This window comes from Streptomyces sp. NBC_01317, assembly GCF_035961655.1.
Classification (GTDB): Bacteria; Actinomycetota; Actinomycetes; order Streptomycetales; family Streptomycetaceae; genus Streptomyces.
The window spans coordinates 2736813-2793920 of the sequence record NZ_CP108393.1 but is presented as its reverse complement, the minus strand read 5'-3'; the positions used below and the strand labels follow the sequence as shown (position 1 = coordinate 2793920).

General features: G+C 71.6%; 48 protein-coding genes and 2 pseudogenes (2 of these 50 running past the window's edge). 20 read left to right on the top strand and 30 right to left on the bottom strand.

Features of this window, described 5'->3' with window-relative positions; translation table 11 throughout:
* Positions 1-360: the 5' portion of an N-acetylmuramoyl-L-alanine amidase gene (locus OG349_RS11670; protein WP_327238536.1), read on the bottom strand. 219 nt of this gene lie to the left of the window's left edge; only the first 360 of its 579 coding nucleotides appear in the window; the start codon lies at positions 358-360; its stop codon lies off the left edge, out of view.
* A gap of 312 nt (positions 361-672) precedes the next feature.
* Between OG349_RS11670 and OG349_RS11665 the strand changes: the two genes are divergently transcribed.
* The 3 genes from OG349_RS11665 (at position 673) to OG349_RS11655 (ending at position 3897) form a co-directional block, all read left to right on the top strand.
* The gene (locus OG349_RS11665; protein WP_327234549.1) at positions 673-2079 is read left to right on the top strand and encodes a family 2B encapsulin nanocompartment shell protein; all 1407 of its coding nucleotides are present in this window, start codon (positions 673-675) and stop codon (positions 2077-2079) included.
* Positions 2080-2170: 91 nt separating this feature from the next.
* Positions 2171-3211 (top strand): family 2 encapsulin nanocompartment cargo protein polyprenyl transferase, encoded by a 1041-nt coding sequence (locus tag OG349_RS11660; RefSeq protein WP_327234548.1) that lies wholly within the window; start codon positions 2171-2173, stop codon positions 3209-3211.
* Positions 3212-3456: 245 nt separating this feature from the next.
* The gene (locus tag OG349_RS11655) at positions 3457-3897 is read left to right on the top strand and encodes a DUF6304 family protein (protein WP_327234547.1); all 441 of its coding nucleotides are present in this window, start codon (positions 3457-3459) and stop codon (positions 3895-3897) included.
* Positions 3898-3973: 76 nt separating this feature from the next.
* On the opposite strand, the gene OG349_RS11650 is transcribed toward OG349_RS11655, so the two are convergent.
* A complete protein-coding gene (locus OG349_RS11650) occupies positions 3974-4687 on the bottom strand; it encodes a hypothetical protein (protein ID WP_327234546.1) in 714 nt (237 codons plus the stop codon).
* A gap of 111 nt (positions 4688-4798) precedes the next feature.
* Positions 4799-5473 (bottom strand): snapalysin, encoded by a 675-nt coding sequence (gene snpA, locus OG349_RS11645; protein ID WP_327234545.1) that lies wholly within the window; start codon positions 5471-5473, stop codon positions 4799-4801.
* 190 nt (positions 5474-5663) lie between these two features.
* Between snpA and OG349_RS11640 the strand changes: the two genes are divergently transcribed.
* Entirely contained in the window at positions 5664-6656 is a 993-nt protein-coding gene (locus OG349_RS11640; RefSeq protein WP_327234544.1) for a LysR family transcriptional regulator, read from the top strand.
* A 397-nt stretch (positions 6657-7053) separates the two neighbouring features.
* The gene (locus OG349_RS11635) at positions 7054-8745 is read left to right on the top strand and encodes a lysyl oxidase family protein (RefSeq protein WP_327234543.1); all 1692 of its coding nucleotides are present in this window, start codon (positions 7054-7056) and stop codon (positions 8743-8745) included.
* 188 nt (positions 8746-8933) lie between these two features.
* On the opposite strand, the gene OG349_RS11630 is transcribed toward OG349_RS11635, so the two are convergent.
* Positions 8934-9368 (bottom strand): hypothetical protein, encoded by a 435-nt coding sequence (locus OG349_RS11630; RefSeq protein WP_327234542.1) that lies wholly within the window; start codon positions 9366-9368, stop codon positions 8934-8936.
* A 333-nt stretch (positions 9369-9701) separates the two neighbouring features.
* The gene (gene sodN, locus OG349_RS11625) at positions 9702-10097 is read right to left on the bottom strand and encodes a superoxide dismutase, Ni (protein ID WP_327234541.1); all 396 of its coding nucleotides are present in this window, start codon (positions 10095-10097) and stop codon (positions 9702-9704) included.
* Positions 10098-10249: 152 nt separating this feature from the next.
* Between sodN and sodX the strand changes: the two genes are divergently transcribed.
* Positions 10250-10669: a nickel-type superoxide dismutase maturation protease gene (gene sodX / locus OG349_RS11620; protein WP_327234540.1), complete on the top strand. Its 420-nt coding sequence runs from the start codon at positions 10250-10252 to the stop codon at positions 10667-10669.
* Here sodX and OG349_RS11615 read toward each other — a convergent pair.
* Complete coding sequence (locus OG349_RS11615; protein ID WP_327234539.1) at positions 10573-11202, bottom strand: CGNR zinc finger domain-containing protein; 630 nt, start codon at positions 11200-11202, stop codon at positions 10573-10575. The genes sodX and OG349_RS11615 overlap by 97 nt on opposite strands.
* Positions 11203-11318: 116 nt before the next feature.
* On the opposite strand from OG349_RS11615, the gene OG349_RS11610 reads away from it, so the two are divergent.
* Complete coding sequence (locus OG349_RS11610) at positions 11319-12074, top strand: class I SAM-dependent methyltransferase (RefSeq protein WP_327234538.1); 756 nt, start codon at positions 11319-11321, stop codon at positions 12072-12074.
* Positions 12075-12127: 53 nt separating this feature from the next.
* Here the strand turns inward: OG349_RS11610 and OG349_RS11605 are convergent, their stop codons facing one another.
* The 3 genes from OG349_RS11605 to OG349_RS11595 all read right to left on the bottom strand — a co-directional run bounded on the left by OG349_RS11605 (position 12128) and on the right by OG349_RS11595 (position 14871).
* Entirely contained in the window at positions 12128-12880 is a 753-nt protein-coding gene (locus OG349_RS11605) for an amino acid ABC transporter ATP-binding protein (RefSeq protein ID WP_327238535.1), read from the bottom strand.
* Between the two features lie 5 nt (positions 12881-12885).
* Complete coding sequence (locus OG349_RS11600; protein WP_327234537.1) at positions 12886-13821, bottom strand: amino acid ABC transporter permease; 936 nt, start codon at positions 13819-13821, stop codon at positions 12886-12888.
* 93 nt (positions 13822-13914) lie between these two features.
* On the bottom strand, positions 13915-14871 hold the full coding sequence (locus OG349_RS11595) for an ABC transporter substrate-binding protein (protein WP_327234536.1): 957 nt from the start codon (positions 14869-14871) through the stop codon (positions 13915-13917).
* 543 nt (positions 14872-15414) lie between these two features.
* On the opposite strand from OG349_RS11595, the gene OG349_RS11590 reads away from it, so the two are divergent.
* Together OG349_RS11590 and OG349_RS11585 are read left to right on the top strand one after the other, a co-directional pair.
* The gene (locus OG349_RS11590; RefSeq protein WP_327234535.1) at positions 15415-16704 is read left to right on the top strand and encodes an NAD(P)-dependent malic enzyme; all 1290 of its coding nucleotides are present in this window, start codon (positions 15415-15417) and stop codon (positions 16702-16704) included.
* A 107-nt stretch (positions 16705-16811) separates the two neighbouring features.
* A complete protein-coding gene (locus OG349_RS11585) occupies positions 16812-17813 on the top strand; it encodes a zinc-binding dehydrogenase (protein ID WP_327234534.1) in 1002 nt (333 codons plus the stop codon).
* A gap of 688 nt (positions 17814-18501) precedes the next feature.
* Here OG349_RS11585 and OG349_RS11580 read toward each other — a convergent pair.
* The 7 genes from OG349_RS11580 to OG349_RS11550 form a co-directional block, all read right to left on the bottom strand.
* Positions 18502-19491 carry a PadR family transcriptional regulator gene (locus OG349_RS11580; protein ID WP_327234533.1) on the bottom strand — a complete coding sequence of 330 codons (990 nt, stop codon included), beginning with the start codon at positions 19489-19491 and terminating at the stop codon, positions 18502-18504.
* Position 19492: 1 nt separating this feature from the next.
* On the bottom strand, positions 19493-20401 hold the full coding sequence (locus tag OG349_RS11575; RefSeq protein ID WP_327234532.1) for a DUF4097 family beta strand repeat-containing protein: 909 nt from the start codon (positions 20399-20401) through the stop codon (positions 19493-19495).
* Between the two features lie 65 nt (positions 20402-20466).
* Positions 20467-20646 (bottom strand): DUF6104 family protein, encoded by a 180-nt coding sequence (locus tag OG349_RS11570; RefSeq protein ID WP_327234531.1) that lies wholly within the window; start codon positions 20644-20646, stop codon positions 20467-20469.
* A gap of 101 nt (positions 20647-20747) precedes the next feature.
* The gene (locus OG349_RS11565) at positions 20748-24662 is read right to left on the bottom strand and encodes a multifunctional oxoglutarate decarboxylase/oxoglutarate dehydrogenase thiamine pyrophosphate-binding subunit/dihydrolipoyllysine-residue succinyltransferase subunit (RefSeq protein WP_327234530.1); all 3915 of its coding nucleotides are present in this window, start codon (positions 24660-24662) and stop codon (positions 20748-20750) included.
* 280 nt (positions 24663-24942) lie between these two features.
* On the bottom strand, positions 24943-25998 hold the full coding sequence (locus OG349_RS11560; protein ID WP_327238534.1) for a HAMP domain-containing sensor histidine kinase: 1056 nt from the start codon (positions 25996-25998) through the stop codon (positions 24943-24945).
* 161 nt (positions 25999-26159) lie between these two features.
* Positions 26160-26897, bottom strand: coding sequence for a response regulator transcription factor (locus OG349_RS11555; RefSeq protein WP_161311201.1), 738 nt, complete (start codon positions 26895-26897; stop codon positions 26160-26162).
* A gap of 127 nt (positions 26898-27024) precedes the next feature.
* Entirely contained in the window at positions 27025-27762 is a 738-nt protein-coding gene (locus tag OG349_RS11550; protein WP_327234529.1) for a spermidine synthase, read from the bottom strand.
* Between the two features lie 305 nt (positions 27763-28067).
* Here OG349_RS11550 and lon point away from each other — a divergent pair, with 305 nt between their 5' ends.
* On the top strand, positions 28068-30476 hold the full coding sequence (gene lon, locus OG349_RS11545) for an endopeptidase La (RefSeq protein WP_327234528.1): 2409 nt from the start codon (positions 28068-28070) through the stop codon (positions 30474-30476).
* A gap of 66 nt (positions 30477-30542) precedes the next feature.
* On the opposite strand, the gene OG349_RS11540 is transcribed toward lon, so the two are convergent.
* Together OG349_RS11540 and OG349_RS11535 are read right to left on the bottom strand one after the other, a co-directional pair.
* Positions 30543-31316: a GntR family transcriptional regulator gene (locus OG349_RS11540; protein WP_327234527.1), complete on the bottom strand. Its 774-nt coding sequence runs from the start codon at positions 31314-31316 to the stop codon at positions 30543-30545.
* Positions 31317-31318: 2 nt separating this feature from the next.
* A complete protein-coding gene (locus OG349_RS11535) occupies positions 31319-31861 on the bottom strand; it encodes a GntR family transcriptional regulator (RefSeq protein ID WP_327234526.1) in 543 nt (180 codons plus the stop codon).
* A gap of 182 nt (positions 31862-32043) precedes the next feature.
* Here OG349_RS11535 and OG349_RS11530 point away from each other — a divergent pair, with 182 nt between their 5' ends.
* Positions 32044-32463: an ATP-binding protein gene (locus OG349_RS11530; RefSeq protein ID WP_327234525.1), complete on the top strand. Its 420-nt coding sequence runs from the start codon at positions 32044-32046 to the stop codon at positions 32461-32463.
* 3 nt (positions 32464-32466) lie between these two features.
* On the opposite strand, the gene OG349_RS11525 is transcribed toward OG349_RS11530, so the two are convergent.
* Positions 32467-33306, bottom strand: a complete 840-nt coding sequence (locus tag OG349_RS11525) for a lysozyme (protein WP_327234524.1) — start codon at positions 33304-33306, stop codon at positions 32467-32469.
* A gap of 184 nt (positions 33307-33490) precedes the next feature.
* Between OG349_RS11525 and OG349_RS11520 the strand changes: the two genes are divergently transcribed.
* Positions 33491-33979 carry a MarR family winged helix-turn-helix transcriptional regulator gene (locus OG349_RS11520; RefSeq protein ID WP_327234523.1) on the top strand — a complete coding sequence of 163 codons (489 nt, stop codon included), beginning with the start codon at positions 33491-33493 and terminating at the stop codon, positions 33977-33979.
* 35 nt (positions 33980-34014) lie between these two features.
* Here OG349_RS11520 and OG349_RS11515 read toward each other — a convergent pair whose 3' ends face one another.
* Complete coding sequence (locus OG349_RS11515) at positions 34015-34806, bottom strand: hypothetical protein (protein ID WP_327234522.1); 792 nt, start codon at positions 34804-34806, stop codon at positions 34015-34017.
* Between the two features lie 328 nt (positions 34807-35134).
* On the opposite strand from OG349_RS11515, the pseudogene OG349_RS34820 reads away from it, so the two are divergent.
* From OG349_RS34820 to OG349_RS11485, 6 genes and pseudogenes are all read left to right on the top strand, one after another.
* Positions 35135-37690: pseudogene (locus OG349_RS34820) on the top strand (sensor histidine kinase); the annotation flags it as partial.
* A 1613-nt stretch (positions 37691-39303) separates the two neighbouring features.
* Positions 39304-39786 carry a roadblock/LC7 domain-containing protein gene (locus OG349_RS11505; RefSeq protein WP_161312859.1) on the top strand — a complete coding sequence of 161 codons (483 nt, stop codon included), beginning with the start codon at positions 39304-39306 and terminating at the stop codon, positions 39784-39786.
* A complete protein-coding gene (locus OG349_RS11500; protein WP_327234521.1) occupies positions 39783-40244 on the top strand; it encodes a DUF742 domain-containing protein in 462 nt (153 codons plus the stop codon). The genes OG349_RS11505 and OG349_RS11500 overlap by 4 nt, the downstream gene beginning before the upstream one ends.
* A 178-nt stretch (positions 40245-40422) precedes the next feature.
* Positions 40423-41016, top strand: a complete 594-nt coding sequence (locus OG349_RS11495) for a GTP-binding protein (RefSeq protein WP_327238532.1) — start codon at positions 40423-40425, stop codon at positions 41014-41016.
* A gap of 5 nt (positions 41017-41021) precedes the next feature.
* Positions 41022-42311: a styrene monooxygenase/indole monooxygenase family protein gene (locus OG349_RS11490; RefSeq protein WP_327234520.1), complete on the top strand. Its 1290-nt coding sequence runs from the start codon at positions 41022-41024 to the stop codon at positions 42309-42311.
* Positions 42312-42419: 108 nt separating this feature from the next.
* A complete protein-coding gene (locus OG349_RS11485; protein ID WP_327234519.1) occupies positions 42420-43649 on the top strand; it encodes an acyl-CoA dehydrogenase family protein in 1230 nt (409 codons plus the stop codon).
* 28 nt (positions 43650-43677) lie between these two features.
* Here OG349_RS11485 and OG349_RS11480 read toward each other — a convergent pair.
* The 4 genes and pseudogenes from OG349_RS11480 to OG349_RS11465 all read right to left on the bottom strand — a co-directional run.
* Positions 43678-44145, bottom strand: a pseudogene (locus OG349_RS11480) (C40 family peptidase); the annotation flags it as partial.
* 2336 nt (positions 44146-46481) lie between these two features.
* Positions 46482-46766 carry a hypothetical protein gene (locus OG349_RS11475; RefSeq protein ID WP_327234518.1) on the bottom strand — a complete coding sequence of 95 codons (285 nt, stop codon included), beginning with the start codon at positions 46764-46766 and terminating at the stop codon, positions 46482-46484.
* A 49-nt stretch (positions 46767-46815) separates the two neighbouring features.
* Positions 46816-47793, bottom strand: a complete 978-nt coding sequence (locus tag OG349_RS11470; RefSeq protein ID WP_327234517.1) for an AurF N-oxygenase family protein — start codon at positions 47791-47793, stop codon at positions 46816-46818.
* A gap of 109 nt (positions 47794-47902) precedes the next feature.
* A complete protein-coding gene (locus OG349_RS11465) occupies positions 47903-48832 on the bottom strand; it encodes an ornithine cyclodeaminase family protein (protein ID WP_327234516.1) in 930 nt (309 codons plus the stop codon).
* A gap of 142 nt (positions 48833-48974) precedes the next feature.
* Here OG349_RS11465 and OG349_RS11460 point away from each other — a divergent pair, with 142 nt between their 5' ends.
* The gene (locus tag OG349_RS11460; protein WP_327234515.1) at positions 48975-49880 is read left to right on the top strand and encodes an ADP-ribosylglycohydrolase family protein; all 906 of its coding nucleotides are present in this window, start codon (positions 48975-48977) and stop codon (positions 49878-49880) included.
* A 57-nt stretch (positions 49881-49937) separates the two neighbouring features.
* Here the strand turns inward: OG349_RS11460 and OG349_RS11455 are convergent, their stop codons facing one another.
* The 6 genes from OG349_RS11455 to OG349_RS11430 all read right to left on the bottom strand — a co-directional run bounded on the left by OG349_RS11455 (position 49938) and on the right by OG349_RS11430 (position 57003).
* Entirely contained in the window at positions 49938-50402 is a 465-nt protein-coding gene (locus OG349_RS11455; protein ID WP_327234514.1) for a DUF3291 domain-containing protein, read from the bottom strand.
* The gene (locus OG349_RS11450; RefSeq protein ID WP_327234513.1) at positions 50399-51487 is read right to left on the bottom strand and encodes an amidase; all 1089 of its coding nucleotides are present in this window, start codon (positions 51485-51487) and stop codon (positions 50399-50401) included. The genes OG349_RS11455 and OG349_RS11450 overlap by 4 nt, the downstream gene beginning before the upstream one ends.
* 42 nt (positions 51488-51529) lie before the next feature.
* The gene (locus OG349_RS11445) at positions 51530-53542 is read right to left on the bottom strand and encodes a hypothetical protein (protein WP_327234512.1); all 2013 of its coding nucleotides are present in this window, start codon (positions 53540-53542) and stop codon (positions 51530-51532) included.
* Positions 53543-53721: 179 nt separating this feature from the next.
* Positions 53722-55194, bottom strand: a complete 1473-nt coding sequence (locus OG349_RS11440; protein WP_327234511.1) for a penicillin-binding transpeptidase domain-containing protein — start codon at positions 55192-55194, stop codon at positions 53722-53724.
* Complete coding sequence (locus OG349_RS11435; protein ID WP_327234510.1) at positions 55194-56582, bottom strand: FtsW/RodA/SpoVE family cell cycle protein; 1389 nt, start codon at positions 56580-56582, stop codon at positions 55194-55196. Before OG349_RS11435 ends, OG349_RS11440 begins: the two co-directional genes overlap by 1 nt.
* 94 nt (positions 56583-56676) lie before the next feature.
* Entirely contained in the window at positions 56677-57003 is a 327-nt protein-coding gene (locus tag OG349_RS11430; protein WP_327234509.1) for a zinc-ribbon domain-containing protein, read from the bottom strand.
* Positions 57004-57104: 101 nt separating this feature from the next.
* Here OG349_RS11430 and OG349_RS11425 point away from each other — a divergent pair, with 101 nt between their 5' ends.
* Positions 57105-57108, top strand: the start of a protein-coding gene (locus OG349_RS11425) for a nuclease-related domain-containing protein (RefSeq protein ID WP_327234508.1). 860 nt of this gene lie beyond the right edge of the window; only the first 4 of its 864 coding nucleotides appear in the window; the start codon lies at positions 57105-57107; its stop codon lies beyond the right edge, outside the window.

The following is a 57108-nucleotide window of genomic DNA, read 5'->3' as shown; positions in this document are numbered from 1 at the left end:
GTAGCGGTTCCCGTCGGTGTTCGTCTCGTTGTCCGCCGGGAGGGCCTTCTCGGCGATCACGGCGCGCAGGACGTCGTCGTCCCCGCTCCCCGCGTGATTGGCCCGCCCGTAGCCGACCAGGTGGACCCGGCCGTCCTTGGCGATGACACCGTGGCACAGCGGACCCGGCAGGGCCGCGTAGCCGTCCCGGCAGATGCGGACCGTGGCCTCGGTGCCCCGGGTGACCGTGTGATGGATCATCACGCCGTGGACCGGGCCCCAGGGGCCCTTGTGGTTGCGGTTGTGGGTGCGCCAGTCGCCGACCTGGACGACGGTGAGCCCTTCGCTCTTCAACACGTCGAGAAACTTGCTCGCGGACATCGGTGAGGACACGGCCGGTCCCTTCGGACGGTAAGCGGAATATCCCGTACCGCGCCTCCTACCCCAAGGGCCGCGCCGCCAACAGCCGTTCGTATCGCCTTCGCACGGCCTTCGCACGGTGTGCGAACCGATCCGGACACGGGAGCGAAGCGGGGGCGGGAACGGGCCGTCGATGGGCCGACCGGATGATTTTCGGCGTGTTGTGCCCCGTTTTCGCTGATCCAGTCCCACTCATTTGTGTAATGGCGCGCCGACTCTTCGTGCTGAAAGTGTCTGTCGTGCAGGTCAGTGCATGAACGAAGGGGAGTCTTCATGTCGGTTGGTGACGAGGTCCGCGAGTCGCAGGCGCCGCCCCAGCAGAGTCTGGGAACGGACGCCGCGCGCAACTTGGCGACCACCACCAAGTCGGTACCGCAGATGCAGGAGATCACCTCGCGGTGGCTGCTGCGGATGCTGCCGTGGGTGCAGGTACAGGGTGGCACCTACCGGGTCAACCGCAGGCTCAGTTACGCGGTCGGGGACGGGCGTGTGACGTTCGTGCAGACCGGGGACCGGGTGGCGGTCATCCCCGCGGAGCTGGGCGAGCTGCCCGCCCTGCGGGGGTACGGGGACGAGGCGGCGCTCGCCGAACTGGCGGGGCGCTGCGAGCAGCAGGAGTTCGCGGCCGGGCAGGTGCTCGCGTCCGCAGGGGACACGGCGGACCGGGTCTACCTGCTGGCGCACGGCCGGGCGGAGAAGGTCGGGACGGGGCCCTACGGGGACGACGCGGTGCTGGAGACGCTCGCGGACGGGGCGTACTTCGGCGATCAGGCCCTGGTGGACGGGGAGGCCACCTGGGACTACAGCGTCCGCGCGGCGACCGCCTGCACGGTGCTGGTCCTGACCAGGGCGGACGTCCTGAACCTGGCGGAGCGCGCGACCTCGCTGCGCGAGCACCTGGACGCGCTGGCGAGCGTGCCGCACCAGCGGACCAACAAGTACGGCGAGGCGGAGATCGAGCTGTCCGCCGGGCACGTGGGCGAGGCGGTCGTCCCGCACACGTTCGTGGACTACGAGGGGGCGCCGCGGGAGTACGAACTGAGCGTGGCCCAGACGGTGCTGAAGGTGCACAGCAGGGTCGCGGACCTGTACAACCAGCCGATGAACCAGACCGAGCAGCAGTTGCGGCTCACGGTCGAGGCGCTGCGCGAGCGCCAGGAGTTCGAGCTGATCAACAACCGCGAGTTCGGTCTGCTGCACAACAGCGACTACGGCCAGCGGCTCCAGCCCCACGACGGCGGGCCCAGCCCCGACGACATGGACGAGCTGCTCTCGCGCCGCCGCGGCTCGAAGCTCTTCCTGGCGCATCCACGGGCCATCGCGGCCTTCGGGCGTGAGTGCAACAAGCGCGGGATCTACCCGGACAGCGTGGAGGTCGGGGGGCACCACGTGCCCGCGTGGCGGGGTGTGCCGATCTTCCCGTCCAACAAGATCCCGATCTCGGCCGCCAGGACGACCTCGATCCTCTGCATGCGTACGGGCGAGGCCGAGCAGGGGGTCATCGGACTCCAGCAGAGCGGCATCCCGGACGAGATCGAGCCGAGCCTGTCCGTCCGCTTCATGGGGATCGACGAGCAGGCGATCATCTCCTACCTGGTCACGGCGTACTACTCCGCGGCGATCCTCGTCCCGGACGCGGTGGGCGTGCTGGAGAACGTGGAAGTGGGCCGCTGGAGCTGAGCCGGCCGGCCGGAGGGGCCGGCCCCGCGCCGGCCCCTCCGGGCACCCGCACGCCCGGTCCGACACAGCGACAGAGGAAGTGACCGTGACCATGACCAGTACGGATGCCGCCACCGAGGGCCACGAGGCGGTAGCCCTCCTGGACCGCACCCGCACCACCGTCCATCCCCAACTGCGTTCCACGGTGGAGTCGTTGCCGGACTCCATACGCCGTGTCGCGATGTACCACTTCGGCTGGGAGCACGCCGACGGCACACCCGCCTCGGGGCGGGCGGGCAAGGCCATCAGGCCCGCGCTCGTGCTCGCCTCGGCCCGGGCGCTCGGCGGGGACCCGCTCCACGCCGTCCGGGCGGCCGTCGCGGTCGAACTGGCCCACAACTTCACGCTGCTCCACGACGACGTCATCGACGAGGACCCCACGCGGCGCCACCGCGCCACCGCCTGGACGGTCTTCGGCACCCCGGACGCCATCATCGCGGGTGACGCGATGATGGCCCTCGCGCTGCGGCTCCTGGCCGAGGACCCGCATCCGGCGTCGGGCGCGGCCTCCGCCCGGCTGGCCGCGTGTGTCATCGAGCTGTGCGCGGGACAGCAGGCGGACTGCGCCTTCGAACAGCGGGCCCCCGACGAGGTCTCCCTGGACGAGTGCGTGGCGATGGCGACGGCCAAGACCGGCGCGCTGCTGGGCAGTTCGTGCGCCCTGGGCGCGCTGTACGCGGGCGCCGGCGAGGAGGAGATCGCCGCGATGGACGCCTTCGGCCGGGAGGCGGGGCTGGCCTTCCAGCTGATCGACGACCTGATCGGGATCTGGGGGGACCCCGACCGTACGGGCAAACCGGCCGGCGCCGATCTCGCCGCGCACAAGAAGTCCCTGCCGGTGGTCGCCGCGCTGGCCTCCGGGACCCCGGCGGCGGAGGAGCTGGCCGAGCTGTACCGGTCGCCGATGGACAGCACCGCGATCCGCCGGGCGGCGGACGCGGTGGAGCGGGCCGGGGGGCGCGACTGGGCGCAGGTCCAGGCGGCCGACCGGATGGCCAGGGCCGTACAGCAGCTGTCCCGGGCGGTGCCCGACCTCACCGCGGGGGGCGATCTGCTGGCGCTGGCGGAATTCGTGACGCGCCGCACGCGGTGAGGTGCGGCGGCAAAGCTGATCTGTTTTTCGCCGCTTCGATCGACGCCTTCTCGACACCGTCATCCAGCGCCGGGCCAGTTGTGACCCGGCGCTGGCCGAGAACGTGACCAGTCCGTTTTTCGCGATCGGCGAGTTCACGCCGGAGTCCGTGGAGACGTTCGGAAATGGTGTGGTGGTCCGGAAATAGGTCAGGAAGCGGTGACCCGTGCTGCGGGGGAAGATCCCTTACCGCTACAGTCCGCGCCATGACAGCGGAGTCGACGGATTCATGGGCAGGTTGGTACCGGGACCGCCTGGGCGCGGAAGCGATCACGATCCTCTCGGGTGGACAGCAAGTACGCACCAGCATCAGGGGAGTTGAGTACGAAGGCGCGGAGTTCGCCACGCTGGAGCCGGTGGGTGCGGGCGCGGTGCTGTCCTCCTGCGTCATGGAGTGGGACATGCCGATGCCCGTCAGCACGGAGGGCACGGTCCAGCAGGCCACGCTCAACTGCCTGCTGGCGCTGGGCGAACGGGCGTCCGGCGACCCGCTCGGGCGCGCGGAGCTGAGCCTGACGCTGCGGTGCGGCGGTGCGGCCTACGAATCGGGCATCGCCGGGGGCGGGTTCGAGGAGGCGCTCGGCCGTATCCGCCGCCAGCTGCCGACGGACACGGAACTGGGCGACAGGCCGCTGGTGGGGGCCTGACCCGCGCCCGCCTCCACCGGCGAACCTTTCGTTGTCCCTGTACGGGTGCCCCGCCCCACCCGGCCGCAGGACGACCCTACGCGCTCGGGTTGTCGTCGAGGAGGACGAACTCCTCCTCGACATCGGCCGCCGGGAAGCCGGCCCCGGCCAGGGCGTCGAGCAGCGCCTCCAGCCGGGCGCGGGCCGACGGGCGGCCGGTCCCGAAAGCGCGCTGGGTCACGTACCGCTCCTGGACCCCGCCCGACAGCGCGCGCCGGGCGGTGCGCGAGACCCGCGCGGTGTGCTGTTCCACGACGGCGGCGAGGCGCTGGGTGTCGTACGGGATCCTCAGCCGCAGCGTGACGCGGTGGGCGAAGTGGCAGTGCGCGGGCAGTACGGCGGCCTCGGTGTCGGTCCCCGGCACCCCCGCGTTCCAGGGAGCCGCCGCGATCGTCGTCCGTATCACCGGGAATCCGGCCTCCGCGAGCCGGCCGGACCACAGCTCGGCGGCGCGCCGCTGGGCGTCGAGGGCGCCCGTACCCCGCAGGGTGAGCACCGGGCGGGAGGGCGTGCGGCCGCGGTCCCGTACCCCGGTGGTGAGGTCGAGCCCCTGGGCTCCGGCCCAGGCGGCCAGCCGGGCGGCGGGCTCCGGCCGGTCGGCCCGTACCGTCAGCCGTGTCGTGAAGTCGCCCTCGACGGTGAGGGCTGAATCGCGCCGGGCCGCGGCGCCGGTGCCCGTGCTGCCGATATCTGTCGTGCCGGTTTCCGTCCCGCCGGGTTCCGTCCTGCCGGTTTCCGTACTGAAGTCCACCGCCCGACGTTACCAAGGGGGAGGGGCGCCCCGTGGTGCACTTCGGGACGCCCCTGTGAAGCCGCGCTGTCATGCGCGTGTCGTGCGGTGGTGGGGGGGTGTGGCTCCGGGTCAGGACAGCTTGGCCACGGCGGCCGCGAGGCCGTTGACCCACAGCTGGTTCACCCGCGAGCGCTCCGCCGCGTTCGGCTGGGAGTTCTGGCAGGACGTGCCGGGGCCGCCGCCCGACATCAGCTCGCTGCACGGACCGCTGTAGTGGTCCGGGAGGCCGAGCACGTGCCCGGTCTCGTGCGCGGTGACGCGGGTCGAGTTGTACTGCTGGTTCTGGGCGTAGTCGAGGAAGATGTAGCCACTGCCGTGACCGTTGGTGCTGGCGAACGAGCCACGCGGGTCGTTGCCCTCGCGGTACGTGAAGTCGGCGTTGCTGCCCGACTGGAGCTTCACGTTGCTGACGGAGCTGTTCCAGATCGAGGTGCTGCTGGCTATCTGGCTGCGGAAACTGGGCGCGGCCGACGCGTTGTAGACGACGGTCACCACGGCGGCGCCGGGGTTCGCCGCGCGCTTCTCGGCGACCGACTTGAGGACCGCGTCGAAGAAGGCCTTGTTGTTGGCGGCTTCGGCCTTCGAGCCTTCGTAGGCGGCGTACGAGGACGCGGCCGGGACGCCGGTGGGGGCGGCGTCGGCGGGCGCGGCGGAGGCGGGTGCGGCGCTCAGCGCGGTCGCGAGGGCCAGACCGAGGCCGGCGATCGCGGAGAGAGCGGACTTCGAGACTCTCGGGTGACGCATGTGGGGGGCTCCTAGTCGTCCGGTGAACGGGTTCGGTACCGGAGAGTCTCGGGGAGTCCGCCTCGTAACGGATGATGTCAATCGGTGATAGCACCAGCGCATATCCCTGGTTGGCTTTCTTCGAATGCGCTCCGGATTACTGCGATTTGGGTGTCTGGTGCGGCTCAGGACCCCGCTCTACTCTTCGGGAATGGAGCTGGAGGTCAGGCATCTGCGTGCCCTGTGTGCCATCGCCGAAGCGGGCAGTCTGCGCAAGGCGGCCCGGCAGCTGGGGATGAGCCAGCCGTCGCTGACGACCCAGTTGCGGCGGATCGAGAACGCGCTCGGGGCCGAGCTGTTCGCCCGCGAACGCACCGGCTGCCGGCCCACTCCGCTGGGCCATTCGGTGCTGAGCCGCGCCCGGCCGCTGGTCGACGGGATGGCGGCGCTGGTCTCCGAGGCGCGGGCCGCCGCGGACCTGGCGGCCGGCCCCCGGCTGCGGATCGGCTCGACCGCGAGCCGGGCGCTCGGCGGCTGGCTGCGGCGGCTGAGGGGCCGGCTGCCCGGTACGGACATCTCGCTCCACATGGACGTCTCGGCCGGGGCGTTGCTGCGGATGGTCGCGGCGGGGCGGCTGGACGTGGCGTTCGTGCACGAGGTGGAGGGCTGCCCGCTGACGGTCCCGGAGGGCCTGGAGCGGCGCGTACTGGTCGAGCGTGAACCGCAGTTCGTCTCCATGGCCCGCGACCATCCGGCCGCCGCGAGCCCGGTGGTGGAACTGGCCGACCTGGCGGGGGACCGCTGGGTGGTCGACCCGACGGTGGACGGCGAATGGGACGGCCTGCGCCGGGTCCTGGTCGCGGCGGGCATCAACCCGGCGGTCCTGCACGGGGATTACCTCACGGCGGCGACGCTGATCGCGGTCGGCGAGGCGGTCGCCCCGTGCCAGCCCACGTCTGGCCCGCGCGACGACATGGCGATCCGCCCGCTGCGGGACGATCCGCTGGCGGTACGGCTCCAACTCTTCTCGCGCCCGGGAACGATCCCCGGCGCCGGGGAACGCCCGGCGGGCATCCGGTCCATGGCGGACGAGGTGTACGCGGACCTGGAGGCGGCGTACCGGGAGGCGGCCCTGCGAGCGGTGGGCTACCGCCAGTGGCTGACCCACCACAAGAGCCCGCTGCTGCACGCGCCGGCGGCGTAGGGGGTGCCGGGGCCGGAACGGGTCTTTGGCGCCGTCCCCGGCCTGTCCCCCCGCCGGACTACCCTTGCCGCGCGGACCGCGCGGGTGCCGGCCAATCCGACGACCGCGCGGCGGCGCTCGGACGCGGTCCGGACGACGTCGTCGCCACGACCGTGTAGGTGGTCGCGCCGGATCCCGCGTGCGCGCGCCCGTGCCCGCGCGGGTGGATAAATACCACATCCAGGGATATGGGCGGCTCCCATCGGCCCGACAATGGCCTGATTTCCGCTCAAAGGGCAGGTTCCGGCCAACGATGGGTGACTTTCGAGGGCGTCAGGCAACCCGAGGCGGCGCGCCCCCGATCTCACAGGGTGTTCACAGGTCCGATGCCACTGTGGCACTCGCAGACGAGGAACCGATGACCAGAGCTCACCACAATCGTTTCGGGCGGCCGGCGCTGGCCGCCTCCGCCGCCCTCGCCGTGGTCGCGGGCGTGGCAGGTGCCGCGCCCGTCGCCGGGGCGGCGGCGCCCGCCGGTCCGAAGATCAGCCTGATCGCCGCCTCCAGCAGCGTGACCCTCGACCGGTGGGAGGGCGAACCCGGGGTCTACCTGGACCTCGGCGCGTACGTCACCGTCGACGGCGGCCCCCTCGAATTCAGGGTGACGCGCGCGTCGTACAAGACCCCCGTGGTCGCCGACCAGGTGATCCACGACGGGAAGAAGACGCGGACGAAGCGGCTGCCGACCGGGCTGGTCAAGGACTTCTCCGGGCTGCCGGGCTTCATCGAGGTGTCCGTCAAGAACGCGGCGGGCAAGCAGGTCGTGAAGACCAGCGACCCGTTCTGCCCGAACAACGCGTCCGGGCGCATCCGCCCCGACGCCCCGGCCACCTCGAAGTATCCGGAGAGCTGCCCGACGAACCCGTTCACGCTCGGTTCGGTGTGGGGTGTGGAGAAGGGCTGGGCGTCGAACACCAGCAACGGCTACTACTCCGAGCCGGTCGATCTGGCGGCCGGCAGCTACACGGCCACGGTCTCGGTCGCGAAGAAGTACCGCGACCTGCTGGGCATCGCGAACAAGCCGCAGACGATCAAGGTGACGGTACGGGAGCAGGGCGACGGGGGCGAGGGCGCGGCGAGGTCGGCGACGGGCTCGGGCCGCTCCGCCCGCTCCGCCCACAATTCCGCCATGCAGGGCCACGACATGAGCGACATGGACAACACAGCCCCCGCCCATATCTACAGCAACGGCCGCGGAGCCGACGCCCCCACCCCGCCCGCCCGGCCCCACGCGATCGGCCCGCGCGCCCTCACGCACCTGGGCGACGGCCCGGGACACACCGACGGCTCGCGCATCGCGCCCGCCCTCAAGCCCAACACGAAGCGCCCGACGGGCGCGGCGAAGGTGCCCGACGTACCGAAGCCCGACCTCCGCTCGCTGCCGGCCTGGGACATCGGCATCTCCGACGGGGAGGACGGCGACATCCCCGGCAAGGACTACATGGTGTTCAGCGCCAACGTCTGGAACGCCGGCCCCGCGCCCCTGGTCGTGGACGGATTCCGCAGCCCGGGCAAGGAGTTGATGGACGCGTACCAGTACTTCTACGACGCCACGGGCAAGCAGGTCGGCTACACGCCCACCGGCACGATGGAGTGGGACCCCCGCGTGGGCCACGAGCACTGGCACTTCACCGACTTCGCCAGCTACCGCCTCCTGAGCGCCGACAAGTCCGAGATCGTACGGAGCGGCAAGGAGGCGTTCTGCCTCGCCAACACGGACGCCATCGACTACACGGTGAAGAACGCCAACTGGCACCCCAACAACACGGACCTGTCGACCGCGTGCGGCCAGCAGAACTCGATCTCGGTACGCGAGGTACTCGACGTGGGCTCCGGTGACACGTACACCCAGTACCGCCCCGGCCAGTCCTTCGACGTCACCGACCTGCCGAACGGCACGTACTACATCGAGGTCATCGCCAACCCCGAACACCGCCTGCAAGAAACGAACCTCAAGAACAACGTGGCGCTGCGCAAGGTACTCCTGACCGGCAAAACAGGAGCCCGCAAGGTGACGGTCCCCCCGATCGACCTGATCACCACGCCCTGACCCTGAGAGGGCCGCACCCGGAACACGGGTGCGGCCTTCCGCCGCAGTCCCGCGCCTACCGGCCTGGTGGTCGCCGCGCGGCCGGGAGAATGGCCGCGGAGGGATATCCCGGAACAGGTGTGGAGACCTCCCTCCTTAGCGGACACGCTCGGGGCCGCAGGGGGTGAGGTATCCGTCACCGGGCCTTCTCAGAAGGGCTTTTGAACCGCCTCGGGCAGGTCCTCGGGCCAGTAACGGCTCGGCAGGATCATGGTCACGTCGGTCTTCTCGGGGTGGATGAGCAGGGGGAAAATAGATCCGTGGAGCACCTGCTCGGGCAGATGCCGGCGGGCGACGATGACACACGTGATGTGGACCGTCTCGTTCCCCGCCAGTTTCCGCGGAACGGGCATGCGCATCGTCCGTTCCATCTCATCGGCGAGATGGTCCGAGAACACCTGCAATTCCGGGTCGTACTGCTCCGTTCCCTTGAGTGAGAACAGCGACCGCGCGATACCCGACAGGCTGTCGGGGCAGTCGTCGAAGGCTTTCGGGTCCGGTCCGTAGACCACCTCCGCCGGGTGGTCGCCACTCCCCGGCCGGAACAGCAGCACGTTGGCCTGCACCAGGGCGGCCCAGACCACCCGCCCTTCCTGAAGCAGACAGTCCTGCCGGCGATTGATCTCCCGCAGAGGGTCGTCGGAAGGAAATGACCACGGAAGCCTGGGTATCCGGAGACGCCTGCGCTCACGCCACCCGAAGGAGCGCGGGGGAGGGCCGAAGTCCGATCGGCACTGGTCGATCACCTCGGCTGCGGATCTTGTCATGATCAGGAGCATAGAAAGATCTCCCGCCGGCCCGTCCGGCGGGTGGAACGGGATCGCCCGGGGAACAAGACCGCACCCGCACCCTCAGCCACGCCGGGATCGGGGCGGGCTGCGGGGCGGGTGCGGGGGTGGGGCGTGACCATGGGCGGGTCAGGCCTTCTTCGTCTCCCAGAAGATCTTGTCGATCTGGGCGATGTAGTCCAGGGCCTTCTGGCCCGTCGCCGGGTCCTTGGAGGCCTTGGCGGCCGAGAGGGCCTTCAGGGCGTCGTTGACCAGCTGGTGGAGCTCGGGGTACTTCTCGAAGTGCGGCGGCTTGAAGTAGTCGCTCCAGAGCACCGACACGTGGTGCTTGGCGAGCTCGGCGCGCTGCTCCTTGATGACCGTCGCGCGGGCCTGGAAGTGTGCGTCGTCGTTGGCGGCCATCTTTTCCTGGACGGCCTTGACCGACTCGGCTTCGATGCGGGCCTGGGCGGGGTCGTACACGCCGCAGGGGAGGTCGCAGTGGGCGCTGACCTTCACCTTGGGGGCAAACAGGCGGGAGAGCATGGAGCTGTCCTTCCTCGTGATCGTCTTCTCAGGTGGGACATTACTCCGTGAGAAGCGTGATTTCGCGAGTGCCCCCATGGGCTTAGGACAAAAGTCCGGGGCCAAAATGGGACAGGCGGCGGAACGGACCGCGGGACCGGGAGGGTGTCGGGATGACGGAGCACGAGCGTGAGCCGAGAGCGCCGTTGGGGATCGCGGAAGTGACCGGGCCGTCCATGTACCCGACCCTCCGGCACGGCGACCAGCTCCTCGTCCACTACCGCGCCCCCGTCCGGGCCGGCGACGTGGCCGTACTCAAGCACCCGCTCCAGCAAGACCTGCTCATCGTGAAGCGGCTGGTGGAGCGGCGCGACGGCGGATGGTGGGTGCTCGGGGACAACCCGGGCGCCGAGGGGGACAGCCGGGTGTTCGGCGCCGTACCCGAGGAGCTGCTGCTGGGGCGGGTGCGGGCCAGGTACCGGCCGCCGGCGGACGGTCAGCGGTCCGTGCTCGGGACCGTCTCGTGGCTGGTCTCGGCGCTGAGGCCGGTGCTCGCCGACCGCTCCGTCTCCAGGCGCTTGCGCGCCCGGTAGGCGGCCACGTTGGCCCGCGTCGCGCAGCGGTCCGAGCAGTAGCGGCGCGAGCGGTTGGTCGAGGTGTCCAGATAGGCGTTACGGCACGGCGCGGCCTGGCACAGCCCCAGCCGGTCCACGCCGAACCCGGTCAGGTGGAAGGCCAGCCCCATCGCCGCCGTCGCCGCGTACCCCGCGGTCGCGTTCGACGGGTGCTCCGCCAGATGCATGTGCCAGCGCGGGCGCCCCTCCTCGTCCAGGAAGTCGTGCCCGGAGACCTGCGGGCTGACCGGGAACTCCAGCAGCAGCGAGTTCAGCAGGTCGACCGCCCGGGCGCCCTCGCCCTCGTCGGCCGCCGTGAAGACGGCGCGCAGCCGGGCCCGTACCGCCCGGAAACGCGTGAGGTCCGCCTCCGTCGCCCTGCGGGCCAGCTGGGTGCTCGCGCCGAAGAGGGCACGGATGTCGTCCACCGAGGTCAGCGTGTCCGTGCCACGGGCCGGCTCCTCGGTGTTGACCAGGCGCACGGCGTAGTCCGAGTAAGAGGCCAGTTCCACTTGTAGTCCTTACGGCTGCGGTCTAGGTTGGTTCGTCGGAAGAGGGAGTGACGGGCCGAAGTTGTAATGGTTCGTCGCCCTGTCAGGGTATTACGGATGCGTGGATGGGGAGTTTCATGTCGCTTGTCGACGCCGACTGGACGGACTGGCAGCAGAGCTGGGACCGCCAGCAGGAGTGGTACATGCCCGACCGCGAGGAGCGCTTCCGGGTGATGCTGGACATGGTCGACGCCCTCGTCGGCCCCGAACCGAGGGTGCTGGACCTCGCGTGCGGTACGGGAAGTATCACCGACCGGCTGCTCCGGAGGTTCCCCGGCGCCACGAGCACCGGTGTCGACCTCGACCCGGCGCTGCTCACCATCGCCCGCGGCTCCTTCGCCGGGGACGACCGCGTCACCTTCGTCACCGCCGACCTCAAGGACCCGGACTGGCCGGGGCTGCTGCCGGCGGGACCGTACGACGCCGTCCTCACCGCCACCGCCCTGCACTGGCTCCACAGCGAACCGCTCGCGGTGCTGTACGGGCAGCTCGCCGGCGTCGTCAGGGAGGGCGGGGTCTTCATGAACGCGGACCACATGCCGGCCGACGACACCCCCCGTATCAACGCGGCCGAGCGCGCCCACCGCCATGCCGCGATGGAACGCGCGAAGGCCGAGGGGGCCCTCGACTGGGCCGACTGGTGGGACGTCGCCGCCAAGGACCCGGTCCTGGCGGAACCGACCGCCGAGCGCTTCCGTATCTACGGCGAACACGCGGACGGCGACACCCCCACCGCGGCCTGGCACGCGCGCACGCTGCGCGAGGCGGGCTTCGCGGAGGCGCGGACGGTGTGGTCCTCGCCGTCCGACAGCCTTGTCCTCGCCCTGAGGTAGGGACGCCGCGGGCGTCTTCGTGCCTTCCGGTACGGAGACGCCCGTACCGCCCGCTACAGCACCTTCGACAGGAACGACTTCGTACGGTCGTGCTGAGGGTTCGTCAGGACGTCCCTCGGGTGCCCCGACTCGACCACCACCCCGTCGTCCATGAACACCAGCGCGTCCCCGACCTCCCGCGCGAAGCCCATCTCATGGGTAACCACGATCATGGTCATGCCCTCCTCCGCCAGCCCGCGCATGACGTCGAGGACATCACCCACCAGCTCCGGGTCGAGCGCCGACGTCGGCTCGTCGAAGAGCATCAGCTTCGGCTCCATCGCCAGGGCCCGCGCGATCGCCACCCGCTGCTGCTGGCCGCCGGACAGCTGCGCCGGATAGCTCGCGGCCTTGTCGCCCAGGCCCACCCGGTCGAGCAGCCGTACGGCCCGCGCGCGGGCCACGGCCTTCGTCTCGCCGCGCACCTGGACCGGCGCCTCCATGATGTTCTCGATCGCCGTCATGTGCGGGAAGAGGTTGAAGCGCTGGAAGACCATGCCGATGTCCCGGCGCTTCCTGGCGACCTCGCTGTCCTTCAGCTCGTACAGCTTGTCGCCCTTCTGGCGGTAGCCGACCAGTTCCCCGTCCACGGACAGCCGCCCGGCGTTGATCTGCTCCAGGTGGTTGATGCACCGCAGGAACGTCGACTTGCCGGAACCGGACGGGCCGATCAGGCAGAAGACCTCCCGCGGGGCGACCTCCAGGTCGATCCCCTTGAGGATGTGCGCGGCGCCGAAGGACTTGTGGACGCCCTCCGCCCTCACCATGGCGGTCATGCGGCGGCTCCCGTACGAGTGCTGAATCCGGCCAGATTCCTCTTGACCTTCTGGAACGGCGTCAGCGGCAGCGAGCGGCTGGAACCACGCGCGTAGTACCGCTCCAGGTAGAACTGCCCGACGCTGAAGACCGTGGTCAGGATCAGATACCAGGCCGCCGCGAGGAAGAGCATCTCCGCCGCCGCGCCCGAGGTGGTCCCGATGTCCTGCGCCGTCCTCAGCAACTCGGTGTACTGCACCGCCGAGACGAGCGACGTCGTCTTCAGCATGTTGATGACCTCGTTGCCGGTGGGCGGCACTATCACCCGCATGGCCTGCGGGATGATCACCCGGCGCAGCGTCTTGCCGTGGCTCATGCCCAGCGCGTGCGACGCCTCGGTCTGGCCCTCGTCGACCGAGAGCAGGCCGGCCCGGCAGATCTCCGCCATGTACGCGGCCTCGTTGAGGCCGAGGCCCAGCAGCGCCGTCAGGAACGGCGTCATGAACGAGGACCAGTAGTCCTTGTAGATCGGGCCGAGGTTGATGTACTCGAATACCAGTCCGAGATTGAACCAGACCAGCAGTTGTACGTAGACGGGCGTACCGCGGAAGAACCAGATGTAGAACCACGCGATGGACGACGTCACCGGGTTCTTCGACAGGCGCATGACCGCGAGGATCACGCCCCCGACCACACCCATCACCATCGCCAGGACGGTGAGGAGCAGGGTGTTGCCGACCCCGGACAGGATCCGGCCGTCGAAGAAGTAGTCGGGGATGGCGCCCCAGTTCACCTTGCCCTGCGAGAAGGCGTAGATGAGCGAGACGAGCAGGGCGACGGCGACCACGGCGGAGACGTAGCGGCCGTAGTGCCGGACCGGGATCGCCTTGATGGCCTCGGGCCCGGCGGGGGGCGTGTCGACGGGCCCCGCCTTTTCGATGTCAGCAGTCACAGGTGTTGCCTCTCAGCGCCGGATGTCCGGTCGGGACGCCCGGCCGGGACATTCGCTCGGAACGCCCCGGCGGGGACAGTCGGGAACGTCCGGTCAGGAGCCGCCGTTGAGCTTGGCCTCGGTGACCGCGCCGGACTCGGCGCCCCACTTGGCGAGGACCTTGCCGTACTCGCCGTTCTTGATGATCGCGTTCATCGCCGCCTGGAGCGCGGCGGAGAGCTCCTTGTTGTCCTTCGCGACCGCGATGCCGTACGGAGCGGCCTCGACGGTGTCGCCGACCAGCTCGAAGTCGTTGCCGCCGCCCGAGGTCTTCACGGCGTACGCGGCGATCGGGGAGTCCGAGGAGCCGGCGTCGGCGCCGCCGGAGCGGAGCCGTACCTGGGCCTGCTGGTCGTTGTCGAAGGACTCGATGGCGAGCTTCTTGCCGGCCGGACACTTCTTCGCCTGGTCCTTGGCGAGGTCTTCCGAGACGGTGGCGCGCTGCACGACGATCTTCTTGCCGCAGAGGTCGTCCCAGGTCTTGATCCCCTGGTTCTTGCCCTTCTGGGTGTAGATCGAGACGCCGGCGGTGTAGTAGTCGACGAAGTCGACGCCCTCGCCGACCTTCTTGCCGTCCTCGACGCCTTCCTGACGGTCCTTGGTGTCGGTCATCGCGGACATGGCGATGTCGTAGCGCTTGGCGCGCAGCCCGGTGACCAGGGTGTCGAAGGTGCCGTTCTCGAACTCGAACTTCACACCGAGCTGCTTGCCCAGCGCGTCGGCGAGGTCCGGGTCGATACCGACGGTCTTGCCGGACTTGTCCTTGAACTCCACCGGCGCGTACGCGATGTCGGAGCCGACCTTGACGACACCCTTGTCCTGGATGGTCTTGGGCAGCTGGTCGAAGAGCGGCGCCTTGTTGGTGTCGGCGGACGCGGTGCTGTCCTTCTTGCCGCTGTCGGTCTGGTCGCCGCAGGCGGTCAGCAGCATGGCGCCCGCGACCGCGATCGCGCCGGCCGCGGCGATCCGGGACTTCGCGGCGGTCGTACGACGTGTGGTGCTAGCGGTCATGATGAGAATCCTCCGGCGGGTCGGGCGGGTGATGAACCGCCATAAAGACGGGACAATCCGGCTGGCACACACCTTCGATTTTCGCAACGGTGTGTGATGAGAGGCATCTTGCCATTCGGACTGACCCGTTCAGGGGACCAGTCATGTCAAAATCGGGTAACGGGACTCACCCTCACCCCGTTCGCCCCGCCCATCACGGCGGGACCATTTGCCGAGTTGTCTCTTTCCGACCGGAAAATCTCCCGTTCGTACCGGCTTGTGCGCGTGATTCGCGCGGTCCGCCGCAGGTGTCCACATTTTCGGTTATGAGGCATGTCACCGCGTCGGTGTGGAGTCGCAGACGGCGTTGTCCGTCCGGTATGAAGGACGTTTACGCCCCGCATCCGGGGCCCGGGGCGCGTGTGCGGCGCGCCCGCGCGTACGTACCACCCCCTGGCCCGGCCGGCCGAACCGCCGGGCCGGGGCGCGTACGCGGTGTTCACCCACCCCTCCTCGACCAGGAGTGGACACCCTCAACTGATGAAGACCTAAGGGGTCACAGAAATGGCAGCGGAGATCGTCAATCCTCGCAGCGCGAACGGTACGGACAGGGTGGCGGGAGCAGGGGGCGTCCCCGGGGGTGTTTCGGGGGGTACGGACGTCGCGGATGTCCCCGGAGGTACGGAGAGCACGCCCGACGAGCCCTTCGATCCCGTCTTCGCGCTGCACCGCGGGGGCAAGATGGCCATCCGGGCGACGGTGCCGGTCCGCGACAAGGACGATCTGTCCCTCGCGTACACGCCCGGAGTGGCGAAGGTGTGCAGCGCGATCGCGGAGAACCCGGAACTCGTCCACGACTACACCTGGAAGTCGCAGGTCGTCGCCGTCGTGACGGACGGGACGGCGGTGCTGGGGCTGGGTGACATCGGCCCGGAGGCGTCGCTGCCCGTGATGGAGGGCAAGGCCATTCTGTTCAAGCAGTTCGGCGGGGTCGACGCCGTGCCGCTCGCGCTGGCCACCACCGACACGGACGAGATCATCGAGACCGTCGTGCGGCTCGCGCCGTCCTTCGGCGGGGTCAACCTGGAGGACATCTCGGCGCCCCGCTGCTTCGAGATCGAGCGCAGGCTCCAGGAGCGGCTGGACATCCCGGTCTTCCACGACGACCAGCACGGTACGGCCGTCGTCACCCTCGCCGCGCTGAACAACGCGGCCAAGCTGACCGGACGCACCCTCGGGGACCTGCGGGCCGTCATCTCCGGGGCGGGCGCGGCGGGCGTGGCGATCGCCAAGTTCCTGCTCGCCGCCGGCATCGGTGACGTGGCCGTGGCCGACCGCAAGGGCATCGTCAGCATCGACCGCGACGACCTGACCGACGTCAAGCGGGAACTGGCCGAGATCACCAACCGGGCGGGCCACTCCGGTTCGCTGGACGCCGCGCTGTCCGGCGCGGACGTGTTCATCGGCGTGTCGGGCGGTACGGTCCCGGAGCCCGCGATCGCCTCGATGGCGCCGGGGGCGTTCGTCTTCGCGATGGCCAACCCGAACCCCGAGGTCCACCCCGACATCGCGCACCAGTACGCGGCGGTGGTGGCCACCGGGCGCAGCGACTACCCGAACCAGATCAACAACGTCCTCGCCTTCCCCGGGATCTTCGCGGGCGCCCTCCAGGTGCGCGCGTCGCGGATCACCGAGGGCATGAAGCTCGCGGCGGCGAACGCGCTGGCGGACGTCGTGGGCGACGAACTGGCGGCGGACTACGTGATCCCGTCCCCGTTCGACGCGCGAGTCGCCCCGGCGGTGACGGCGGCGGTGGCCGCGGCGGCACGGGCGGAGGGCGTGGCGCGGCGCTGAGCTGAGCGGTACGACGGGGCCGCGCCGCGCGTCCTGCGCGTGACGCGGCCCGTGTCACACGTCGTTCCGGTTCCGCCGCGCCCGGCCGCCGCCCTATCGTCAGGGCCATGTTCGCCGCCTACGCAGCCCGCATCGACCGTGACCGCCCGCTGAACGGCCTGGAGCTGGGGGAGCGCCCGGCGCCCGGTGCGCGGTCCGGGTGGACCACCGTGACCGTACGGGCCGCCTCCCTCAACCATCACGACCTCTGGTCACTGCGCGGGGTGGGTCTGCCCGCCGACCGGTTGCCGATGATCCTCGGGTGCGACGCCGCCGGTGTCGACGAGGACGGCAACGAGGTGGTCGTCCACTCGGTGATCGGAGCGACGGGGCACGGTGTCGGGCCGCGTGAGACGCCCTCCATCCTGACCGAGCGCTACCAGGGGACCTTCGCCGAGCAGGTCTCCGTACCCACCTGGAACGTCCTGCCCAAGCCGCCCGAGCTGACCTTCGAGCAGGCCGCCTGCCTGCCGACCGCGTGGCTCACCGCGTACCGCATGCTCTTCACCAACGCCGGTGTACGGCCCGGGGATTCGGTCCTCGTCCAGGGCGCGGGCGGCGGGGTCGCCACGGCCGCGATCGCCCTCGGCAGCGCTGCCGGGCTGCGGGTCTACGCCACCAGCCGCGACGAGACGAAGCGGGCGCGGGCCCTCGAACTGGGCGCGGCGGAGGTCTTCGAGCCGGGCGCGCGGCTGCCCCGGCGGGTCGACGCCGTCATCGAGACGGTCGGGGCGGCGACCTGGTCGCACTCCGTCAAGTGCCTGCGCAGGGGCGGCACGTTGGTGATCTCGGGCGCGACGAGCGGCGACGCGCCGGCCCACGCGGAGCTGACCCGGATCTTCTTCCTGGAGCTCAAGGTCGTCGGCTCGACGATGGGGTCCAAGGAGGAGTTGGAGGATCTGCTCTCGTTCTGCGCGCTGACGGGCGTACGGCCGGTGATCGACGAGGTGCTGCCGCTGGAGCGGGCGCGGGAGGGCTTCGGGAAGCTGGAGGCGGGGAGCCAGTTCGGGAAGATCGTGCTCACGCCGTCCCCGGCCGGAGACCGCCGCCGTTTCCGCGATGCGCGTTGACCCTGTCTTTTGCCTCTCGCCCGTCGTCCGTTGCGCTTCCTGTTTGTCCTCAATCGCCGGACGGGCTTGTTTGTGGCGTCTGCCCGTTGTCCGGCGCGGGTTACTGCTTGTCCTCAATCGCCGGACGGGCTGGGTTTGTCGTGGTGACGGGGGGCGGGGCCTGCGGAGGTACGTATGTCCGGACTGCATGTTTTACGGCGCCTCAGGAACTCGTCCAGTTCACCGGTAGCCATGCGCCACAAAACACGCTTTACGTCCGGACACACGCACCTCCTCCGACCCCACCCCCCTCACGCCGCCGGGAGACGCAACGACCCCGGCCGCCCGGGGCGCCTCCCTCTGCCCGGTGGACGGTGCCGCTTACCAACGTCCTCAATCGCCGGACGGGCTGGGGTTGTCTTGAGCGCGGGCCTGGGAGGGGGACGGGCAGGGGTCGTGTCCGGAACGTAGAGCGTGTTTTGTGTCGCATGGCCCCGGTGAACTGAACGACCCGCCGAACGCGACGTAAAACATGCAGTGCAGGACACGACCCCTGCCCGGCCCCCGGCAACAACCCGCACCCAGCCCACCGGGCCGCAGCGGGCACAATCAAGCCCGTCCGGCGATTGAGGACAATCAGTAAGCCGCGCCCGCGCACCGGGCAGACGCACAAACAAAGCCCGTCCGGCGATTGAGGACAACAAGGACCTCAGCGCGCACCCGGCCGAAGCAGCGCAGCGATATGCGCTGCCGCCGTCGACAAGTGCCGCCGAGCCTCCCCCAGCTGCGCCTCCGTCACCCCATTGTCCCGCGCGGCATCGCGGACGTCGTCGCGGAAGCGGTCCAGCAGCCGGTCCAGGTCGCGGGCCGGGTCGCCCGTGCCCGTGGTGTCCCCTCCCCAGCCGGCGGAGGTGGCCACGTCGTTCACGTCCGCCCGGTCCTTCGAGGCCGTCGCGCCCGGGCCGCCCGGGCCGGGGCCGCCCGAGCCCCCGTACACCCCCCGCAGCTGACCCGTCAGCTCCGACAACCCCTCCCGCAACCCCGTAGGCCAGTCGCCCCGCGCAAAGTGCCCCTGCACCTGGTCCTGGACCTGCTTCGCGATCCGTTGCATCTCCTGCCGCGCCGTCTCCTGCGCCTCCTTGGCCTGCCGACGCGCCTGCTGCGCGTCCTCGCGGGCCCGGCGGGACTCGTCCTTCGCCCGGCGGGCCTGTTCCTTCCAGCCCTGTTGCGCGCGCCGCAGTTCCTCCTTCGCCGCCGACCAGTCGCCGGGGGCGGCGGCCTCGTCGGAGCCGCCGGCCTTGGAGGACGCCCGGCGATTCTCCGACGCCGCCGCCCGCATCTCGCTGCGCAACTGCCCCGCCGCGCCCCGTACGTCGTCGCGGATCTCCGCGGCCAGTTCGGAGACCGAGTCGCGGATCTCCAGCTCCAGGTCGGCCAGTTCACCGCTGCGGCCCGCCAGCTCCGCGCGTCCCGCGTCCGTGATCGAGTAGACCTTGCGGCCGCCCTCGGTGGCGTGCGTGACCAGGCCTTCGGCCTCCAGCTTGGCCAGGCGTGGGTAGACCGTGCCCGCGGAGGGGGCGTACAGGCCGTGGAAGCGCTCCTCCAGCAGCCGGATCACCTCGTAGCCGTGGCGCGGGGCCTCGTCCAGGAGCTTGAGCAGGTAGAGGCGGAGTCGTCCGTGGGCGAAGACCGGGGGCATGTCAGAGCTCCTTCGTGGCGGCGGGGGCGGCCGGCGCCGGGGGCGGGGGTGCGGCGGGGGAGTCGTACGGTTCCGCCGCCGGCCTCCGCAGCAGCGCGATCGAGCCGGACACCGTGGTCGCCTTGAGGCTCCCCGTGCCCGCCCCCAGCGTGCCGGTGATGTTCTTCGACCCCCACCGCCCGCCGACCCGCAGGTCGTCGAACGCGTTGGAGACCCTGCCGCTCGCCGTGTTCGCCTCCACCTGCGCGTCCGTCAGGTGCGGCAGCCGGATCGCGACCTCGCCGGAGACCGTGGCGACCTGGATCTCCGTGGGGCGCCCCGAGTGGTCCAGGTCGATGACCATGTCACCGCTGACCGACTCGGCGCGTACGGAGGAACCCGCGCCGTCGAGGACCGTCAGGTCGCCCGAGACCGACTGGAAGTGGAGGTCGCCGCTGACCGCCTGGGCCTCCAGGCCGCCGGAGACGGACTCCGCGCTGACCGGCCCCGAGAGGCCGACGAGCGTGGTGGCGCCGGTGACCCCGCGTACGTCCGTACGCCCCCGGATCCCCGAGACCACGGCCTCCGCGTTCACCACCCCGACCTCGACGGCCGCCCCGGCCGGGACGGCGACCGAGACGACGGCCTTGCGGCGCCAGCCCTGCGGGTCCAGCCACTTGAGGAAGCCCTTCCAGGGCAGGTCCTCGTACGCGACGGTCAGCGTCGAGCCCTCCTGGGTCACGATGAGCGGGGGCCCCTGGATCCCGGAGATCTCCAGGTGGGCCGCGCCGTCCGTGCCGACGACGTTCACCGTGCCGTCCACGATGCGCACGCTGAGCGCCGTGACCGGGTCGTCGAAGACAAGTTTCCTCGGCTCTGAGACGGACCACTCCATGGTGCTGACCTCCCGGGGCCGGACATGACGCAACATATCGCGTCTCCTGTGAGACACGATATATCGTGGTTATGGGAAGTCAAGGCGGGGCGGCGGCTCCTCTATTCGTCGTCCTCGTCGTCCGACCTCGCCAGCCACGTCGCCAGCCGCTCCACCGGCACCTCGAAATCCGGGTTGAGGTCGACGAAGACGCGCAGCTGCTCGGCGAGCCAGGCGAAGGTGACCTCCTCCTCGCCGCGTCGCTTGTCCAGTTCCTCGATCCCACGGTCCGTGAAGTACATACGACCAGCGTAACGACCTTGCGGGGGAGCGGAGAACGGCTGAGGGCCCGGCCCGCGAGACGTGCTCGCGGGCCGGGCCCTCAGGGCCGTACCACCAGAGGTCAGGCGTCGAAGACCTCGTTGACCAGCTGGGCCTGCTCCGCCTGGTGGCGCTTGGCCGAGCCGACCGCCGGGGACGAGGAGTGCGGCCGCGAGATGCGGCGCAGACGCTCACCGTGCGGGATGTCGGCGCCGACCGCCAGGTCCAGGTGGTCGATCAGGTTGAGCGCGATGAACGGCCACGCGCCCTGGTTCGCCGGCTCCTCCTGGGCCCACAGGTACTTGTCGGCGTTCGGGAACTTGGCGATCTCCGCCTGGAGTTCCTGGCCCGGCAGCGGGTACAGCCGCTCCAGGCGCAGGATCGCCGTGTCCGTCGAACCGCGCTTCTGCCGCTCGGCCTCCAGGTCGTAGTAGACCTTGCCGGCGCAGAAGACGACCTTGCGCACCGCGGCCGGATCGACCGTGCCCGCCGCGACCGCCGTGTCGCCGATCACCGGGCGGAAGCCGCCGGTGGTGAACTCCTCCGCCTTCGACGCGGCCGCTTTGAGACGCAGCAGCAGCTTCGGGGTGAAGACGATCAGCGGCTTGTGGTGCGGGTTGTGGACCTGCCAGCGCAGCAGGTGGAAGTAGTTCGACGGCAGCGTCGGCATGGCGACCGTCATGTTGTTCTGCGCGCACATCTGGAGGAAGCGCTCGGGGCGCGCGGACGAGTGGTCCGGGCCCTGGCCCTCGTACCCGTGCGGCAGCAGCAGGGTGACGCCGGACGTCTGGCCCCACTTCTGCTCGGCCGAGGAGATGAACTCGTCGACGACCGTCTGCGCGCCGTTGACGAAGTCACCGAACTGCGCCTCCCACATGACCAGCGATTCCGGCCTCGCGAGGGAGTAGCCGTACTCGAAGCCCATCGCCGCGTACTCGCTGAGCAGCGAGTCGTAGACGTTGTACCGGGCCTGGTCGTCGGTCAGGTAGAGCAGCGGGGTGTAGTCCTCGCCGGTCTCCTGGTCGACCAGGACCGCGTGGCGCTGGCCGAACGTACCGCGCCGGGTGTCCTGGCCCGACAGCCGGACCGGCGTGCCCTCCATCAGCAGCGAGCCGATGGCGAGGGTCTCGCCCATGCCCCAGTCGATCGTGCCGTCGTCCACGGACGACGCGCGGCGCTGGAGCTGCGGCATCAGGCGGGGGTGGACGGTGACCGTGTCGGGGATGGCGACCTGCGACTCGGCGATCCGCTTGACGACCTCCTGGGAGACGGCCGTGGTGACCGCGACCGGGAACTCCGCCTGGGCGTCCGGCACATGGGTCGGGGCGGGCTGCGAGGTGGCCTCGCGGACCTCCGCGAAGACCTTCTCCAGCTGGCCCTGGAAGTCCTGGAGCGCCTGCTCCGCCTCTTCCAGCGTGATGTCGCCGCGACCGATGAGCGACTCGGTGTAGAGCTTGCGCACCGAGCGCTTCTTGTCGATCAGGTTGTACATCTGCGGGTTGGTGAACTGCGGGTTGTCGCCCTCGTTGTGACCGCGGCGGCGGTAGCAGATGAGGTCGATCACGACGTCCTTGTTGAACGTCTGGCGGAACTCGAACGCCAGCCGCCCGACGCGGACGACCGCCTCCGGGTCGTCACCGTTCACGTGGATGATCGGCGCCTCGATCATGCGCGCGACGTCGGTCGCGTACATGGACGAGCGGGACGCCTCCGGGGCGGCGGTGAAGCCGACCTGATTGTTGATCACGATGTGGACCGTGCCGCCGGTGCGGTAGCCGCGCAGCTGCGACATGTTGAGCGTCTCGGCGACCACACCCTGGCCCGCGAAGGCCGCGTCGCCGTGGAGCGCGACGGGCAGGACGGTGAAGTCCGTGCCCGCCTTGTTGATGATGTCCTGCTTGGCGCGGGCGATGCCTTCGAGGATCGGGTCGACCGCCTCCAGGTGCGAGGGGTTCGCGGCCAGCGAGACCTTGATCTGCTCGCCGTCCAGGCCGGTGAAGGTGCCGCTGGCGCCCAGGTGGTACTTCACGTCACCGGAGCCGTGCATCGACTTCGGGTCGAGGTTGCCCTCGAACTCGCGGAAGATCTGCGCGTACGACTTGCCCACGATGTTCGCGAGGACGTTGAGGCGGCCGCGGTGGGCCATGCCCACGACGACCTCGTCCAGGCGCGCCTCGGCGGCGGAGTCGAGGACCGCGTCCAGCAGCGGGATGACGGACTCCCCGCCCTCCAGCGAGAAGCGCTTCTGGCCCACGTACTTGGTCTGGAGGAACGTCTCGAACGCCTCGGCGGCGTTGAGCCGGCGCAGGATCCGCAGCTGCTCCTCGCGCTCCGGCTTGCCGCGCGGGCGCTCGACGCGGTCCTGGAGCCACTTGCGCTGCTTCGGGTCCTGGATGTGCATGAACTCGATGCCGGTGGTGCGGCAGTACGACTCGCGCAGCACGCCCAGGATGTCGCGCAGCTTCATCATGGACTTGCCGGCGAACCCGCCGACCGCGAACTCCCGCTCCAGGTCCCACAGCGTGAGCCCGTGCTCGGTGATGTCCAGGTCGGGGTGCTTGCGCTGGCGGTACTCCAGCGGGTCGGTGTCGGCCATGACGTGGCCGCGGACCCGGTAGGAGTGGATCAGCTCGAAGACCCGGGCGGGCTTGGTGACGTCCTCGTCGTGGGAGGCGTCGATGTCCTTGAGCCAGCGGACCGGCTCGTACGGGATCCGCAGCGACTTGAAGATCTCGTCGAAGAAGTCGTTCTCGCCGAGCAGCAGTTGGCTGAGGATGCGCAGGAACTCGCCGGAGGCGGCGCCCTGGATGACGCGGTGGTCGTACGTCGAGGTCAGCGTCATGACCTTGGAGATGCCCAGCTTGTTCAGGGTGTCCTGCGAGGTGCCCTGGAACTCGGCGGGGTAGTCCATCGCGCCGACGCCGAGGATGAGGCCCTGACCGGGCATCAGGCGCGGCACGGAGTGGACGGTGCCGATGCCACCGGGGTTGGTCAGCGACGCGGTGACTCCGGTGAAGTCCTCCATCGTCAGCTTGTTCGTACGGGCGCGCCGGACGATGTCCTCGTACGCCTGCCAGAACTCGAAGAAGTTGAGCGTCTCGGCCTTCTTGATGCCGGCCACGACGAGCTGGCGGTCGCCGTTCGGCTTCACCAGGTCGATTGCCAGGCCCAGGTTGACGTGCTCGGGCTTGACGAGGGTCGGCTTGCCGTCCTTCTCCGTGAAGGAGTAGTTCATCGTCGGCATGGCCTTGAGCGCCTGCACCATCGCGTACCCGATGAGGTGCGTGAAGGAGATCTTGCCGCCCCGCGCGCGCTTCAGGTGGTTGTTGATGACGATGCGGTTGTCGAACAGCAGCTTCACCGGGACCGCGCGCACGGACGTGGCCGTGGGCAGCTCCAGCGACGCGTTCATGTTCTTCGCGACCGCGGCGGACGGGCCGCGCAGCGTCACGTACTCCGGGCCTTCGGCGGCGGCCGGCGCGGCGGGGGCGTTGCCGTTCGTGGACGGCTTCGCCGCGGCCGGGGCCGTCGCGGGCTTCGGGGTGACCGGCGCGGTGGTCACGGGCGCGGGCTGTGCCTGCTGTGCCTGCTGTACGGGAGCGGCGGCGGCCGGGGCCGGTGCCTGCGCGGGCTGTGCCTGCGGGGCGGGAGCGGCGGCCGGGGCCTGCGCCGGTGCCGCGGCGGGCCGTGCCGGTGCCGTGGCCTGCGGTGCCGGGGTGGCTGTCGGGGTCGGGGCGGCCGCCGGTGTGGAGGCCGGGGTCACCGCAGCTCCCGCTGCGGCGGTCTCCGCCGGCTTGTCCGCCGTACCGGGCGTGCCCGGCTTGTAGTCGGCGAAGAAGTCCCACCAGGCGCGGTCGACCGAATTCGGGTCCTGGAGGTACTGCTGGTAGATCTCGTCGACGAGCCATTCATTGGCGCCGAAGGCGGCGGCGGGGTTCTTCCCCTGCCCGTCTTCATCGGTCGAGATACTCGGCTTACTGGGGGACTGAGACGACACGGCGTGAACCGCCCTCTTCCGCTTCACAAGGTGATGGACAGCGGGAATCAAGGCTACGCCTAACCGGGCCCCCAGGTGCAGGCCAGGCGGGCCATCGTCGTGCAAGTCACATCTGACGGCAGGTTTCAGCGTATGAAATGGCGGGAAACAAGCCCGGTTCGCCTCGCCGGGAGAGCGCCCGTGAAGCACTGTGCCCGGCTACGGCGGGTCCGCGGCCCGCAGTCCGCCCGTCCCCGACTCCGTACCCGGAGATCGTGCGCTTACAAGTCCGAACTCTACGTCAATCCCGGGGCTGGGGAATTCCCGGAAGAGTGACGCGTATCCGGCAGCCGCGTGCGGATTCGGCCACACCGATGCGCCCGCCGTGCAGATCGACCGCCCAGCGGGCGATCGCCAGCCCCAGACCGGTGCCCCCGTCGCTGCCAGGACCGTGCGGCGAGGGCGCGCTGCCGCGGTTGAACCGCTCGAAGACGCGGTGCCGTTCGGCCTCCGGTATCCCGGGACCTTCGTCCTGGACCTCCAGGTCCAGCGACTCGGGGCGGGGGCCGCGCCGGGCCCGTACCGTCACCCGTCCGTGCGGCGGGCTGTGCTTGACCGCGTTGTCGATGAGGTTGGCGACGACCTGGTGCAGGCGCTCCGCGTCCGCGTGCGCGGTCAGTTCCGGCGGCGAGACGTCCAGATGGAGGTGGACGTCCGTACGGGTGTGGTTGCCGGACCCGGAGCTGAGCGCGCGCTGCGACGCGGCCAGATTGGCCTCTTTGAGTACGCCGGACAGGTACGGCCACACCTCGAAGCGCTGGGCCCTGAGTGTCACCACGCCGTTGTCGAGCCTGGACAGGTCGAGCAGCGTCTCGGTGAGCCGGCCCAGCCGTTCCGTCTGCCGCAGGGCGGTGCGCATCGTCTCCGGGTCGGCGGCGGACACGCCGTCCACGACGTTCTCCAGGACCGCGCGCAGCGCCGCGATGGGGGTGCGCAGTTCGTGCGAGACGTTGGCGACCAGCTCCTTGCGGTGCCGGTCCACGGCCTCCAGGTCGTCCGCCATGCGGTTGATGGTGGCGGCGAGGTCGCCCAGCTCGTCGCGGCGGTCGATGCCGCTGACCCGGCGGGTGTAGTCGCCGTGCGATATGCCCTTCGCGACGGTGTTCATCTCGTCGAGGGGCGCGGTGAGGCCGTGGGCCACGAACTGGGTGATGAGGAGCGTGGCGATCACCGAGAAGACGGTGATGAAGCGCAGCTCGGTCTCCGTGCGGAGGGCCACCATCAGCAGGCCGGTGGTGATGAAGACGGAGACGACCACCAGCGTGCCGAGCTTGGTCTTGATGGAGAAGGGGCGCAGCCCCGTCTTCTCCGGGACCCCGGCGCGCCGGCCGGGATGCTTGGGCCGGCCGCCCGGTCCTGTCCGGGGTCCGCCGCGCTGTCCGCCGTACGGGCCGTCGAAAGGACCGCCGCGACCGCCGCGCGGGGCGGCTCCCCGGCGCGCGCCGTCCCGGGAGCGGGTCATGGGGCCGGGGTCTCCAGGGCGTACCCCACCCCGTGGACCGTACGGATCCGCTCGGCGCCGATCTTCCGGCGCAGCGCCTTGATGTGGCTGTCGACCGTACGGGTGCCCGACGCGTCCGCCCAGTCCCACACCTCGGCGAGGAGCTGCTCGCGGGAGAGCACCGCGCGGGGGGTGCTCGCCAGGCAGACCAGCAGGTCGAACTCGGTGGGCGTCAGGTGGACGTCCTCACCGCGCACCCGTACCCGGCGCTGCGCGTGGTCGATCTCCAGCTCGCCGAGGCGCAGGATGCCGCTGCGGGGGGTGACGGCGGCCAGCGCCGCGCGCTCCACGCGGCGCAGCAGCACGTGCACGCGCGCCGCCAGCTCCCGCATGGAGAAGGGCTTGGTCATGTAGTCGTCGGCGCCGACGCCGAGTCCCACGAGCATGTCGGTCTCGTCGTCGCGGGCGGTCAGCATCAGCACCGGCACGGGGCGCTGCGCCTGGACGCGGCGGCAGACCTCCAGGCCGTCGAAGCCGGGCAGCATCACGTCGAGGACCATCACGTCCGGCTGCCAGGCCTCGGCCGCGTCGACGGCGGCGGGGCCGTCCACCGCCGTCTGGACCAGGAAACCCTCGGCCCGCAGCCGCGCGGCGATGGCGTCGACGATGGTCGCGTCGTCCTCGACGACCAGGACCCTTCGCTGGGCTCCCGGCGTCGCCGCGACCCCGTTGTGGCTGGTCTGTGTCTGCTCCATGGCCCCGCCCCTGCTGGCTGGTACGCGTTCCGCGATCGTCGATCCGTCGTCCGCGGTCTCCGGGTGCTCCGTGTAGAGGGAGATCGCGTGTGTCGGGAGCAGCGTAGAGGCAGGAACAGGGTCACGGCTACGCAGTGCGAGCGGCGAGATGAACGACGTCCGGTACGCCCCGGGCAACAGGGATCTCTTCGGCAGCAACTCCACCGAACCCGGCATTCCGTAGCGCTTCGCCGAAGGCGGGGGACGGCCGAGCGGACCAAATGGCCAGCACACCGCCGGGGTTGAGGCGGTCGCGGCACGCCGCGAGCCCGGCCGGCGTGTACAGACTCCCGTTGTCCTCGGTGACCGTCCAGTCGGGTCCGTTGTCGATGTCGAGGCACAGGGCGTCGTAGCTGTCCGTGGCGGTCTTCACGTGGTCGACCAGATCGGTGTGCAGGATCACCGTGCGCGGGTCCGCGAGCGCCGCGCCGGAGATCCGGGCGAGCGGGCCGGTGCGGTGCCAGTCGATGACGGCCTGTTCGCGCTCGACGACCACGATCCTGCCCCAGCGGGGGTCGGCGGCGGCGTGCGCGAGGGAGAAGCCGACGCCGAGTCCGCCGACGAGGACGGAGGGCCGTTGCCCACGCCGGTCCTCGGGGAGGGCGGCGAGGGCGGCGTCGATGAGGAGGCGCTCGGAGCGGCCGTCGGAGGTGTCCATCAGGAAGCACCCGTTGGCGATGATCTCCAGCTCGGCGCCGCGCCGCCGGAGGACGACCTCGCCGTACGGGCCGTCGCGGCGGTCGAGGACGACGGGGCGGTCGTCGTGATCCGGGTGATCCGCCGACTGGTGCGATTCCGGGCCTGGTGCCTGGACGGATACGGGCATGGTGCGGCCTCTCCGAGGGGTCTGCTGGTGTCTTCGCTCTCGGTCCCATCCTGGTGCGCGGCGCAGGCCGCCGACAAACCGATTCGGGTACGGGAAGCGTCACCCCCTTCGGGGCGTTACAGCCCCCGAGCCCCGCCTCCGGTACGAGGCCCCGCCCCCGGCAGGACCTGCCGTGACGCGTGCGAGGACCGCCTCCGGACCGCTGTACGAGAGTGATCGCTCAGAGCGAACGCCCCCAGGGGAACAACAGAAGGCTCACAAGCATTGAGCCGGTATAGCTCAACTTGAATGCCGAAGGGGAGATCATGGCTCTCACGTCCACATCGCTCACGCTTCCCGTGCTGCCGCTCGACGACGAGGTCGTGCTGCCCGGAATGGTGGTTCCGCTCGACCTGTCCGACGCCGAGGTCCGGGCGGCCGTGGAGGCCGCGCAGGCCGCCGCCCGCGCCGAAGGCGGCGGGGGGAAGCCGCAGGTGCTGCTCGTCCCGCGCATCGACGGGACGTACGCCGGCACGGGCGTGCGCGGCACCGTCGAACAGGTCGGCCGGCTCTCCGACGGCGACCCCGGCGCACTGATCCGCGGCCGGGGCCGCGTGCAGATCGGCGCGGGGACATCGGGACCCGGCGCGGCCCTCTGGGTCGAGGGCCTGAGCGTCGAGGAACTGGCGCCGGACCCGCTGCCCGGGGCCGTCACCGACCTGATGAAGGAGTACAAGGCCCTCGCCGCGGACTGGCTGAAGAAGCGCGGCGCGTGGCAGGTGGTCGACCGCGTCCAGCAGATCGACGACGTGTCGCAGCTGGCGGACAACGCCGGGTACTCACCGTTCCTGTCGACCGCGCAGAAGGTCGAGCTGCTGGAGACCACCGACCCGGTGGCCCGGCTCAAGCTCGCCACCGACCAGCTCCGGGAACACCTGGCGGAGCAGGACGTCGCGGAGTCCATCGCCAAGGACGTCCAGGAGGGCGTCGACAAGCAGCAGCGGGAGTTCCTGCTGCGGCGCCAGCTCGAAGCCGTACGGAAGGAACTGCGCGGCCTGAACGGCGAGGGTGACGAGGACGAGTCCGACGACTACCGGACCCGTGTCGAGGCCGCCGACCTGCCCGAGAAGGTGCGGGAGGCCGCCCTCAAGGAGGTCGAGAAGCTGGAGCGCTCGTCGGACCAGAGCCCCGAGGGCTCCTGGATCCGCACGTGGCTGGACACCGTGCTCGAACTGCCCTGGAACGTCAGGACCGAGGACGAGTACGACATCAGGGGCGCCCAGCGCGTCCTCGACGCCGAGCACGCGGGCCTGGAGGACGTGAAGGAGCGCATCACGGAGTACCTGGCCGTGCGCAAGCGGCGCGCGGAGCGCGGGCTCGGGGTGGTCGGCGGACGTCGCGGCGGCGCCGTACTGGCCCTGGTCGGCCCTCCCGGCGTCGGCAAGACCTCGCTGGGCGAATCGGTCGCGCACTCCATGGGACGTAAGTTCGTGCGGGTGGCGCTGGGCGGCGTCCGTGACGAGGCGGAGATCCGCGGACACCGGCGTACGTACGTCGGCGCGCTGCCGGGCCGTATCGTCCGGGCGATCAAGGAGGCCGGTTCGATGAACCCGGTCGTCCTGCTGGACGAGATCGACAAGGTCGGCTCCGACTACCGGGGCGACCCGGCGGCGGCGCTGCTCGAAGTCCTGGACCCGGCGCAGAACCACACCTTCCGCGACCACTACCTGGAGGTCGAACTGGACCTGTCCGACGTGGTGTTCCTCGCCACGGCGAACGTCCTGGAGGCGATCCCGGAGGCGCTGCTCGACCGGATGGAGCTGGTCAGGCTCGACGGCTACACCGAGGACGAGAAGGTCGTCATCGCCAGGGACCACCTGCTGCCCCGGCAACTGGAGCGCGCGGGCCTGGAGCCCGGCGAGGTCACGCTGGAGGACGAGGCGCTGCGCCGGCTGGCGGGCGAGTACACCCGCGAGGCGGGCGTCCGTAACCTGGAGCGGTCCATCGCCAGACTCCTCCGCAAGGTCGCGGCGGAACACGAACTGGGTCGCAGGGAACTGCCGTTCACGCTGGGCCCGGACGACCTGCGCAAGCTGATCGGCCGTCCGCACCACGTCCCCGAGTCCGCCCAGGACCCGGCGGAGCGCCGCACGGCGGTCCCGGGCGTGGCGACGGGCCTCGCGGTCACCGGCGCGGGGGGTGACGTCCTCTTCGTGGAGGCGTCGCTGGCCGACCCGGAGACGGGCGGTTCGGGTCTGACCCTGACCGGTCAGCTGGGTGACGTGATGAAGGAGTCGGCACAGATCGCGCTCTCGTTCCTCCGCTCGCGCGGCGCGGAACTGGAACTGCCGGTCGCGGACCTCAAGGACCGGGGCGTGCACATCCACTTCCCGGCGGGCGCGGTCCCGAAGGACGGCCCGAGTGCGGGCATCACGATGACCACGGCCCTGGCCTCGCTCCTGAGCGGCCGTCTGGTCCGCACGGACGTCGCCATGACGGGCGAGGTCTCGCTGACCGGCCGCGTCCTGCCCATCGGCGGCCTGAAGCAGAAGCTCCTGGCGGCCCACCGCGCGGGCATCACGACGGTCGTGATCCCGAAGCGCAACGAGGCGGACCTGGACGACGTCCCGGGGGAGATCCTGGACAAACTGGAGATCCACCCGGTGACGGACGTGCGCCAGGTCCTGGACATCGCCCTGTCCCCGGCGGAGATGAGGGTCCCGGCGGCGGCATAAGGGCCCCGGCCTGCTGATGACGGCCGCGCCCGCCTGGAATGTACGTTCCGGGCGGGCGCGGCCGTCTCACTCCGCCGTGAACTCGTACCGCAACTCGTAGAGATGACCGGCCTTGACCATGACGGTGGCCTCGATCGGGCGGTGGTCGTCGCTGTAGACGACGCGCAACGTACGCAGTACGGGGAGGTCGCCGGGCAGCCGCAGCGCCTCGTACTGCTCCTGTGTGGGCACCCGGGCGGAGACGTGGTCGACGCTCAGGCGGGGCGGATGCCCGAGGCCGGCCAGGAGCGTCGGGGTGCCACCCTTGATCCGGCTGCGTTCCATGAGCGGCGTACCGCGGGCGATGCCCGGCGGGTAGTACGAGTGCACGAGCTCCACGGGTTCGTCGTCCTGCGTCAGCAACTGGTGGCGGAGCAGGGCGGTGCCGCCCTCCGGCAGGCCCAGGGAGGCGGCGACATCGGCCGGTGCGGTGACCTCGGCGACGGCGATGAGCTTGCTCCGGGCCGGGGCGCCCTGTTTCGCTGCCTCACTCAACCAGCGGTACGGCTCCCCGGCCTCGGCCGGTGCCATGTAGTCGGCGGGCCGTACGGTCCGCTGCCGGTGCTCCCGTACGGTCACGGCGGCGCCCGCGCGGCCGACGACCAGCCGCTCGTCCTTGAGGAGTTGCAGCGCCTTCTGCACGGTGGCGCTGGAGGCGTCGAACCGCTCCTTGAGCCGGGCCGTGGAGGGCACCTTGGCGCCGGGCGCCAGCTCGCCGGTCATGATCTCGTCGCGCAGGTCGGCGGCCAGCCGCTCGTGGAGCGACCGGCGGTCGTACGCGTCTTCCTCGGTCCTGGGCATGGTCAGCCGATCCGGATCTCGTACCGCAGCCGCTGGAGCCGGGCGGGCATGGTCATCAGGTCGAGCTGGATGGGCCGGTCGGCGCTGTCGAAGGCGACGCGCGTCAGGTGCAGCACGGGTTCGCCGGGTGGGATGTCCAGGGCCCCTTGCTCCTCTTCGCCGGGCAGACGGGCGGTCACGTCCTCACGGACCCGCACGCCCACGTGACCCAGCTCGGCGAGGAGGGTGACGGCCCCGCCGGGGATCTTGGCCGTCCCGGCCAGACGGGTGCCGCGCGCGATGGCGGCGGGGTAGTAGGTGTCCGTGAGCTCGCAGGGCCGGTCTTCGAGGTACATCATCCGCCTGCGCACGATCACGGTCTCTTCTCCGTCGAGCCCCAGCAGGCCTGCCACATCCGGAGACGCCGGCACCTCGCCCGCGTGGACGACGCGCTGACTGCCCCGCCGCCCGCGCGCGGCCACCTCCGCACCCCAGGCGTCCTGTTGTCCATCGGGTCGGGGAGTCAGATACGGCAATGAGGAACTGACCCACTCGCTGACGCTCACGACGTCCTCCTGCTCCTGGTGGCCCTGCGGGGGCGGTTGCTGACCATGGTGCACCTTGCCGCTTTACACAGTAAGTGAGACGCCGTGTTGGGCCCTGCGCCTCAAGATTACCTTGTCGCCTTTCGCGGATAGCGATAAGGTTTCATCGATCGGAGAGCCTAGGATCAAGGCGGTGATGAGCCGTGTCCCTTTCACGGCAGCAACGATTTCCCCGAGCCCGGAAGTCCGTGCGCTCCGCGCGGGACTTCGTCACGGGCACTCTCACGGAGTGGGGCGTGTCCGACCGGCAGGACGACATTCGGTTATGCGTCTCGGAGCTCGCCACGAACGCACTTCTCCATGGCGTGCCTCCAGGCCGGGAAATGTGCGTCCAGATCTCGGTGGAGGGGCTGCTCGTCCGGCTGGAGGTGCGCGACAGCGGTGGCGGACACCCGGCCGTGCAGTCTCCCGGGATGGAGAGCTGCGACGGCCGGGGGCTGATGTTGGCGTCCGAGGTCGCGGACGACTTCGGCGTCACCGAACACGTGGTCGGCAAGACGGTGTGGGTCGCGTTCAAGACCGTGTGCGTCCCCGTCCCCGTCGCCGGGCGCCGGAGCCCGTAGTGGTCAGCCGGTGGCCAGGGACTTGACGCCTGAGAGGGGGCCGTTGAACTTGTTGTGGTCTCCTACCGTCGGGCCTGAGGACGTGTACTGCCAGATCGTCTGGTACTCCCAGCCCGCCGGGAGTTCGCCGACCGTCGTGTCGTAGCGGGCGATCCAGAGAGGGTTCGTGGTGCCGAAGCCCGCGTAGTCGTCCGTGCAGTCGCGCCACCACTTCGTGGACGTGTAGATCAGGGCCGCGCGGCCCGTGCGCGTCTTGTACGTCGTCAGGAAGTCGCGGATCCAGGAGACCAGTTGGGCCGGGGTCTTGCCGTAGCAGGCCGCGCCGTACGGGTTCCACTCGATGTCCAGGACCCCCGGCAGCGTCCTCCCATCGGAGGACCACGTCCCGCCGCCGTCCGCGAAGTACGTCGCCTGCTCGGCGCCGCCGGAGTCGTCCGGGGCGGCGAAGTGGTACGCGCCTCGGATCATCCCGGTGTTGTACGAGCCCTCGTACTGCTGGCCGAAGTAGGGATTCTTGTAGTAGCTGCCTTCGGTGGCTTTTACGTAGGCCCACTTCACCCCGCTGTCCCACAGCTTGGCCCAGTCGACGTCCTTCTGGTGGCTGGAGACGTCCACACCCTCTGTCTGGGCCGCCCGCAGGCTCGCGGGCAGGCCGCCGCCCCCGCCCTCGTGTGCCAGAACCCCCGTGCCCATGTGCGCCGATCCCCTCGTCGGGGGGACCGGCTCGGGGGCGGCCGACGTTGCCGTCGCCGGGAGCGTGAGGAGGAGCGGGGGGACGGCCAGGAGCGTGGCCGCCGTGGACCGTAACAAGCGGCCGGTCGTCGTGGATCGGGGCTTGGGCATGGGTGGTGCCTCCAGGGGCGGGCGGTCCGGGGGTTCGGACAGGGATCACGACGCTACGCACGGTCACCCACCCGTACGCGGCGCGGCACGCTGACGCCACTCCTACGAGCCTGCGAAATACTGTTCGGAAACCCGCGGCAACGGCCGCCGGCCAGGTAAACCTTCAGGAGCGGGAAAGCGCGCGATGGCTGCTGACGTACACGCGAGCGGTACGGCACACGACCGGGCCCCGGCGGGCGGGCGCGGGGTGGACCACGAGTTCCTCGCGCTGGAGCGCGAGCTGGCCGTCTTCCTGCGCCGCGCCAGAGCCAACTCCGGCGAGATGGCCCGCGAGGTCCACCCGGAGCTGGAGCCCGCCGCGTACGGACTGCTCGTACGGCTGGAGGAGAGCGGCAGCCAGCGCGCCACCGCCCTCGCCGGGTACTTCGGCGTCGGCAAGGCCACCATGAGCCGCCAGCTGCGCGCCCTGGAGGAGCTGGGCCTCGTCACCCGCGAGCCCGACCCCGCCGACGGGCGCGCCTCGCTCGTGCGGATCACCGACGAGGGCCTGGCCCGCTTCCGCCAGGTGCGGGACGCGCGCCGCGACATGTACGTACGCCGGCTCGCCGAATGGGACCGCACCGAGGTCGCCGAGCTGGCCAGGCTCCTTCATCAGTTGAACAGTCGCGTGTAGGTGGGGGCACCAGCACGAGGAGATCCGCGCGTACGTCACACCTCCACGTACGCCACCGTCGCGTCGTCACTCGTCTTCCAGCGCCGGAACACCGCCCCGTCCGGGTCCGCCGACTCCGCCGCCCGTACCCGGTCCACCAGCTCCTGCGGGCCGCTCTTGCGTACCAGCGCCAGGCAGTCCGCCCAACCGCCCTCCCGGAACATCTCCACCCACCGCGCCGCCCCGTCCGTGAGGGCCAGGGCGCTCCGCACCTCCGCCGCGGGCGTCCGGCCCGTCACCGCCCTCGATGCCACCGCCGGGTCCGCCGCCGCCGTGAAGAAGCCGCCCTCGGCGTTGCGCAGGGCGTCCGCCGTGGCGACCAGGCGCAGGGCCTCCCGGGGGATCCGGTCCAGGCGGTCGTCCAGCACGGCCCGTACCGCGCCGTCCGGTGACTCCAGCAGCAGGGTCGAGTCCGAGAGCACCAGGTGCTCCACCGCGTCCGTGCCCCAGCGGACCATGACGACCGTTGCCTGAGGCGTCCGTACGTGAGAAAGGTCACAGGTGTCACGGTGAGCGTCCGCCGTGCGCCGGATCGCCGCGGAGAGGATCGCGCCGAGGGTCATATCCCGCCGTGAACCGGACAGTTCGACCAGTGCGCCGCCCAGCCGGGCGGTGAACCAGGGCACACCGTGGACACAACCGTCACAACCGTCGTCACCCGCCGGCGGGGTCACCCCGTCCAGGACCACCAGCACACCGCCCTCACCGCTCGCGGGCAGTGACACGGCTGTCCAGTCCTCATTGGGGCGTTCGGCGGTGCCGGGAGCGGTGACGAGTTCGATGCGCATGGGAGCCAGTCTGCACGAGCCCCGCACCCTTCCGCATGGGTCCTTCACGCCGTCTGCATGGTTGGTCAGTGGCCTTTACACCCAGGTCAGACGGTGTGTTTCGGTGGTGGAGCGCCCTTCCGGGGAGCTGCGGGCGCGCATCCTGCCAAAGCGTGCGCGTAAGGTCCACCCGGCGTAACAGGTTCCGGTAGTGCGCCCCCTGGGAAGAGTTGTTGGTCAACTCCTCTGTGATGTTGACTCGTTCAGGTGGCGGAGCGGCCGATGTCTCGTCGCTGACCGGATGTCATCTCCGCTTCATGGGCGGACGAGAACAAGAATGTGAGCACCGGTGCGAAAGAAGCGGCCTCGGGGCAACGGCGTCACGCGCGGTGAGACTCCGGGCGGCCCCTTGAACCCTGGAGCGAACGGGACCACCGGTGTCACCGGCGTGCCCACCGGCGGTGTGTCCACCGGCGTCACGGGCGCCACCGGTGCCACGGGTGCGGCTGCCGTCCCCGCCGGACGCCGGGCGCGGGTGCGCAACCGGCTCGTCGTCGGCGTCGCCCTCGTGGGGGTGACCGTCGTCGCGGCGGGCGCTCCCGGCCTCCTCATCGTCTCCGCCGACCTCAACGACGCGCAGAACCTGGTCACCCTCGCCCAGCTGAACCAGCAGGCCGTGACCCTCTCCCACTCCCTCGCGGACGAGCGCGACGAGGTCGTCGTGTTCATCGCGGCGGGGCGCGAGCAGGCGGGCGGCGACGGTGACAGCGGCGAGGGGGGCGGCGCCGACGGCGGCAAGAAGAGCGGGCACGAGGTCTCCGCGACCCGCAGCACCCGCGTCGACCGCCAGATCGACGAGATCCGCGCCGCCGCGACGGCCTCACCCGGCCTCCTCCGCGATCTCGCCACCGTCCCCTCCCTCCGGCGCGCCGCCCTCACCGGCAAGGGCTCGGCCCTGGAGGCGTACCGCGCGTATTCGGACGTCATCGCCAAGCTCCAGGCCCTCGCCGACGAACTGGCCGAGAAGGCCCCGGCCGAGGCCGCCGACGGCACCCGCGCGCCCGCCGACCTCGGCCGCGCCGTCGAGCAGGCCTCCGCCACCCGCGGACTGCTGCTCGCCGCGCTCGCCGTGCCCGGCGGGCAGAGCGCGCAGCCGCAGATCGACCCGGTCACCGGTCTGGCCCTCGAACCGTCCGCCGGCGGCGACAGCAAGAAGAACGACGAGCTCCGCGACTCCCTCAGCGCGGCCGCCCAGCAGTCCCGCGTCCGGGAACTGGGCGCCCTCGCCGACTTCGACCAGGCCGCGGGCGCCGAGGCACGGGACTCCTTCGCGGCCACCGTCACAGGCCCTGACGTCAAGGCCGCCGACGGCTTCCTCACCCAGCTCACCGACCGGCCCGAGCTGTCCGAGTCCGAGCGTCAGGCGGACCAGGAGAAGGTCGGCGCCGCGCTCTCCGCCCGGATCGACCAGATGCGCGGCGTCGAGTCCGGCCTCGGCTCCAGCCAGGTCGCCCAGTTGGAGAAGTTGCGCGACGACGGCGTCACCGACCTGGAGCTGCGTGTCGCGCTCCTCGGCGGCTGTCTGCTGATCGCCGTCGGCGTGTCCACGGCCGTCGCCCGTACGCTCACCCGGCCGCTCGCCGTCCTGCGGATCGGCGCGGCCCGGGTCGCGGGCGCGCCCGAGACCGAAGAGCCGATCAGGTTCACCGGCCGCAACGACGAGTTCGCCCAGGTCGTACGGTCCCTCAACGCGCTGCACGGCAAGCTCCTCGACCTCTCCAGCCGTACGGACCAACTGGACAGCGACCGCAGCGACTTGATCGGCGCGCGCGAGAAGGTCGTGGCGCAGCGCTCCGAACTCCAGGAGGCCACCGCCGAGATCGGCGTCCAGCTCCAGCAGCTGCGCCACACCGTGCACCACACCTTCGTCAACCTGTCGCTGCGCACGCTCGGGCTGGTCGAGCGCCAACTCGCCGTCATCGAGGGTCTGGAGGAGCGGGAGCAGGAGCCCGACCGCCTCGCCACGCTCTTCAAGGTCGACCACCTGGCTACGGTCATGCGGCGGCACAGCGAGAACCTGCTGCTGCTCGCGGGGTACGAACACGCCCACGCGCCCACCGGGCCCGTGCCGCTGGTGGACGTCCTGCGTGCGGCCGTCAGCGAGATCGAGCGGTACGAGCGGGTCACGATCCATGAGCTGCCGCAGCACATCCAGGTGGCCGGGTTCGTCGCGGACGACCTCAGCCACCTGGTGGCCGAACTGCTGGAGAACGCCGCGTCGTTCTCGCCGTCGGACGCCGAAGTGGAGCTGTCCGGCTGGCTGTTGGAGAACGGCGAGGTGATGCTCTCCGTCGAGGACCAGGGCGTCGGCCTGTCGGCGGCGCGGCTGGAGGAGCTGAACGCGCTCCTCGCCGAGCCGACGGCGGAGCCGGAGGCGGGCACCGGGCAGGTGGCCGACGGACTGGGACTCCGCGTGACCGGGCTGCTGGCCGCGCGTCATGGCGTACGGGTCGAACTGCGCGAGCACGAGCAGGGGGGCGTGGCGGCGGTGGTCGTACTGCCGCAGGCACTGCTCCCGGCGGTGGCGGCGGAGCCGCGGGAGCCGCGGCCGAAGGACAAGCAGGCGGACAAGGCGCCGACGTTCCGGCTGCCGGGGTCGGTGGCGGAGTCCAACTCCAACGCGCTGCCGGGCCGTTCGGAACCGGAACCGGATCCGTTGGTGGTGGCGGCGGAACAGGCGATCCTGAAGGCGGAGGCGACGGGGTCGCTGCACGCGGTTTCCGCCGACGCCGACGACCCGGCGGGCGACCGCCCGGGGGCCGGCATCCGCGCGGGTGCGCGGCCCGGCGTCGACGCCGGGGCGGGCGACCGCGCCGAGGCCGGGGACCCGTCCGGCGAGGCGGCCCTGGGTGCGGACGCGGCGGACGGCGCTGCGCGCGCCCGGGGCACGGACACGGGTGCGGGTCCGGACGCGGCGGGCACCGTCCTGCCGCGGCGGGGCGCCGGCGGGAAGTCGGCGGACGCCGACGAGGAAGCCTTGTGGGCGGCGGCGGAGGCCCGTAACGCGGCCGCCGCGCGCGCTCGGGACACGGACACCGGCGTGGACACGGCTCCGGACGCGGCGGAGGCTGCCGCGCGGGGGCGGGGCGCCGGTGGGAAGTTGCGCGAGGCTGCCGAGGAAGCGTTGTGGGCGGCTGCGGAAGCCCGCAGTGGGGCTCCCGGATCCGTTCGGGACGCGGCGGACGCGGCCGTACCGGCGCGGGGCGCCGGTGTGGACTCGGCGGATGCCGCCGAGGAGGCGCTCTGGGCGGCTGCGGAGGCCCGCGGCGTCGCCGGCCCGGGTCGGGACGCGGCGGGCGTGGGCGGGGACGCGGCGGATGCCCTCGTGTCGGGCCGCGGCACCGATGTGGACCCGGCGGAAGCCGAGGAAGCGCTGTGGGCCGCTGCCGAGGCGCGGAACGCGCGGAGTGGGGCCGTCGGGCCCGCTCGGGACGCTGACGCCGACGACGAAGCGCTGTGGGCCGCCGCCGAGGCCCGGAACGGCCGGAGTGGGGCCGCTGGGGGCGCCGAGGCCGCTCGGGACGCTGACGCCGACGAAGAAGCGCTGTGGGCCGCCGCCGAGGCGCGGAGCAAGGGGGCCGGGGCCGTCACGGGTGCCGTGCCCGTCTCCGCCGCGACCGACGCGTTGAGCGAGGCCCTCAGCCGATTGAACACCGAGGACGCCGCCGCTGCCGCCGCCGCGGAGGAGGCCCTCTGGGCCGCCGCGGAAGCGCGGAGCGCCGCGAGCGGTCAGGTGGGTGGGGTGGACGCGGCCGAAGCGCACGGCGCCTCGGCGGGTGGTCCGGACCAGGAGCACGTCTCCGCCGCCGCCGCCCTGAGCGAGGCCGTCGACCGGCTGAACGCCGAGGACGCCGCTGCCGCCGAGGAGGCCCTGTGGGCCGCCGCCGAGGCGCGGAGCGCGGCCGGTGGCCAGGTCGGCGGCGTGGACGCGGCGGAGGCCGCCGCGGCCGCTCTGCGGGCCGCCGCCACGGCGCGTGACGCCTCGTCAGACGGTTCCGTACGAGGAGACGGGCCCGGCGCCCCCGAGGGCACCCCTGCCCGACCGGGACGCGACGTCGCCCCCGCCCCCGTCGCCCCAGGGCCGTACGCGATCGGGCCCGACGCCCATGAACGTACCCCCGACCAGGACACCTTCACGATGCGGCTGCCCCGGCAGCCGGGCGCGACTCCGCCCCGGACGGGGGACGGATCCCCCGCCCCCGCACGGGGGGAACGTGTCACCGACAAGGGCCTGCCCAAACGGACCCCCAAGATCGTCACGCCGGTTCCCCTCGCCCCCCAGGAGCGCACCGGGAGCATCGACGCGGAAGAGCTGCGCCGCAGGCTCGGTGGTTTCCACCAGGGGGCGAAGAACGGCCGGCGCGACGTCGAGGCCGAGCTCGCGGGGCAGACAGCGCCCGGGGAGCGGACCGCGGTACATACCGAAGAGACGGGGGAGACAGTCGAGGAGGCACGCAGTTGACTGCGACCGGCACATTCGGACTGAGCAGCGAAGCCCGTAACCTGCACTGGCTGTTGAGCAATCTGGTCGAGGAGGTACCAGGAGCGCGTTCGGTCGCCGTCGTCTCGTCCGACGGACTGCTGCTCCTCTCCTCCGACCCGGAGCAGAACGCCGAGGCGGCCACCACCGTGACCCGGGAAGGCCCGCGCGGCTCCAGCGCCGATCTGGCCACCATCGTGTCCGGCATCGGCAGCCTCACGATCGGCGCGGCCAAGCTGATGGACGGCGGCGGGGTCAAGCAGACCATGGTCGCCATGGAGGAGGGCAGTGTCTTCGTCATGGTGATCAGCGACGGCTCGCTGCTCGGGGTGCACGCCACCCCGGACTGCGACATGAGCGAGGTGGCGTACCACATGGCACTGTTCGTGGGCCGCGCCGGACACGTACTGACACCCGAAGTACGGGACGAGCTACGCAAATCGATGGAGAGCGCCGAATGACGCCCGCCGACGGTGCCACCGGTGCGACCGCCGACAGCACCGGAGGCGGCGCGGGCGGCGACCGGGGACGCAGGCTGCCGGTGCGCGGATCGGACCGCAGGCCCACCCGGGTCCGGCCCTACTCGCTCACCGGCGGCCGGACCCGCTTCGGCCATGTCCTGCTCGTGGAGACCTTCGTCGCCGCGATCGAACCGGCCGAGGAACGCAAGGAGTTGACCGACGGCGGGCCGCCCGCGGGCGTGATGCCGGAGATGCTGGCGATCGTCGAGCTGTGCCGCCGTATGCGTACGGTCGCCGAGATATCGGCGCTGCTCAAGATGCCGTTGGGCGTGGTCAGGGTGCTGCTCAGCGACCTGGCCGACCAGGGAAAGATTCGTGTGTACGGGACAGGGCACGGCGACGGCCAGCCCGACAGAGCGCTGCTGGAAAGGGTGCTGAGTGGACTCCGCCGTATCTGACCTCTCCGATGTCGCCGAACAGGGGACGACCGGACACGAGGCCACCGACCGGGAGGTCGAGGACAAGAAGGACAAGAACGAGGTCGGCGCCGCCGACACGCAGGACCTCTTCACCCGGAACCCCGGGCGGAAGAAGGCCGCAACTCCCAGGGTGGACGCCTCCGACGACGCGCCCCTCATGGTGCCCGAAGAGGACGCCAGGGCCTGGCAGTTGGACCGTACGCGCGCACCCGTCGCCACCAAGATCGTGATCGCGGGCGGGTTCGGCGTCGGCAAGACGACCTTCGTCGGGTCGGTCTCCGAGATCCCGCCGCTCCAGACCGAGGCGCTGATGACCCAGGCGGGCGCCGAGCTGGACGACGTCACGCACACGCCCGACAAGGTCACCACGACCGTGGCGATGGACTACGGGCGCATCACGCTCGACGACGACCTGGTGCTGTACCTGTTCGGTACGCCGGGCCAGCAGCGGTTCTGGTTCATGTGGGACGACCTGGTACGGGGCGCGATCGGCGCGGTCGTCCTGGCCGACACGCGGCGCCTGCCCGACTGCTTCCCGGCGCTCGACTACTTCGAGAGCTGCGGACTGCCGTACATCGTGGCCGTCAACCACTTCGAGGGCACTCCGCCCTTCGAGCCGGAGGACGTGCGCGAGGCGCTGACGGTACCGGAGCACGTACCGATATTGATCATGGACGCGCGTGAGCGGCTCACCGCGGTCAAGTCGCTCTTCACCCTGGTGCGTCACGCGCTCGCGTCCTCGCCGGAGTAACCGAAGTGCGGAGGGTGCTCATCGTCGGGGCCGGTCAGTCCGGGCTTCAACTCGCCCTCGGACTCCAGTCGCACGGCTACGAGGTAACCCTGATGTCGAACCGTACGGCGGACGAGATCAGGACCGGCCGGGTGATGTCCACCCAGTGCATGTTCCACACCGCTCTCCAGCACGAACGTGATCTCCGGCTGGACTTCTGGGCGGCGCAGGCGCCCAGGATCATGGGCGTCGGCGTCTCCGTCGCCGATCCCGCCGCGCCGGCCGAGCTGTCCCGTCCCGTGGACTGGCTCGGCCGGCTCGACGCGTTCGCCCAATCCGTCGACCAGCGGGTGAAGATGGCGGGCTGGATGGACACCTTCGCCCGGCGCGGGGGCCAGTTGGTCATCCACGGCGCGGCCGTCTCCGACCTGGACTACTTCTCGCGTACGTACGACCTCGTCCTGGTCTCGGCGGGCAAGGGCGAGATCGTCTCCATGTTCGCCCGCGACGCCGCGCGTTCGCCGTACACCAGCCCGCGCAGGGCGCTGGCCGTCGCGTACGTGCACGGGCTCGGCCCCCGGCCCGAGCACCCCGACGACGACGCGGTCCGGTGCAACTTCGTGCCAGGGGTCGGGGAGTTGTTCGTGATGCCGACGCTCACCACCGGTGGGCGCGCGGACATCCTGTTCTGGGAAGGGGTGCCGGGCGGGCCGCTGGACGTCTTCGAGGGGGTACGGGATCCGGCGGACGTGCTCTCGCTCATCCTGGAGCTGATGGAGCGGTTCACGCCGTGGGAGTACGGGCGGGCGACGAAGATCGAACTGACCGACGCGAACGCGACGTTGTGCGGGCGCTACACCCCGACCGTCCGCGACCCGGTCGGCCGGCTGCCGGGCGGCGGTCTGGTCCTGGGCGTCGCGGACGTGGTCGTCGCCAACGACCCGGTGACCGGGCAGGGTTCCAACTCCGCGTCGAAGTGCGCGGCGGTGTATCTGGACGCGATCCTCGCGCACGGAGAACGGGAGTTCGACGAGGCGTGGATGCGGGCGGCCTTCGACCGCTTCTGGGAGAGCGCGCGGCACGTCACCAAGTGGACGAACGCGATGCTGGAGCCGCCCCGGGACCACGTCCTGCGCCTGATCGCGGCGGGTACGGACCACCCGGAGGTCGCGGACCGTATCGCGAACGGCTTCAACGACCCTGCGGATTTTGAGGACTTCTTCTACGAGGAGGAGAAGGCGGAGGGGTATGTGGCGAAGGTGGCGGGGGTGGCGGGCCCTGTGGGCGCGGCGGGGACGGGCGGCTCCGAGGCTTAGGCTCCGAGGCTCAGGAGACGGCTGCGGCGCCCCGGAGCGCCAACGTCCCCTATTGGTCAATGTCCCCTATTGGATGAAATGGCCGCTTCGGGGTTAGCCTTGGACGGCATGACTGACCCGAAAGCCTTCACCACACTCGACCCGGGGGTCGAGGTCGCGGGACGGCCGTCGTACGGCGGCCTGACCAGCGGAGAGCGGGCACTCGTCTCCGCGGCGGCAGAGCTCGTACCCCTTCTGCGGGACAACGCGGACCGGGCGGACCGCGACCGGAAACTGCCCGAGGAGAACATCGCCGCCCTGCGGGAGGCGGGTCTGCTCCGGCTCTCGGTGCCGGCCGCCTACGGCGGTCACGCGGCCGGAATGCGTACGCTGCTGGCGGTTCTGGAGGAGTTGGGCCGGGGCTGTGCCTCGACGGCCTGGGTGCTGTCCATCTTCTACAGCGGCGGCGTCTTCGCGGGTCTGTTGGGCGACCCGGTACGGCAGCGGATCTGGGCCGGGAATCCCGACGCGACGCTCTGCGGGGTGATCGGCGTGCCCGTCCCCGTCCGCACGGTCGACGGCGGTCTTGTCCTCGACGGTCAGTGGGGTTGGGCCTCGGGGCTGCACCACGCGGACTGGATAGGTCTCGACGTCGTGACCGAGCGGGGCGGCGCCCCGGAGCGGGGCGTGGCGCTGCTGACGACGGCGGAACTCTCCACCCGGGACACCTGGCACATGGCCGGCATGCGGGGCACCGGCAGCGACAGTGTGGTGGCGGAGGAGGTATTCGTACCGGAAGAGCGGTTCCTGTCCTTCTCCAGGTCGGCGACCGGCGCCTATCGGCGTGGCGGTGAGGACGAAGCGCTGACGCGTACGCCGTTTCCCGAGGGCCTGATGGTTCCCTTCATCGGATCGCTGCTGGGCATGGGCAGGGCGGTGTACGAGCAGATCGTGGACAAGCTGAAGGGCGGCCGTCCCGTGGTCTCGGCGGCGAGCCTGCATGCGCGGGCCGTCGATGCCCCGGGCGTCCAGGCGAATGTGGCGGACGCGGCCACGCTCATCGACAGCGCGGTGCTCCAGGCGGGCCGCGCCGCCGACGACATCGACTGGGCCGCGCGCACCGGAGTGGCGCTGACTCCTGTGGTGCAGGCGCGCCTTCGGGTGGACATCAGCTTCGCCGCGCGGCAGATCCGCCAGGCGGTGGACCTGCTGCTGGACGTGGGCGGGGCGAGCCGCTTCGACCTGGCGAGTCCGGTGCAGCGGATCTGGCGCGATCTCGGGACCGCGTCGCGGCATCCGGCGTTCACGGCCGAGATCAACCGGGAACGGTACAGCCGTCTGCTGCTCGGCATCGACTGACCGAGCTGCCTGCCCCTGCCTCCGCGCCTCAGGCGCGTGGGGTGGCGGGGACGTCGTTGCCGAGGTCGGAGGAGTCGGAGGAGGCCGCGTCGGCGTCCGGCGGGAGTACGGGTGGCTCGTACGACGTCATGGGTGCGGCACCCGGGTCCGGGCGTACGGCGCCGAGCAGGGGGTTCGCCGCGATCGGGGAGACCTTGATCCGGGCGCCGGGGCGGGGGGCCTGGATCACCATGCCGTCGCCGAGGTAGAGCGCCACGTGCGTGGCCTTGGGGAAGTAGAGGACCAGGTCACCGGGGCGCAGCCGGTTCAGCGGCACGCGGGGGAGGTCGTGCCACTGCTGCTGGCTGGTGCGGGGGACGACAACCCCGGCCCGCGCCCAGGCCTCGGAGGTCAGCCCGGAACAGTCGAAGGACGCTGGGCCCTCCGCGCCCCACTCGTACGGCTTCCCGATCTGCGCCACGGCGTACGCGAGCGCGTGGCCGCCTTGCGTGGAGGGGGCGGATCCTGTCCGGAGGCCAGGTCCTTCCGGGCGGACCGGCCCGGTGGGGTCGAGCGGTCGGCTTGGGCCGCTGGGTCCCGTGGGGTGGTACGGCCCTGTCAGGTCGGGCGACCTGGTGGGGTCGAGCGGTCGGCTTGGGCCGTTGGGTGCCGCCGGGTGGTGCGAGCGCGTCAGGCCGGGCTGCCCGGTGGGGCCGAACCGTTGCCTTGGGCCGTCAGGTTCCGTCGGGCGGTCCGACCCGACGGGGCGGAACGCTCGGCTCGGGCCTTCGGGTCCCTTGAGGCGGTACGAGCCCGTCGGGTCGGGCTGCCCGGTGGGGCCGAACGGTCGGCTCGGGCGATCGGGGCCTGTCGGGTGGTACGAGCGCGGCTGGTCGGCCGACCTGGTGGGGCCGAACTGTTGCCCCGGGCCGCCAGGTGGTCCGGTTGGGCGGTCCGACCCGACGCGGCCGATCGATCGCCTTGGGGCCGCGGTTCCTGCCGCGCCGCCCGATCCCGCCGAGTTGGCCGGCCACGCCGGACCGTCCGGCCTTGCCGGGCCGGCCACTCCTGCCGGTTCCGTTGGGTTGGCCACCCCTGCCGGGCCCGCCGGGTGGGGCACCCCTGCCGGGCCCGCCACTCCCGTCGAGGCGACCGGTCCTGCCGAGCCGAGCCAGGTAGGGCCGTCCGGCCCTGCTGACCTGTCTGGCCCTGCTGGCTCTGCCGGCCCTGCCGGACCGTCTTGCCTCGCGGGCCCCGCCGGGCCGGCCTCCCCACTCGCACCCGGTACGTCGCCGAGCGCGCCCGAGGTGAGCAGTTCCCGCTGGGCCTTGTCCGTGGCGGCCTTTTCCAGGGCGGCCAGGGCCGCGAGTTGCCCGGGGGTGAGTGAGGCGAGCAGTTTCTCGACCTCGCCGAGTTGGGCCCGTACGGTGTCGCGCTGCTTCTTCTGCCGTGCGGCGAGCACCTGTTGGCGCTGGAGGGCCCGGCGCGCGGCGTCCGCCAGGGTGCTCGCCCGCCGCTCGCCGCCGGTCAGCCGCGCGAGGATCTCGGCGCGGCCGCGGGCGGCGCGTTTCATGAGGTGGCTCTCGTCCAGGGCGGAGCGGGGGTCGCGGGCGAGGAGGAACCGCGCGTAGCCGGAGAGCCCGGACCGGCCCTGGTACTGCTCACGGGCCAGTCGGCCGGCGTCGTCGCGGCTGAGGGCGAGCGCGGTACGGGCCCGGTCGAGCCCGCTGGTGAGGCGCCGGGCCTCGGCGCGCAGCCGTGCCAGCTCCACGTCGGTGGCGTTGAAGGCCTCACCGGCCTCCTCCGCCTCCTGGTAGAGCCGCTGGAGCTTGGTGAGCATCCCGGCGATGCCGCTGGGGGCGGTTGCCTCGGGGCCTGATGAGCCCGGGACGACCGTTCCGGTGGGGCCGCCGCCTGCTTCCCCCGGGCCTTCTGACGCGATCCCGCCCGGGCCGCCCAGGGCGGATTCCACCGGGCCGGGGCCCATCGGGCCTGATTCGCCTTGGCCGGGGCCCACCGGGCCCGACGCACCCGGGCCTGACGCACCCGGGCCCGGGCCCACCGGGGCCGACCCACCCGGAGCCCGGCCCTGCGGGCCCGACGCACGTGGGCTCGACGCACCTGGGCCCTGGCCCACCGGGCCCGACGCACCCAGGCCCCGCTTACCCGGGCCCCGGTCCTGCGGGCCCGACTGACTTCGGATGGACCTACTCCGGCTGGACTCCGCCGTGCCCCGGCCCACCGGACCGGACGCACCCGGGCCCTGGCCCTGCGGGCCCGACGCACCTGGGTTCCACTCACCTGGGCCCCGGCCCACCGGGCCGGCCGCACCCGGGCCCCGGCCCTGCGGGCCCGACTGACTTCGGATGGACCTACTCCGGCTGGACTCCGCCGTGCCCTGGCCCACCGGGCCGGACGCTCCCGTGCCCCGGCCCACCGGGCCGGACGCACCCGGGCCCTGGCCCACCGGGCCGGACGCAGCCGGGCCCGCCGGGCCGACCGCACCCGGGCCCCGCCCCTGCGAGCCCCACTCACCCCGGCCCCGCCCCTGCGGCCCCGACTCCCTCCGGCTGGACTCCGCCGGGCCCCACCCGACAAGTCCCGGCCCCGCCGTCGCCGTCGAGGCCAGCGGCACCACCGTGAGAGCCGTGGCGGTGATCAGCGCCGTCGTGCAGACGGATCGCAGTGTTCTTGCTGACACTCCATCACCTCCCCTTACGGGTACGGATCGTCCGGTACCCGACGATGATGGGGTGGTGGAGCGGTGCTACTGGTGTGGCTATCGCACCATTGGGCGGTTCGGCGCAAGAACATCACCCTGGGCGGCCCATTCCGGCGGCCCCCGGCGCGCCGTCAGCCGGTGCGGTTCGGTTTTGACCAGGGCCAGCGTGGGCGGCCGCCCTCGCCGGGGGCGCGCCCCTCGGGGGCGTACACGTACTTCCAGCCCCGCTGGATCCCGAGCCGCTTCGTGTGGCCGGCCGGTTCGCGGCGGTATACGAGCACCGTGGCCGGGCCGCCCTCCGCGTCCGGGACCGGGACCTCGTACCACTTGGGCGGGTTGCCCGTCGGTCCGGTCAGGATCGGCAGGACGCGCCCGTCGAGCGGGCCGCCGGCAAAGAAAGTGTCTTCGGTTCTCACCCGCCCATCCTCGCGCAGACCGGGCCCCGCTTCGCGGACACGCCCCCCGTCACGCCAGCAGGCCCGACGCCTTCCACATCCTGCGGCCCGCGCCGCGCAGCACCCCTATGTCGTCCAGGAAGTCCGTCAGCCGCCGTGCCCCCGACTGCATCACCTCGCGGCGGTGGCCGCTCAGGCGGACCTGGGCGACGGCCTCCCGCCGGTCGAGTCCGACGTGGTCGTACACGCTCGGATTGACGAAGCAGACCGAGAAGACACGCGCGGCCTGGCCGCAGCTGAGGCGGGTGAGTTCCTGCTCCCACCGGGGCGACGTCACCATCTGGCGCCTCATCTCCTCGCGCGCATACCGGACATGGCGCGTCTCCTCCACCACATGGATCCGCGTCACGCCCCGGACGAGCGGCTGGACCCGCTCGTCCGGGAACGTCAACCTCTGCATCCAGTCCAGGATTTCCTCGCCGAGCAGCGTCGCGGCGAAGGAACCGGGCGTGGTGGAGACCGTCTTCAGGACGCGCGCCAGGTTGTGGTAGAGCCTCGGCACCGGGTACGACGGCGTGCCGCCCTTGTCGATCATCTTCGCGAACATCATCGAGTGCCGGCACTCGTCCGCTATCTCCGTGAGGGCGTAACGGACGTGGTTGCTGGTCACGGGCTTGTCGTAGATGTGCCGGACCAGCAGCTGCATGAGGATGATCTCGAACCAGATGCCGAGCGAGGCGAGCGAGGCGGCCTCGTGCCTCGCCAGGTCCATCCGCTGCCCCTCGGACATCTTCCGCCAGAGCGGGGTGTCGTAGAGGGAGACCAGCTCCGGCGGCCAGAACCACTTGCCGCTCTCGGCCGGCGCCTCCCAGTCCAACTCCTTGTCGGGGTCGAACGAGTGCTTGGCGGAGGCTTCGAGGAGCCGCGCGGCGACCTGTTCCCGGTCCCTGAGCGGGCCGAGCGCGTCACGGAGGATCTCCACGTCCCGCTCGGTGGCGGGAGCGGACGACGGGGAGGGGACGGGCGTCGGAGCAGTGGCTCGGGGCATGGGCGGGAGCACCTCATCGCTGGGTTACCGTCGGTCACCCCTTATGAGACTACTTGTCAGTAGGGGCGTCAATCCCTGTGTGCGATTGGTTCCGGGCCGAGTTGGGGCGTCAGGTCGCGTCGCGCCCCGGGAGCAGCGCGGCTGCCAGCGCCACCTCCGTGCCCGCCAGTCCTACCGAGCAGAACACCGTGATCTGTTCGGGAGCGGTACGGCACGGCGTCGCGCCCGCCAGTACGGCCCCCAGCTCCCCCATCCGCCCGGGCGCGAAGAGATGGGGTTCGGGGTAACCGGCCGCCTGGGCGCGGGAGTCGGTGAAGACCACGTCGGCCCGGGACGGGAGCGCGGCGGGGACCTCGTGGCCGGAGGCGGTTTTGGGGCCGAGCGTGCTGACGTGTGTCCCCGGTGCGATCCAGTCCATGTCCAGGACCGGGGCGGTGCTGTTGGTGGCCACGATCACCACGTCCCGTTCACGTACGGCGTCCTCCACCGAGCCCACCGCCCTGACGCGGACGCCCAGTTCGTCCGCCGCCCGGCGCGCGAAGGCGGCGGTGCGCTTCGCGCTGCGGGCCGCCACCACCACGTCCTCCAGCGGCCGGACCGCGCCGAGCGCCCAGAGCTGCGTCCAGGCCTGCCGGCCCGCCCCGACGATCCCCAGCCGGACGGGCCCCGGGTTGGCCGCCACGTCCACGGCCACCGCCCCGATCGCGCCGGTCCGCCGGGGCCCCAGCTCCGAGCCGTGCACCAGCGCCTTCAACCGCCCGTCGGCGCTGTCCCACACGGCCACCAGCTGCTCGGCGCCGACGACGGTGTCGTACGCGCGGAAGCCGTACAGCCCCCGCGTGCCCGTACGGAGGTGTCCCGCCGTGATGACCAGCGCGGCGCCGTCGCCGAGGTCGGCGTTCAGGCGCGGGGGTGCGTGCAGGGCGCCGGAGTGGTGGGCGAGGAGAGCGGCCCGTACGGCACCGACGGCCGTGGCCGCGTCGAGGGCACGTACGTCATCGTCGTCGAAGAGGAGCGGGGACACGGGAAGCGGGGACACGGAAGGGGCACGCACCTTTCACCGCCGGGCACCAGGGGCAGGCACCACCGATCGCTGCTGATCAGCCACCGCTGATCAGCATGGCACGGGCCACTGACAAAACGGATGTACGCCCGGACCGGGAACACGGGACGATGGGCGCATGACCATCCCGACCGCTCGTGAAGAAGGCGCCGACCGCGCGGCGGCCCGTCGCAGCCTCGAAGGGCTCGCGCTGGGTGACGCGTTCGGCGAACGCTGGTTCCCGCTCTTCCGCGACCCCGACCAGGCGTTCAAGGACATCCGGGCCCGGCGCACCCCGCCGGAGGCGGAGTGGCACTGGACGGACGACACAGCACTCGCCCTCGCCGTCCACCAGGTGCTCGGGGAGTACGGAGCCGTCGACCAGGACCGTCTCGCGGCCTGCTTCGCCCTCACCTTCGACGCCGATCCGGCCCGGGGATACGGGCACGGCATGCACCTCCTCCTCCCCGCCCTCCTCACCGAACCGGAGCGCTGGCGCGCACTCGCCCCCGAGCTGTTCAAGGGCGGGAGCCTCGGCAACGGCGCGGCGATGCGGGTGGCGCCCCTCGGCGCCTGGTTCGCCGCCGACCTGGCGCGCGTGGCCGAACAGGCCGTCCTGTCCGCCGAGGTGACGCACGCCCACCCGCAGGGCATCGCGGGCGCGGTGGCGGTCGCCGTGGCGGCGGCGCTCTCGGTACGGGGAGAGCTGTCCGTGGCGGCGGTGGCCGAGGCCACTCCCGAGGGGGTGGTACGGGACGGCCTGGCGCGCGCCGCAGAACTGCCGTTCACCACCGCTCCCTGGAAGGCGGCGGACGTCCTCGGCAACGGTCAGCGGATCCGGGCCGACGACACCGTCCCGTTCGCGGTGTGGACGGCGGCCCGCCACCCCGACGACCTGACGGCCGCGCTGTGGTCGACGGCGGAGGGGTTCGGGGACGTGGACACGACGTGTGCCATCACGGGCGGGATCGTGGGGGCGCGGACGGGGGTGTCCGGGGTCCAGGGGGAGTGGCTGGAGAGGCGGGAGGGACTGCCGTTGCCGTAACCGCGCCTCACCCGCCGCACCTCCCCGCGCCTCACCCCCCGCACCTCCCCGCCGCTCTCAGCCCTGCTCGTTCCCGCCCGGCGGCGGGAAGCTGTCCCTCAGCGTGAAGGTGTACGCGGCCGGGCCGTTCTCCCGCAGGTGGCGCAGATGGCGTTCGGCCTCCGCCACCGTCGGGCGGTGGCCCGCCGGCACCCACCACAGGGCCGTCATGGCCTCCTCCACCCGTTCGAACCACTCTCTGCGCCGAGCGAGCAGTTCGCGGTGCTGCCCCTCGTACATGAAGGCTTTCAGGGCGTCCGGGTCCCGCCACACCGACATGTTCACGATCAGCCACTCGTCGCCGAAGACGGGAACGTCCGTGGCGTTGCCGCTGTCGCTCTGCAACCGCCACACAAAGCCGTCGGACTGGTCGGCCACGGCGTTCACCGGGTCCAGGGCGTCGACAAAGTCCTTCAACTCAACAGAATCCAAGGGGTACTTGAGGCGGGCTATGTTCACCTGGGCAAGCTCGTAAGCGGTCATGGCCGCACCCTAATCGCGTGGTTCTCGGCCGCGACGGCCATTTCCACCAGCCGGACATCGGCTCCCCGCCGCGCCACCAGTTGCAGTCCGACGGGACAGCCGTCGGCGGTGAAGCCGGCCGGGATGCTCGCCGCAGGATGGCCGCTCAGGTTGAACGCCCAGGTCAGCGCCGTGGAGTAGATGTCGCCCGGACCGTCGTGCCCGTGCGGCCTGTTGGGGGTGACGGGGGTCAGAAGCAACTCCGTCCCGGCGAAGAGGCGGTCGAGCCGCCGGTCGTTCTCGGCCCGGACGCCTGCCGCGTCGCCGACCTCTCCTACGCCCGTCGCCCCGCCCCGTACCGCCAACCACGCCTCACGCGGGTCCAGCAGCGTGAACGGCACCTGCCGAGAGATGAGTTGTACGACTCCGGCCGACACCAGCCCCTCCACCGCCGCCCGTACGACCACCGCCACCTCGGGATCCGTCCGGGCGAAGCCCAAGTCCGGTGAGTAGACGGCGGGGAGGGGGAGCGGCAAAGGGGTCCGTGCCCCCGCCGGGGTACCCAGCACGCAGTCCAGATAGACCCGCGCCTCCGCCGCCGACCGGGTCAGTACCCCGGCCGACGCCAGCCCTGTCCGGTCGGGCGACGGCAGCAGACCGTTGGTGGTCTTGAGGCCGAACACCCCGCACCAGGCCGCCGGGATCCGTACCGAACCCGCTCCGTCGCTGCCCGTCGCCAGCGGCACCATGCCCGCCGCGACCGCCACCGCCGAACCGGCCGAGGACCCGCCGGGGGTGCGGTCGGCGCGGTAGGGATTGACCGTACGGCCGTGCCGGCCCTGGCCCCAGGTCTGCCAGTACGTACCGGGGCCCGGCACGGCCGTCGACCCGACCGGCACGGCACCGGCCGCGATCAGCCGTTCCGCCGCGTGCGAACGGATCCCCGTCGGGCCCTTCACGGCGAACGGCATTCCCGCGAGGGGCAGTTGGCGGTCCACCGCCCTCGCCCGCTCGCGGGCCTCCTCGCCCCACACGTCGACAAACGCGGACAGTTCGGGGTCCAACCGCCCGATCCGCGTCAGCGCTTCTTCGACCCGATCGGTCACCGGACCACCCCCGGCCCCCCCGGCCCCCCCTCGCTCAGCCCGTCATGCGCGGCGCCGGAAGAGGCCGCGCAGCGTCGGCCTCCGTACCGCCTTCGCGCCCGTTTTCCTCTCCACATCCGAAGCCGCACCGGCGCCCGAAGCCGCCCCGGGAGCCGCCCCGGCCATCGCCCCGGCCGCCAACTCCGCCCCCCGCGCCGCCCTTTCCTCCTCGTCCGGCTCCTCCTCGTCCTCCCGCCGGATCGACTCCAACAGGTCCGCCGCGAGCCCGGTGAAGGTCGCGTCCAGCCACGCACACCCCAACACGAAGTGGCACAGCGAGCCCAGGATCTCCACCGGCCGGGTCCTGAACGCCTCCGCCCCGTCCAGCATCCGTTCCACCAGCCGGCGCCCGATGTCCTCGCGGGTCGCCGGATCGCTCCAGGCGATCGCCAGCAGCGCGAAGCCGGCCGCCTCGGTAACCCAGTCCTCCGGCCCGTCCAGCAGGTCCAGCAGGATCGCGCGCCGTACGGACTCCTCCCACGGTTCATCCGTCCCGTGGTGCGCGATGCCCAGGCAGGCGAACGCCTGCACGCTCCGTATCCACAGCTCCGGCAGGTGCTCCGTGAGGAACCACCCCTGCTCGTCCTCGCGCGGCAGCGGCGGACGGACCAGGACGCCGAGCAGGTCGGCGGGGGCGATCGCCGCCAGCTCCACCGCGTGGTCGTACGCGGCGGGCAGGTACGGCCAGCGCAGTTCCGCGACCGCCCGCACCGCCTCCGCGACGGCGGCCGGCGGCTCCGGCACGGCGGGCTCGGCCACCAGGCCCTCGTACCGCCACACCGCCGTGGCCACCTCGCGCCGCGCCGGGCGCGGATCGGGTTCCGGTACGGCCCCGAAGCGCACCTCGCCCTGGGGGAAGGCCCGCCGGAGAGCCAGTACGGCGCTCGGCGCCTCGATCACGGACGCGTTCAACTGGATGGCACTGTCCCGGTAGGCGGGGTCCCCGCCCTCCGCCGCCCGCTCCAGACACTGGTGCAGCACGTTGACCGTCGCCTCCCGCGCCCCCGTCACCCCCGACAGCCAGGGCAGATCCTCGCTGTGGCGCTGGAGGACCGTGTGCGCGTACGCGTGCTCGGGGTGGTCCCGCAGATGGTCGGCCAGGGCCAGCAGATGCGTTCGGCCCCCGTCCACGGCGAAGCGCACCCCGTGGATCGCCGGGGCGGCCTGCGGATGGGCCGGATCGACCGCCAGCGCACGCTCCAGCCAGGGCAGGCCCGCCTCCGGGCGCCCCGACATCGCGTACAGCTCGGCCACGTCCACGTACAGGGAGAGGTCCGAGGGGTCGCGGGCCAACTCCACCTCCCAGCAGGCCAGGGCCTCGTCCACCCGCCCGGCGGCGCGCAGCGCGTAGCCGAGCATCACCGCCGGGGTGTGGCCGGGATCGAGCCGCTGCGCGTGCCGGGCCCAGGCGATCGCCTGGTCGTACGCGGCGAAGCGCCTGGCCAGGCCCGAGGCCATGGTCAGCAGGAGGGTGTGGTCCGGGTGCAGGGCGAGCGAGGCGCGCGCGAGATCCAGGAACGGGCGCAGGGGCGCGGTCAGTTCGGGGGGCAGCGGGTCCGGTACGCCTCCGCCGACGATGCGGGCGATGACACGCGCGAGGTTCTGCGGCGAGACCAACTCGGCGAGGTCCTGGCGGGCGACCCAGGCGACCTCGGCCCAGGGGCGGTCCGGCTGTTCCCGTACCGCCGCTGCCAGGGTGGACAGGGCCTCGTCCCAGCGGCCCGCGGCGGCGAGCAGATGCGCGTGGCATGCCACCGAGCCGATGTAGGGGCGCTCGTCCGAGAACAGGTCCAGCGCCGCCTCCGCCCCGCCCGCGCGCCCGGCGAACTCCGCCAACGCCTCGTGCACCTCGGGGAGTCGCGGCGCCTCCGCGAGGGCGTTGCCGAGGTGGGCGGCGGCGTGCGGGAGGTCACCGCCGTCCATCGCCAGCCGGGCCAGGGCCACTTCGCCCTCGGCGTTGAGCTTCTCCTCGCTGTCCACGGAACAGTTGTGCGGGTCTTCCAGTTCGTCGGCCATGAGGGCCCCCCTTGCCGCGCGGTCCCGCCGTGCCGTACCGGTGCGGCACACAGGAATGCGGAGACCCTAGCGGAGCCGTGTGGCAGGGCACGTGCCGGGGAACGCCCGAGGCCCCCGCCTCACCCCGCCTCACCCCGCCTCACTTCTCCGGCCCCCGCCTCACCCTTCCGGCCCCCGCCTCACTCCTCCGACGCCTCCTCCTCCAGCGCCGCCTCCATCACCGCCCGCGCGATCGGCGCCGCGTCGCCGCCGCCGCTGATGTCCGAGCGGTCCGCCTCAGCGTCCTCCACCACCACCGCCACCGCGACCGCCGGTTCCCCCGCGCCGTCGGCGCGGGCCCAGGCGATGAACCAGGCGTACGGGACACCGGCGTTGCCGATGCCGTGCTGCGCCGTGCCCGTCTTCCCGCCGACCGTGGCGCCGTCGATGCCCGCGTTCGTCCCCGTGCCCTCCTCGACCACGTCGACCATCAACCGCCGTACCTGCCGGGCCGTGGAGCCGTCCATCACCTTCCGGTAGGTCCGCTCGGCGGTACGGGAGACCGTCTTGCCATGGGCGGACGTCGTACGGTCGACCAGGTAGGGGCGCCTGAGTTCACCGCCGTTGGCGACCGCCGAGGCCACCATCGCCATCTGGAGCGGGGTCGCCCGCGTGTCGAACTGACCGATCGAGGACAGCGCCAGCTGATCGTCCGTCATGTGGGAGTCGAAGTTCGAGACGGCGACCCCGGACGGGATCCGGATCCCCGTGTCGTTGAAGCCGAACTTCTCCACCGTGTCGAGCATGCGGTCCATCCCCACCTTCACCCCGAGCCCCGCCATCACCGAGTTGCAGGAGAAGGTGATCGCGAAGGCCAGCGAGGCCCGGTCGCACCCGTCCACCTCGTTGGGCAGCGTGGTCGTCGTCCCCGGCAGGACGTACGGATCGGGTACGGAGGTCGGCGCGTCGACGTCCGAGACGACCCCCGAGTCGAGCGCCGCGGCAGCGGTCACGATCTTGAAGGCGGAGCCCGGCGGATACGTCTGCCGGATCGCCCGGTTGAGCATCGGCTGGGCCTCCGCGCCGGTCAGCGCGGTCCAGGCGTCCGTGACGGCGGGGCCGGTGCCCGACAGCTGTTCCGGGCTGTACGACGGGCTGCTGACCAGGGCCAGGATCCGGCCGCTCGCGGGCTGGATCGCCGCGACCGCGCCCCGCCGCCCGGCCAGCCCGTCGAACGCGGCCCGCTGCATCGACGCCCGTACGGTCGTGGCGACCCGCCCGCCGGGCTGGCGCCCGCGCGTGACGTCGTTCCAGAAGGGCAGGGGCGCGAGCAGCGGGTTCGTACCGGTGAGGAGGTTGTCCTCGGCGTTCTCCAGCAGGGTCGTCCCGTACGTCTGGGAGGCGTAGCCCGTGACGGGCGCGTACAGGGGGCCGTCGGTGTACGTGCGCTCGAAGCGGAGTTGCTCGCCGGTGTCCTTGGAGCCGGTGACCGCCCTGCCGTCGACGAGGATGTTGCCGCGCCGCTGCTCGAAACGGGCCACGGTCTGGCGGCGGTTGGCGGAGTTGTTGTCGAGCGTGTCGGCCTCGATGACCTGGATGCGGCCCGCGTTGACGAACAGGGCGACCAGCAGGAGTAAGCAGAAGACCGTGGTGTGGCGGATCTGACGGATCATCAGTGTGCCTCCGTCCCCTCGGCCACCGGGACGACGAGGTCCGGTTCCACCAGGTCGGGGCGCGGGGCGCGGGCCGAGTCGCTGACCCGGATCAGCAGGGCCACGATGATCCAGTTGGTGACGACGGACGAACCGCCCTGCGCGAGGAAGGGCATCGGCATTCCGGTCAGCGGGATCAGCCCCGTCACGCCACCCGCGATCACGAAGACCTGGAGGGCGAGGATGGAGGAGAGCCCGACGGCCAGGAGCTGTCCGAAGGGATGGGGCAGGGCGAGGCCGGCGCGGTAGCCGCGGGCGACGAGCAGGGCGTACAGCAGGAAGATCGCGGTGAGTCCGACCAGGCCCAGCTCCTCGCCCGCCGTGGCCAGGATGAAGTCGGACTTGGCGGCGAACCCGATCAGGACGGACTCGCCGAGACCGAGGCCCGTGCCGAACATCCCGCCGGCGGCGAACGCGAACAGGGACTGCGCGAGCTGGCCGGGGCCCTGGCCCGCGTCGATGGACGCGAAGGGGGAGAGCCAGTCCTGCACACGGCCGTGGACATGTGGTTCGTACGACCCGACCACGAAGGCCCCGACCGCCGCGAGCAGCAGCCCGACCGCGATCCAGCCGATCCGCCCCGTGGCCACGTACAGCAGGATCACGAAGAGCCCGAAGAAGAGGAGCGAGGTGCCCAGGTCCCGTTCGAGGACCAGGACGATGACGCTGAGGAGCCAGATCGCGACGATCGGCCCCAGCACCCGGCCGGTGGGCAGCTGGAGCTTCCACCAGAGGCGGCGGCCGGTGTAGGCGAGGGCGTTGCGGTTCGCGGCGAGGTACGAGGCGAAGAAGACGGCGAGCAGGATCTTGGCGAACTCCCCGGGCTGGAAGGAGAGTCCGCCGATCCTGATCCAGATCTTGGCCCCGTTCACGGCCGGGAAGAAGATGGGCACGATCAGCAGGACGAGCGCGGCGGCCACGCAGACGTACGCGTACCGCTGGAGGACGCGTGCCTCGCGCAGGAACAGGACGGCCGCGATGAACAGCGCGACGCCGAGCGTGGACCAGACCAGCTGGGCGGGCGCGGCCTGGTCGCGCGGGGTCTCCAGGTCGAGCCGGTAGATGAGCACCAGGCCGAGGCCGTTGAGGAGGACCGCGATGGGGAGCAGGAGCGGGTCCGCGTACGGGGCGCGCAGGCGCACGGCGAGGTGCGCGAGGAGCGCGAGCAGGCCGAGTCCCGCGCCGTAGCGGGCCGCGTCGGGGGGTACGGCGTGGCTCCTGCCGAGCCCCACGGCGACGTAGCCGAAGACGGAGATGACGACGGCGCAGACGAGGAGGGAGAGTTCGACACCCCGGCGCTTGGGGAGGCGTGGCTCGGGCGGAGGCGGGTCCGCCCTCGTTGCGGTCATGCTCCGCAACGTAGCAAGGAGGTGCGGCTTATGCCCGCTTATGTCGGGGCGCGAGGCATGTCGAACTCACGTCAGGGGGGCGCTGCGGTATCGGTCAGCGCTGGTACGGGTTCTGCTGGCCCTGGCCCTGCCCGCCGCCCTGTCCGTACGCCTGGCCCCCGCCCTGCCCGTACCCCGGACCGGGCGCCGCGCTCTGCGCCAGCAGCTGGTCCGCCTGCTCCTTCTGCAACCGCTGCTCGGCGCCGCAGAACGTGCACTGCGTCTGGTACTTGGTGGAGAAGGGGAACAGCGGCACGAAGAACAGCGTGAACTTGGTGACCCGCTTGCGGAGGGTGTGCGCGGAGGGGTTGCCGCAACTGCCGCAGACCAGCGTCAATATGGCCAGTTGATAGAGATAGCCCTTGGTACCAAAAATGATCATGGGTGAATCCTTCCGGGAGACGCGTGTCTGAGGAGAGTGTGCCGTACGGAGGTGACGCGTTCGGGGGCATTTCCCTCCTCCGACGTGGGGAGTGATGAGGAATGA

What these genes read in the sequence shown, in the direction of transcription:
- OG349_RS11635 (WP_327234543.1), top strand. Translation starts at nt 7,054, where the DNA reads ATGACCAGAGCTCACCACAATCGTTTCGGGCGGCCGGCGCTGGCCGCC.
- OG349_RS11575 (WP_327234532.1), bottom strand. Translation starts at nt 20,401, where the DNA reads ATGTTGCGTCATGTCCGGCCCCGGGAGGTCAGCACCATGGAGTGGTCC.
- OG349_RS11660 (WP_327234548.1), top strand. Translation starts at nt 2,171, where the DNA reads ATGACCAGTACGGATGCCGCCACCGAGGGCCACGAGGCGGTAGCCCTC.
- OG349_RS11525 (WP_327234524.1), bottom strand. Translation starts at nt 33,306, where the DNA reads ATGCCCAAGCCCCGATCCACGACGACCGGCCGCTTGTTACGGTCCACG.
- sodX (WP_327234540.1), top strand. Translation starts at nt 10,250, where the DNA reads ATGACGGAGCACGAGCGTGAGCCGAGAGCGCCGTTGGGGATCGCGGAA.
- snpA (WP_327234545.1), bottom strand. Translation starts at nt 5,473, where the DNA reads ATGCGTCACCCGAGAGTCTCGAAGTCCGCTCTCTCCGCGATCGCCGGC.
- OG349_RS11585 (WP_327234534.1), top strand. Translation starts at nt 16,812, where the DNA reads ATGTTCGCCGCCTACGCAGCCCGCATCGACCGTGACCGCCCGCTGAAC.
- OG349_RS11430 (WP_327234509.1), bottom strand. Translation starts at nt 57,003, where the DNA reads ATGATCATTTTTGGTACCAAGGGCTATCTCTATCAACTGGCCATATTG.
- OG349_RS11445 (WP_327234512.1), bottom strand. Translation starts at nt 53,542, where the DNA reads ATGGCCGACGAACTGGAAGACCCGCACAACTGTTCCGTGGACAGCGAG.
- lon (WP_327234528.1), top strand. Translation starts at nt 28,068, where the DNA reads ATGGCTCTCACGTCCACATCGCTCACGCTTCCCGTGCTGCCGCTCGAC.
- OG349_RS11470 (WP_327234517.1), bottom strand. Translation starts at nt 47,793, where the DNA reads ATGCCCCGAGCCACTGCTCCGACGCCCGTCCCCTCCCCGTCGTCCGCT.
- OG349_RS11610 (WP_327234538.1), top strand. Translation starts at nt 11,319, where the DNA reads ATGTCGCTTGTCGACGCCGACTGGACGGACTGGCAGCAGAGCTGGGAC.
- OG349_RS11665 (WP_327234549.1), top strand. Translation starts at nt 673, where the DNA reads ATGTCGGTTGGTGACGAGGTCCGCGAGTCGCAGGCGCCGCCCCAGCAG.
- sodN (WP_327234541.1), bottom strand. Translation starts at nt 10,097, where the DNA reads ATGCTCTCCCGCCTGTTTGCCCCCAAGGTGAAGGTCAGCGCCCACTGC.
- OG349_RS11605 (WP_327238535.1), bottom strand. Translation starts at nt 12,880, where the DNA reads ATGGTGAGGGCGGAGGGCGTCCACAAGTCCTTCGGCGCCGCGCACATC.
- OG349_RS11435 (WP_327234510.1), bottom strand. Translation starts at nt 56,582, where the DNA reads ATGACCGCAACGAGGGCGGACCCGCCTCCGCCCGAGCCACGCCTCCCC.
- OG349_RS11520 (WP_327234523.1), top strand. Translation starts at nt 33,491, where the DNA reads ATGGCTGCTGACGTACACGCGAGCGGTACGGCACACGACCGGGCCCCG.
- OG349_RS11440 (WP_327234511.1), bottom strand. Translation starts at nt 55,194, where the DNA reads ATGATCCGTCAGATCCGCCACACCACGGTCTTCTGCTTACTCCTGCTG.
- OG349_RS11550 (WP_327234529.1), bottom strand. Translation starts at nt 27,762, where the DNA reads ATGCCCGTATCCGTCCAGGCACCAGGCCCGGAATCGCACCAGTCGGCG.
- OG349_RS11455 (WP_327234514.1), bottom strand. Translation starts at nt 50,402, where the DNA reads ATGACCGCTTACGAGCTTGCCCAGGTGAACATAGCCCGCCTCAAGTAC.
- OG349_RS11460 (WP_327234515.1), top strand. Translation starts at nt 48,975, where the DNA reads ATGACCATCCCGACCGCTCGTGAAGAAGGCGCCGACCGCGCGGCGGCC.
- OG349_RS11540 (WP_327234527.1), bottom strand. Translation starts at nt 31,316, where the DNA reads ATGCCCAGGACCGAGGAAGACGCGTACGACCGCCGGTCGCTCCACGAG.
- OG349_RS11570 (WP_327234531.1), bottom strand. Translation starts at nt 20,646, where the DNA reads ATGTACTTCACGGACCGTGGGATCGAGGAACTGGACAAGCGACGCGGC.
- OG349_RS11555 (WP_161311201.1), bottom strand. Translation starts at nt 26,897, where the DNA reads ATGGAGCAGACACAGACCAGCCACAACGGGGTCGCGGCGACGCCGGGA.
- OG349_RS11640 (WP_327234544.1), top strand. Translation starts at nt 5,664, where the DNA reads ATGGAGCTGGAGGTCAGGCATCTGCGTGCCCTGTGTGCCATCGCCGAA.
- OG349_RS11500 (WP_327234521.1), top strand. Translation starts at nt 39,783, where the DNA reads ATGACGCCCGCCGACGGTGCCACCGGTGCGACCGCCGACAGCACCGGA.
- OG349_RS11515 (WP_327234522.1), bottom strand. Translation starts at nt 34,806, where the DNA reads ATGCGCATCGAACTCGTCACCGCTCCCGGCACCGCCGAACGCCCCAAT.
- OG349_RS11595 (WP_327234536.1), bottom strand. Translation starts at nt 14,871, where the DNA reads ATGACCGCTAGCACCACACGTCGTACGACCGCCGCGAAGTCCCGGATC.
- OG349_RS11590 (WP_327234535.1), top strand. Translation starts at nt 15,415, where the DNA reads ATGGCAGCGGAGATCGTCAATCCTCGCAGCGCGAACGGTACGGACAGG.
- OG349_RS11580 (WP_327234533.1), bottom strand. Translation starts at nt 19,491, where the DNA reads ATGCCCCCGGTCTTCGCCCACGGACGACTCCGCCTCTACCTGCTCAAG.
- OG349_RS11495 (WP_327238532.1), top strand. Translation starts at nt 40,423, where the DNA reads ATGGTGCCCGAAGAGGACGCCAGGGCCTGGCAGTTGGACCGTACGCGC.
- OG349_RS11485 (WP_327234519.1), top strand. Translation starts at nt 42,420, where the DNA reads ATGACTGACCCGAAAGCCTTCACCACACTCGACCCGGGGGTCGAGGTC.
- OG349_RS11655 (WP_327234547.1), top strand. Translation starts at nt 3,457, where the DNA reads ATGACAGCGGAGTCGACGGATTCATGGGCAGGTTGGTACCGGGACCGC.